Origin of the sequence: Porticoccus sp., from assembly GCA_023261185.1 — a bacterium.
Taxonomy (GTDB): domain Bacteria; phylum Pseudomonadota; class Gammaproteobacteria; order Pseudomonadales; family Porticoccaceae; genus Porticoccus; species Porticoccus litoralis.
Genome location: JALRJN010000064.1, coordinates 1 through 55457, shown reverse-complemented (window position 1 = coordinate 55457; position 55457 = coordinate 1). Strand labels below are relative to the sequence as shown.

At 53.0% G+C, this 55457-nt stretch carries 58 protein-coding genes (1 of these 58 running past the window's edge); 32 read left to right on the top strand and 26 right to left on the bottom strand.

Features of this window, described 5'->3' with window-relative positions; all coding sequences use genetic code 11:
• From ACYZYZ_RS06105 to ACYZYZ_RS06095, 3 genes are all read right to left on the bottom strand, one after another.
• Nucleotides 1-816, bottom strand: the 5' portion of a protein-coding gene (locus tag ACYZYZ_RS06105; RefSeq protein WP_461483627.1) for an SPFH domain-containing protein. Its footprint begins 123 nt before the window's first position; only the first 816 of its 939 coding nucleotides appear in the window; it begins with the start codon at nucleotides 814-816; its stop codon lies beyond the left edge, outside the window.
• A gap of 58 nt (nucleotides 817-874) precedes the next feature.
• Nucleotides 875-1414, bottom strand: coding sequence for a hypothetical protein (locus ACYZYZ_RS06100; protein ID WP_461483626.1), 540 nt, complete (start codon nucleotides 1412-1414; stop codon nucleotides 875-877).
• Between the two features lie 264 nt (nucleotides 1415-1678).
• Nucleotides 1679-2410, bottom strand: a complete 732-nt coding sequence (locus ACYZYZ_RS06095) for a FadR/GntR family transcriptional regulator (RefSeq protein ID WP_461483625.1) — start codon at nucleotides 2408-2410, stop codon at nucleotides 1679-1681.
• Nucleotides 2411-2593: 183 nt separating this feature from the next.
• On the opposite strand from ACYZYZ_RS06095, the gene ACYZYZ_RS06090 reads away from it, so the two are divergent.
• From ACYZYZ_RS06090 to hisF, 13 genes are all read left to right on the top strand, one after another.
• Nucleotides 2594-6037 carry a methylmalonyl-CoA mutase family protein gene (locus ACYZYZ_RS06090; protein ID WP_461483624.1) on the top strand — a complete coding sequence of 1148 codons (3444 nt, stop codon included), beginning with the start codon at nucleotides 2594-2596 and terminating at the stop codon, nucleotides 6035-6037.
• A gap of 98 nt (nucleotides 6038-6135) precedes the next feature.
• Nucleotides 6136-7395, top strand: coding sequence for a serine hydroxymethyltransferase (glyA, locus tag ACYZYZ_RS06085; RefSeq protein ID WP_461483623.1), 1260 nt, complete (start codon nucleotides 6136-6138; stop codon nucleotides 7393-7395).
• A 139-nt stretch (nucleotides 7396-7534) separates the two neighbouring features.
• Nucleotides 7535-8008 carry a transcriptional regulator NrdR gene (nrdR, locus tag ACYZYZ_RS06080; protein WP_461483622.1) on the top strand — a complete coding sequence of 158 codons (474 nt, stop codon included), beginning with the start codon at nucleotides 7535-7537 and terminating at the stop codon, nucleotides 8006-8008.
• A 5-nt stretch (nucleotides 8009-8013) separates the two neighbouring features.
• Nucleotides 8014-9123 carry a bifunctional diaminohydroxyphosphoribosylaminopyrimidine deaminase/5-amino-6-(5-phosphoribosylamino)uracil reductase RibD gene (gene ribD / locus ACYZYZ_RS06075; RefSeq protein WP_461483621.1) on the top strand — a complete coding sequence of 370 codons (1110 nt, stop codon included), beginning with the start codon at nucleotides 8014-8016 and terminating at the stop codon, nucleotides 9121-9123.
• A 31-nt stretch (nucleotides 9124-9154) separates the two neighbouring features.
• Complete coding sequence (locus ACYZYZ_RS06070) at nucleotides 9155-9763, top strand: riboflavin synthase (protein ID WP_461483620.1); 609 nt, start codon at nucleotides 9155-9157, stop codon at nucleotides 9761-9763.
• Nucleotides 9764-9800: 37 nt separating this feature from the next.
• Nucleotides 9801-10913, top strand: a complete 1113-nt coding sequence (gene ribBA / locus ACYZYZ_RS06065) for a bifunctional 3,4-dihydroxy-2-butanone-4-phosphate synthase/GTP cyclohydrolase II (RefSeq protein WP_461483619.1) — start codon at nucleotides 9801-9803, stop codon at nucleotides 10911-10913.
• A 48-nt stretch (nucleotides 10914-10961) separates the two neighbouring features.
• On the top strand, nucleotides 10962-11432 hold the full coding sequence (ribH, locus tag ACYZYZ_RS06060) for a 6,7-dimethyl-8-ribityllumazine synthase (protein ID WP_305169615.1): 471 nt from the start codon (nucleotides 10962-10964) through the stop codon (nucleotides 11430-11432).
• 10 nt (nucleotides 11433-11442) lie between these two features.
• Complete coding sequence (gene nusB, locus ACYZYZ_RS06055; protein ID WP_461483618.1) at nucleotides 11443-11883, top strand: transcription antitermination factor NusB; 441 nt, start codon at nucleotides 11443-11445, stop codon at nucleotides 11881-11883.
• A 30-nt stretch (nucleotides 11884-11913) separates the two neighbouring features.
• Complete coding sequence (thiL, locus tag ACYZYZ_RS06050; protein ID WP_461483617.1) at nucleotides 11914-12879, top strand: thiamine-phosphate kinase; 966 nt, start codon at nucleotides 11914-11916, stop codon at nucleotides 12877-12879.
• Between the two features lie 55 nt (nucleotides 12880-12934).
• Entirely contained in the window at nucleotides 12935-13423 is a 489-nt protein-coding gene (locus tag ACYZYZ_RS06045) for a phosphatidylglycerophosphatase A family protein (protein WP_461483616.1), read from the top strand.
• Nucleotides 13424-13445: 22 nt separating this feature from the next.
• Nucleotides 13446-14084, top strand: a complete 639-nt coding sequence (locus tag ACYZYZ_RS06040) for a retropepsin-like aspartic protease family protein (RefSeq protein ID WP_461483615.1) — start codon at nucleotides 13446-13448, stop codon at nucleotides 14082-14084.
• Nucleotides 14085-14226: 142 nt separating this feature from the next.
• Entirely contained in the window at nucleotides 14227-14841 is a 615-nt protein-coding gene (gene ribA / locus ACYZYZ_RS06035; RefSeq protein ID WP_461483614.1) for a GTP cyclohydrolase II, read from the top strand.
• Nucleotides 14838-15611, top strand: a complete 774-nt coding sequence (hisF, locus tag ACYZYZ_RS06030) for an imidazole glycerol phosphate synthase subunit HisF (protein WP_305169721.1) — start codon at nucleotides 14838-14840, stop codon at nucleotides 15609-15611. Before ribA ends, hisF begins: the two co-directional genes overlap by 4 nt.
• Nucleotides 15612-15618: 7 nt before the next feature.
• On the opposite strand, the gene ACYZYZ_RS06025 is transcribed toward hisF, so the two are convergent.
• The 4 genes from ACYZYZ_RS06025 to gpmI all read right to left on the bottom strand — a co-directional run bounded on the left by ACYZYZ_RS06025 (nucleotide 15619) and on the right by gpmI (nucleotide 20177).
• Nucleotides 15619-15852 (bottom strand): DUF6316 family protein, encoded by a 234-nt coding sequence (locus ACYZYZ_RS06025; RefSeq protein ID WP_305169608.1) that lies wholly within the window; start codon nucleotides 15850-15852, stop codon nucleotides 15619-15621.
• A gap of 246 nt (nucleotides 15853-16098) precedes the next feature.
• The gene (locus tag ACYZYZ_RS06020; protein WP_461483613.1) at nucleotides 16099-17379 is read right to left on the bottom strand and encodes a S41 family peptidase; all 1281 of its coding nucleotides are present in this window, start codon (nucleotides 17377-17379) and stop codon (nucleotides 16099-16101) included.
• Nucleotides 17380-17466: 87 nt separating this feature from the next.
• Complete coding sequence (locus ACYZYZ_RS06015; RefSeq protein WP_461483612.1) at nucleotides 17467-18606, bottom strand: murein hydrolase activator EnvC family protein; 1140 nt, start codon at nucleotides 18604-18606, stop codon at nucleotides 17467-17469.
• 20 nt (nucleotides 18607-18626) lie between these two features.
• Nucleotides 18627-20177 (bottom strand): 2,3-bisphosphoglycerate-independent phosphoglycerate mutase, encoded by a 1551-nt coding sequence (gene gpmI, locus ACYZYZ_RS06010; protein ID WP_461483611.1) that lies wholly within the window; start codon nucleotides 20175-20177, stop codon nucleotides 18627-18629.
• Between the two features lie 161 nt (nucleotides 20178-20338).
• Between gpmI and ACYZYZ_RS06005 the strand changes: the two genes are divergently transcribed.
• The 3 genes from ACYZYZ_RS06005 (at nucleotide 20339) to secB (ending at nucleotide 21590) form a co-directional block, all read left to right on the top strand.
• Nucleotides 20339-20749, top strand: coding sequence for a rhodanese-like domain-containing protein (locus ACYZYZ_RS06005; RefSeq protein ID WP_461483610.1), 411 nt, complete (start codon nucleotides 20339-20341; stop codon nucleotides 20747-20749).
• Nucleotides 20750-21010 carry a glutaredoxin 3 gene (grxC, locus tag ACYZYZ_RS06000; RefSeq protein ID WP_461483609.1) on the top strand — a complete coding sequence of 87 codons (261 nt, stop codon included), beginning with the start codon at nucleotides 20750-20752 and terminating at the stop codon, nucleotides 21008-21010.
• A 73-nt stretch (nucleotides 21011-21083) separates the two neighbouring features.
• Nucleotides 21084-21590, top strand: coding sequence for a protein-export chaperone SecB (gene secB, locus ACYZYZ_RS05995; protein WP_461483608.1), 507 nt, complete (start codon nucleotides 21084-21086; stop codon nucleotides 21588-21590).
• Nucleotides 21591-21644: 54 nt separating this feature from the next.
• Here secB and ntrC read toward each other — a convergent pair whose 3' ends face one another.
• The 4 genes from ntrC to glnA form a co-directional block, all read right to left on the bottom strand.
• A complete protein-coding gene (gene ntrC / locus ACYZYZ_RS05990; RefSeq protein WP_305169600.1) occupies nucleotides 21645-23057 on the bottom strand; it encodes a nitrogen regulation protein NR(I) in 1413 nt (470 codons plus the stop codon).
• Between the two features lie 3 nt (nucleotides 23058-23060).
• On the bottom strand, nucleotides 23061-24128 hold the full coding sequence (gene glnL / locus ACYZYZ_RS05985; protein WP_305169599.1) for a nitrogen regulation protein NR(II): 1068 nt from the start codon (nucleotides 24126-24128) through the stop codon (nucleotides 23061-23063).
• A gap of 208 nt (nucleotides 24129-24336) precedes the next feature.
• A complete protein-coding gene (locus ACYZYZ_RS05980) occupies nucleotides 24337-24927 on the bottom strand; it encodes a DUF4124 domain-containing protein (protein ID WP_461483607.1) in 591 nt (196 codons plus the stop codon).
• Between the two features lie 147 nt (nucleotides 24928-25074).
• Nucleotides 25075-26481 (bottom strand): glutamate--ammonia ligase, encoded by a 1407-nt coding sequence (gene glnA / locus ACYZYZ_RS05975; RefSeq protein WP_305169597.1) that lies wholly within the window; start codon nucleotides 26479-26481, stop codon nucleotides 25075-25077.
• A gap of 360 nt (nucleotides 26482-26841) precedes the next feature.
• Between glnA and thiI the strand changes: the two genes are divergently transcribed.
• The 3 genes from thiI to ACYZYZ_RS05960 all read left to right on the top strand — a co-directional run bounded on the left by thiI (nucleotide 26842) and on the right by ACYZYZ_RS05960 (nucleotide 31527).
• A complete protein-coding gene (thiI, locus tag ACYZYZ_RS05970; protein ID WP_461483606.1) occupies nucleotides 26842-28296 on the top strand; it encodes a tRNA uracil 4-sulfurtransferase ThiI in 1455 nt (484 codons plus the stop codon).
• Nucleotides 28297-28651: 355 nt separating this feature from the next.
• Complete coding sequence (locus ACYZYZ_RS05965; protein ID WP_461483605.1) at nucleotides 28652-30826, top strand: glutamine synthetase III family protein; 2175 nt, start codon at nucleotides 28652-28654, stop codon at nucleotides 30824-30826.
• 56 nt (nucleotides 30827-30882) lie between these two features.
• Nucleotides 30883-31527 (top strand): manganese efflux pump MntP, encoded by a 645-nt coding sequence (locus ACYZYZ_RS05960; protein ID WP_461483604.1) that lies wholly within the window; start codon nucleotides 30883-30885, stop codon nucleotides 31525-31527.
• Between the two features lie 32 nt (nucleotides 31528-31559).
• Here the strand turns inward: ACYZYZ_RS05960 and ACYZYZ_RS05955 are convergent, their stop codons facing one another.
• Nucleotides 31560-32519 (bottom strand): sensor domain-containing diguanylate cyclase, encoded by a 960-nt coding sequence (locus ACYZYZ_RS05955; RefSeq protein WP_461483603.1) that lies wholly within the window; start codon nucleotides 32517-32519, stop codon nucleotides 31560-31562.
• 185 nt (nucleotides 32520-32704) lie between these two features.
• Between ACYZYZ_RS05955 and typA the strand changes: the two genes are divergently transcribed.
• Together typA and pip are read left to right on the top strand one after the other, a co-directional pair.
• Nucleotides 32705-34519 (top strand): translational GTPase TypA, encoded by a 1815-nt coding sequence (gene typA / locus ACYZYZ_RS05950; RefSeq protein WP_305169592.1) that lies wholly within the window; start codon nucleotides 32705-32707, stop codon nucleotides 34517-34519.
• 112 nt (nucleotides 34520-34631) lie between these two features.
• Entirely contained in the window at nucleotides 34632-35591 is a 960-nt protein-coding gene (pip, locus tag ACYZYZ_RS05945; protein ID WP_461483602.1) for a prolyl aminopeptidase, read from the top strand.
• Here the strand turns inward: pip and yjgA are convergent, their stop codons facing one another.
• The 12 genes from yjgA to ACYZYZ_RS05885 form a co-directional block, all read right to left on the bottom strand.
• The gene (gene yjgA, locus ACYZYZ_RS05940) at nucleotides 35592-36107 is read right to left on the bottom strand and encodes a ribosome biogenesis factor YjgA (RefSeq protein ID WP_461483601.1); all 516 of its coding nucleotides are present in this window, start codon (nucleotides 36105-36107) and stop codon (nucleotides 35592-35594) included. It abuts the gene before it with no gap.
• 10 nt (nucleotides 36108-36117) lie between these two features.
• Complete coding sequence (gene mgtE, locus ACYZYZ_RS05935; RefSeq protein WP_305169589.1) at nucleotides 36118-37476, bottom strand: magnesium transporter; 1359 nt, start codon at nucleotides 37474-37476, stop codon at nucleotides 36118-36120.
• An 89-nt stretch (nucleotides 37477-37565) separates the two neighbouring features.
• Nucleotides 37566-37847, bottom strand: a complete 282-nt coding sequence (locus ACYZYZ_RS05930) for an HPr family phosphocarrier protein (RefSeq protein WP_439651639.1) — start codon at nucleotides 37845-37847, stop codon at nucleotides 37566-37568.
• A gap of 21 nt (nucleotides 37848-37868) precedes the next feature.
• The gene (gene rapZ, locus ACYZYZ_RS05925) at nucleotides 37869-38729 is read right to left on the bottom strand and encodes an RNase adapter RapZ (protein WP_305169588.1); all 861 of its coding nucleotides are present in this window, start codon (nucleotides 38727-38729) and stop codon (nucleotides 37869-37871) included.
• An 11-nt stretch (nucleotides 38730-38740) separates the two neighbouring features.
• Nucleotides 38741-39193, bottom strand: a complete 453-nt coding sequence (gene ptsN, locus ACYZYZ_RS05920; RefSeq protein ID WP_305169587.1) for a PTS IIA-like nitrogen regulatory protein PtsN — start codon at nucleotides 39191-39193, stop codon at nucleotides 38741-38743.
• A gap of 6 nt (nucleotides 39194-39199) precedes the next feature.
• Entirely contained in the window at nucleotides 39200-39487 is a 288-nt protein-coding gene (gene hpf, locus ACYZYZ_RS05915) for a ribosome hibernation-promoting factor, HPF/YfiA family (protein ID WP_305169586.1), read from the bottom strand.
• Between the two features lie 29 nt (nucleotides 39488-39516).
• Nucleotides 39517-40971, bottom strand: a complete 1455-nt coding sequence (locus ACYZYZ_RS05910; protein WP_461483600.1) for an RNA polymerase factor sigma-54 — start codon at nucleotides 40969-40971, stop codon at nucleotides 39517-39519.
• Between the two features lie 121 nt (nucleotides 40972-41092).
• On the bottom strand, nucleotides 41093-41818 hold the full coding sequence (gene lptB / locus ACYZYZ_RS05905; RefSeq protein ID WP_305169584.1) for an LPS export ABC transporter ATP-binding protein: 726 nt from the start codon (nucleotides 41816-41818) through the stop codon (nucleotides 41093-41095).
• The gene (gene lptA / locus ACYZYZ_RS05900) at nucleotides 41818-42321 is read right to left on the bottom strand and encodes a lipopolysaccharide transport periplasmic protein LptA (RefSeq protein ID WP_461483599.1); all 504 of its coding nucleotides are present in this window, start codon (nucleotides 42319-42321) and stop codon (nucleotides 41818-41820) included. Before lptA ends, lptB begins: the two co-directional genes overlap by 1 nt.
• On the bottom strand, nucleotides 42311-42862 hold the full coding sequence (lptC, locus tag ACYZYZ_RS05895; RefSeq protein WP_461483598.1) for an LPS export ABC transporter periplasmic protein LptC: 552 nt from the start codon (nucleotides 42860-42862) through the stop codon (nucleotides 42311-42313). The genes lptA and lptC overlap by 11 nt, the downstream gene beginning before the upstream one ends.
• Before the next feature lie 21 nt (nucleotides 42863-42883).
• A complete protein-coding gene (locus tag ACYZYZ_RS05890; protein ID WP_461483597.1) occupies nucleotides 42884-43417 on the bottom strand; it encodes a KdsC family phosphatase in 534 nt (177 codons plus the stop codon).
• 2 nt (nucleotides 43418-43419) lie between these two features.
• Nucleotides 43420-44391 carry a KpsF/GutQ family sugar-phosphate isomerase gene (locus ACYZYZ_RS05885; RefSeq protein ID WP_305169580.1) on the bottom strand — a complete coding sequence of 324 codons (972 nt, stop codon included), beginning with the start codon at nucleotides 44389-44391 and terminating at the stop codon, nucleotides 43420-43422.
• 288 nt (nucleotides 44392-44679) lie between these two features.
• Between ACYZYZ_RS05885 and ACYZYZ_RS05880 the strand changes: the two genes are divergently transcribed.
• From ACYZYZ_RS05880 to hisC, 6 genes are read left to right on the top strand one after another with little or no spacing between them, the layout of a single operon-like run.
• The gene (locus ACYZYZ_RS05880) at nucleotides 44680-45300 is read left to right on the top strand and encodes an MlaC/ttg2D family ABC transporter substrate-binding protein (protein ID WP_461483596.1); all 621 of its coding nucleotides are present in this window, start codon (nucleotides 44680-44682) and stop codon (nucleotides 45298-45300) included.
• A gap of 8 nt (nucleotides 45301-45308) precedes the next feature.
• The gene (locus ACYZYZ_RS05875; RefSeq protein WP_461483595.1) at nucleotides 45309-45542 is read left to right on the top strand and encodes a BolA family protein; all 234 of its coding nucleotides are present in this window, start codon (nucleotides 45309-45311) and stop codon (nucleotides 45540-45542) included.
• Nucleotides 45543-45602: 60 nt separating this feature from the next.
• Nucleotides 45603-46865: a UDP-N-acetylglucosamine 1-carboxyvinyltransferase gene (murA, locus tag ACYZYZ_RS05870; RefSeq protein WP_461483594.1), complete on the top strand. Its 1263-nt coding sequence runs from the start codon at nucleotides 45603-45605 to the stop codon at nucleotides 46863-46865.
• Nucleotides 46866-46895: 30 nt separating this feature from the next.
• The gene (gene hisG, locus ACYZYZ_RS05865; RefSeq protein ID WP_461483593.1) at nucleotides 46896-47522 is read left to right on the top strand and encodes an ATP phosphoribosyltransferase; all 627 of its coding nucleotides are present in this window, start codon (nucleotides 46896-46898) and stop codon (nucleotides 47520-47522) included.
• Between the two features lie 3 nt (nucleotides 47523-47525).
• Nucleotides 47526-48836, top strand: coding sequence for a histidinol dehydrogenase (gene hisD / locus ACYZYZ_RS05860; protein ID WP_461483592.1), 1311 nt, complete (start codon nucleotides 47526-47528; stop codon nucleotides 48834-48836).
• A 9-nt stretch (nucleotides 48837-48845) separates the two neighbouring features.
• Nucleotides 48846-49910, top strand: coding sequence for a histidinol-phosphate transaminase (hisC, locus tag ACYZYZ_RS05855; protein WP_461483591.1), 1065 nt, complete (start codon nucleotides 48846-48848; stop codon nucleotides 49908-49910).
• Nucleotides 49911-49917: 7 nt separating this feature from the next.
• Here hisC and ACYZYZ_RS05850 read toward each other — a convergent pair whose 3' ends face one another.
• Both ACYZYZ_RS05850 and ACYZYZ_RS05845 read right to left on the bottom strand, forming a co-directional pair.
• Complete coding sequence (locus ACYZYZ_RS05850) at nucleotides 49918-51069, bottom strand: trypsin-like peptidase domain-containing protein (RefSeq protein ID WP_461483590.1); 1152 nt, start codon at nucleotides 51067-51069, stop codon at nucleotides 49918-49920.
• Between the two features lie 105 nt (nucleotides 51070-51174).
• Nucleotides 51175-51687, bottom strand: coding sequence for a Z-ring associated ZapG family protein (locus ACYZYZ_RS05845; protein WP_461483589.1), 513 nt, complete (start codon nucleotides 51685-51687; stop codon nucleotides 51175-51177).
• A 192-nt stretch (nucleotides 51688-51879) separates the two neighbouring features.
• Here ACYZYZ_RS05845 and zapE point away from each other — a divergent pair, with 192 nt between their 5' ends.
• The 5 genes from zapE to ACYZYZ_RS05820 all read left to right on the top strand — a co-directional run.
• Nucleotides 51880-53016: a cell division protein ZapE gene (gene zapE / locus ACYZYZ_RS05840; protein ID WP_305169571.1), complete on the top strand. Its 1137-nt coding sequence runs from the start codon at nucleotides 51880-51882 to the stop codon at nucleotides 53014-53016.
• Between the two features lie 135 nt (nucleotides 53017-53151).
• Entirely contained in the window at nucleotides 53152-53580 is a 429-nt protein-coding gene (rplM, locus tag ACYZYZ_RS05835; protein WP_305169570.1) for a 50S ribosomal protein L13, read from the top strand.
• A 13-nt stretch (nucleotides 53581-53593) separates the two neighbouring features.
• Complete coding sequence (gene rpsI, locus ACYZYZ_RS05830; protein ID WP_305169569.1) at nucleotides 53594-53986, top strand: 30S ribosomal protein S9; 393 nt, start codon at nucleotides 53594-53596, stop codon at nucleotides 53984-53986.
• 183 nt (nucleotides 53987-54169) lie between these two features.
• Nucleotides 54170-54772, top strand: a complete 603-nt coding sequence (gene petA, locus ACYZYZ_RS05825; protein ID WP_305169567.1) for a ubiquinol-cytochrome c reductase iron-sulfur subunit — start codon at nucleotides 54170-54172, stop codon at nucleotides 54770-54772.
• On the top strand, nucleotides 54772-55457 hold a 686-nt coding region (locus ACYZYZ_RS05820; RefSeq protein WP_461483588.1), incomplete at its 3' end, for a cytochrome b. The genes petA and ACYZYZ_RS05820, both read left to right, overlap by 1 nt.

Sequence of the window (55457 nt, the reverse complement as noted above, 5' to 3'; positions counted from 1 at the left end):
AGTTTTATTGATGACGTTAATCTTGTAGGCTTCTGCATCAGCCAACTCTTTAATTTTCTGTGCTTCCAGCTTGGCTGCCTTAAGTTCAGATTCCGCCTGCTTGACTTTTTGATCCTGCTCCGTGGCAAATCGCTCTAACTCAGCTTGCTGCTTTAAAACTTCCTGTTCTCTCTTCTTTGTTTCGGTGATGGCTGTTCGAATAACCTCTGGCAATTGAACATCACGTATGAGGATTGTTTCTATTTGCAACCCTTTTGGCGCTAGAAACTCTGCCAGGCCGAGTTGCAGGGTTTCCTGTAATTGCCGCTGAACTGCTTCCTTGAAAAAATCTTGGGATACAGCAACACCCTTGCCCTGCTCGCGAAGGATAGATCTAAGTTTTGGAATCATATGTACTTGAATCAGAGCTTCTGTTGTTCCGGTATTTCTTAATATGTCAGGTGCCATCTCGCCGACAGTCCTGTATTGAACCGAAACATCCGTTTTTGTGATGAGCTTGTCTTCTGCGGGAATGCCCGCGGTTTCCATGTGGGTTTTTTGTCTTAAATCAAATGCGGTGAATGCCAAAAGTGGATTTACAATATGTAAGCCTTCGCGATAGTTATTGTCTTGGACTTTCCCGAAGAGGGTGGCAACTTTTACATGGCCGGCAGGTACAGTGATCACGACCGACATCAAGAGCAATATGGCAGAGGCGCCCCAGCATAAATATCCGACTATATTGATCCTTCTTTCAGCAGGGGTTCCATTTGATTTATTTAAAACAATAATTGCCCAAATTATTAAAAATAAAACTGATAAAAATAATTTTGTCATATCGCAAAATCCTTTTTTCTAAATTAATCGCCATGCCATTAATGTTGGTTATTTTGTTTTATTCAGATTTTTTTCTTAAGAGTTCTAGCGGGAGGTCCCCAAGTCCTAGTATTCGGTCACCTGAAAAGGACATCGATGCCCTCATTGAAGCTGGTGACCCTGTAAAAAATATAACTACACCATCGCCGTAATTTGTATTTTTCTTTGGTGTATAACTTGCCGCTGGGAATTTATCACCCACATTGTAATAAATACTTGTGGTGGGATCTTTTTTAAGAAACTCTGTGATGATTGCATCTACTTGGCCACTGCCTGTTGGTTCATATCTGGCGACAGCAATAGCACTTGACTGTTGTATTTGTTCATCAATGCTTAATTCATGAAAAGAGAGTGGGCTCTTTTTAGTTGTTGTAGTACTTTTTGGTTGAAGCGAGGTAGATTGCTCTTGTGTTATTTCGACGTGATGGTTGTTTAAGTGTTCAAGTAGTGACTCCGATAGTAAAGGCTGTATAAAAAAAGTCGCTAGAAACCACAGAACAATAAATGAAATAGTGAAACCTGCTCCAAATACTAAGCCATTAATAAATTTTTTGAACATGCATATTCCTTTTTGCATACTGTTCACGGTTAAGTCGTGGCAGAGCTATACGACCAGATAGGCTGTACGTTGATGTAAGCTCTTTGAGGCTAAGCCCGGTGTCTGAAAAGGTGATTTGTTTCAATTAGAAATGACATCCTGTCTCATTCTTTTTGCTGTCCCTGCCGTGTTGTGTTGTCTGAGAGGTATCACAATTGGTTATATTTCGGAAATATAACCTATCGAGCTATCAATGGGTATAAACAACAATTTTGAAATTGTGGTTTACCCCTGCACCGGCTGATCAAATCCCAGATTGCCCATTTCAATACCGCGGCGGAAGTCGCGCATATGCTTTTCCATCCACTCTTCGGCTTTGTCCTGATCGCCCGCACAAATGGCATCGTAGACATGTTGGTGAGCCACCAAAATGCGTTCACCCGGTGACAGGGCGCGAATGATGGCGCCCCAGGCGGGGTAGAACAGCTCGTTGAGAGGGGCGCGGGCCAGCAGCAGGGCATTGTTGTGGGTGGCTTCGGCGACCAGGTTGTGAAATTCGATTTCTACTTTCAGCAGCGCGTCGTGGTTGTCCATCACCTGTTCGGTAAGCGCCAGGTTATCTGCCAGCAACTGCTTTTCTTCGTCGGTAGCCGACAGGCAGGCCAGTTTGCCAGCCAGGGGCTCTAGCCCCATGGCCACCTGCCAGAGTTCTTCGTAGGTGACCTGGTGCATCAACATGGCGGAACTGACGGAGCGGCCCACGGCTTCCATGCCAGGTAGGGTGACGACCAGCCGTTTGCGTCCGGCGCGGCCGAGGATGCCGCCGTGTTCCAGCAGCCGGATGGCTTCCCGTACGGTGGAGCGGGTGACGCCAAACTGTTCTGCCAGATCGGTTTCGGTGGGTAGCAGGTCTCCCGCGGCAATCTCACCACTGACAATGGCGTTGCGGATCTTTTCGCTGACCACTTTGTAGGCGGGTTGGTGGGCGAGGCGGTCAAAGCTGACGGATGTTGGCATGTTGTGTGGTTCCTTTGCGGGCTTCCGGTACCGCGATAAACAGTCAATAGGGCGAGAATAGCAGACTTTTCCATAATTGACATATTGTCCGACAATATGTCAGCATTCTTTGGTCTATTAATAATAGGCGGGGTTTCCCTTGTCCGACGTTGGTGCCCCGCAACTGCGATCTCGGGGGTATTCATGACTGCTGTCATACCAGAACAACAGCAACAACCGGCGGCTGACACCACGCCGCTACGCATTGTGACCGCGGCTTCACTGTTTGATGGTCACGATGCCGCCATTAATGTGATGCGACGGCTGATTCAGGCCAGTGGCGTGGAGGTGATTCACCTTGGCCACAACCGCAGTGTTGACGATGTAGTGCGGGCGGCGATTCAGGAAGATGCCGATGCGATTGCCATCAGCTCATACCAGGGCGGGCACATGGAGTATTTCCGCTACATGATGGCACTGTTGCAGGAGCACAATGCCGGGCACATTCAGGTGTTTGGCGGCGGTGGCGGCACTATTACCCTGGAAGAAATTGCCGAGCTGGAAGCGGCCGGGGTGAACCGTATTTACCACCCCACCCACGGTATGGAAATGGGTCTGACCGGCATGATCGAGGACCTGGTGGCTCGGGCGCGGCAGGCGCGGGCCGCGACGCTGTCGCCATCTTCCCCGAACATCGATGATGAAATTGCCGTGGCGCAGATGATCTCTGCCATCGAGGAAGGGGCTGTGTCCGACGCCGAACTGGCGCGGCTGAAAAAAACCTGGCAGCTGGCTGCGGGGAACACCCCAGTGGTTGGTGTGACCGGTACTGGTGGGGCAGGCAAGAGCAGTACGGTGGATGAGTTGTTGAGCCGTTTTTTGTTGCATCGCCCGGACATGCGCATTGCCGTGCTGGCGGTGGACCCGACGCGCCGCCGTACCGGCGGGGCGTTGCTCGGCGATCGCATCCGTATGAACAGCCTGTCATCAACGCAAATTTATATGCGCTCCATGGCTACACGCCGCCAGCATCTGGCCACCAGCGAAATGCTCGGAGACGTTACCCTGTTTCTGAAATCCCTCGGCTACGATTTGGTGCTGGTGGAGACCGCCGGTATCGGCCAGAGCGATTCCGAGATTGTCGATTTGGTGGATTTCTCCCTGTACATCATGACCAGCGACTACGGCGCGGCCAGCCAGTTGGAAAAGATCGACATGATCGATTACGCCGACATGGTGATTCTCAACAAATACGACAAGCGCGGTGCCGAAGATGCCCTGCGGGATATTCGCAAGCAGTGGCAGCGCAATCGCAATGCATTTGATGTCAGTGGCGACCAGATTCCGGTGTATCCCACCATCGCCAGCCAGTTCAACGACCCCGGTGTGAATCGAGCCTTCTTCCACCTGTGCCGCTTGCTGGTGAACAAGGCAGGTCTGGATGAGCAGCGTTGGTTGCCGCCCTCCGGTGATGAGCTTGAGGAATCACGGTCTGTAGCGTTAATTCCCGGCAGCCGGGTGCGCTATCTGGCGGAAATCAGTGAAAGTGCCCGACAGGTGAAAGCCCGAAATGTGCAGCAGGCGGAACTGGCAGCCACGGCTTACCACCATTACCAGGTGCTAGGTGAGTTGGATGATCCACAGCGCCCGGAACCCCTGGGGCTTTACCCTGCGTCCGCGTTAACCGATGGTGAAGTGGACAACACCTTGCGCACCCTGCGCCAGCGTTATAACGCGGCAGTTTCCGATCTCAGTGGTGAATCCATTCGCTTGTTACAGGAATGGCCCACCCGAAAGACTGGAGTTGAGGCCGACCAGTACTGTTACCAGGTGCGCGGTAAGGACATCACGGGTGATAACTATGTGGAATCCCTCAGTCACCTGAAGATTCAGAAAATTTCACCGCCGCCCTACAAGGACTGGGGTGAACTGCTGGCCTTCCTGCTGGCGGAAAACCTGCCCGGCAGTTATCCCTACACCGCCGGAGTCTTTCCCTATCGGCGTGCGGGGGAAGATCCCACCCGCATGTTTGCCGGCGAGGGTACGCCGGAGCGTACTAACCGCCGTTTCCATTACCTGTCACGGGGGCAGGCCGCTGCACGACTGTCCACCGCGTTTGATTCGGTGACCCTGTACGGCGCTGATCCGGACCCACGTCCCGATATCTGGGGCAAGGTGGGTAATTCCGGGGTGTCGATCGCCACGCTGGACGACATGAAGAAACTCTATTCCGGTTTCGACCTGTGTGCGCCGACCACCTCCGTGTCGATCACCATCAACGGTCCGGCGCCGATGATTCTGGCGTTCTTTATGAACACCGCCATCGATCAGCAGGTGGAGAAATACCTCAAAGAAAATAATCTCTGGGATGAGACACAGCAGAAACTCGATGCCTGGTTCGGCGACAAACCGCGCCCTCAGTACGCCGGTGACTTGCCCGAGGGGCACAGTGGCCTGGGCCTGGCGCTGCTGGGTATCAGCGGTGACAAGCTGGTGGATGCCGAAACTTATGCACGCATCCGTGCCGAAACCCTGGCGGCGGTGCGCGGCACTGTGCAGGCGGATATTCTCAAGGAAGATCAGGCCCAGAACACCTGTATTTTCTCCACAGCCTTTGCCCTGACCATGATGGGTGATGTGCAGGCATTCTTTATCGACAACAAGGTGCGCAACTACTACAGCGTGTCGGTGAGTGGCTATCACATCGCCGAGGCCGGGGCGAACCCGATCTCGCAGTTGGCGTTTACCCTGTCCAATGGCTTTACGCTGGTGGAGTATTACCTGGCGCGGGGCATGAAGGTGGATGACTTTGTACCCAACTTCAGCTTCTTCTTCTCCAACGGTATGGACCCGGAGTACACGGTGATGGGGCGGGTGGCGCGGCGCATCTGGGCGCGGGCCATGAAAGAACGCTACGGGGCCAGCCCCCGCAGCCAGATGTTGAAATATCACATCCAGACCTCCGGTCGCAGCCTGCATGCGCAAGAGATGAGTTTCAACGACATTCGCACCACGTTGCAGGCGCTTTACGCGATTTTCGATAACACTAATAGTCTGCATACCAATGCCTACGATGAGGCGATTACCACGCCGACGACGGAATCCGTGCGCCGTGCGGTAGCGATCCAGATGATTATTAACAAGGAGTTCGGGCTCAACTTCTGCGAAAACCCCTGGCAGGGTTCGTTTATCGTCGAGCAACTGACCGATCTGGTGGAAGAGGCGGTGTACGCCGAGTTCGAACGAATTTCCGAGCGCGGCGGGGTGCTGGGAGCCATGGATACCATGTATCAGCGCGGTAAAATTCAGGAAGAGAGCATGTATTACGAGCATCGTAAGCACGATGGCTCTTTGCCGTTGATTGGAGTCAATACGTTCCTGCCGGAAGCCGGTGCTGAGGAAACTATTGAAGGCCGCGAACTGGCTCGTTCCGATGATGCTGAAAAGCAGCAACAGGTCGAAAACCTCAATGCCTACAAGGCGCTGCACCACGGACAGTGTGATGAAGCCCTGAAGCAGTTACAGCAGGTGGTGCTGAGTCGAGGCAATACCTTTGAATGCCTGATGGACGTGGCCAAGAGTTGCTCCCTGGGGCAGATGAGTGAGGCACTTTACCGGGTGGGTGGGCTGTACCGACGCAATATGTAAATTCCGGGGTCGTTTAGGGCATTTTTAGCGTGGGATTCACTGGTGGATTTGTGTACAATTTACGCTCTTTTTTCAGGCCAACCACCAGTGTGAGATCCATGTTCGATAAAGACGTCACCATTGCCAGTTTTGACCCGGAAATCTGGGCTGCCATCCAGCAGGAAGAGCAGCGCCAGGAAGAGCATCTTGAGCTGATCGCTTCCGAGAATTACACCAGTCCCGCTGTTATGGCGGCTCAGGGTACCAAACTCACCAACAAGTACGCCGAGGGCTATCCCCACAAGCGTTATTACGGCGGTTGTGAGTTTGTCGACGAGACGGAAGAGCTGGCCATCGAACGGGTCAAGCAACTGTTTGGTGCGGGTTTTGCCAACGTGCAACCACACTCCGGTTCACAGGCCAACAGTGCCGTGTACCAGGCCCTGTGCCTGCCCGGTGACACTGTGCTGGGTATGAGTCTCGATGCCGGTGGTCACCTGACCCACGGTGCCAAGCCAAACTTCTCCGGCAAGATCTACCATGCTGTGCAGTACGGGTTGAACCCGGAAACCGGCCTGGTCGATTACGACCAAGTGGAAGCCCTGGCCCAGGAACACAAGCCGAAAATGATCGTCGCCGGTTTCTCCGCCTATTCCGGCATCCTCGACTGGCAGCGTTTCCGCGATATCGCCGACAAAGTTGGCGCTTATCTGATGGTGGATATGGCCCACGTAGCCGGCCTGATTGCCGCAGGCGTTTACCCGAACCCGATGCCGTTTGCCGATGTGGTGACGTCTACCACTCACAAAACCCTGCGCGGTCCGCGTGGAGGCATCATCCTCACCAACAGCGAAGATCTGGCCAAGAAGATCAACTCTGCGGTATTCCCCGGTGGTCAGGGTGGCCCACTGTGCCATGTGATCGCAGCCAAGGCAGTCTCCTTCAAGGAAGCCATGAGCGATGAGTTCAAGACCTACCAACAGCAGGTTGTGAAGAATGCCAAAGCGATGGCGGCCACGTTCATGGAGCGCGGCATTAACATCGTCTCCAAGGGTACAGAGAACCACCTGATGCTGGTGGACCTGATCGGCAAGGAATACACAGGTAAGGATGCGGACGAGGCCCTCGGTCGCGCCTATATCACCGTCAACAAAAACGCGGTGCCCAATGATCCCCGTTCACCCTTCATTACTTCCGGCTTGCGTGTGGGCACGCCCGCGATCACTACCCGCGGTTTCAAAGAGGAAGAGAGCGTGCAGCTGGCTCACTGGATCTGCGATGTGCTGGACAGCCTGGAGAATGGCACTTCTGAAGAAGTGATTCCTGCGACCAAGGCCAAGGTGTTGGAGATCTGTGGCCGTTTCCCGGTATACAGCTAAGCCTTGTTAAAGTCTCTCGTGGCCCCGCTTAGGCGGGGCTTTTTTGTCTTTCGCCCTATGCTGGTGAAACGGCGCTGCAAGCGGGCTGGCAGCCAAAATGTGGTACCATGCGCCCCAGTTCAAACAGGTGGCTTGAGCCATGCATTGTCCCTTCTGTAATGCCGATGAAACCAAGGTGATCGATTCGCGACTGGTGGCCGAAGGTGGTCAGGTGCGCCGTCGCCGTGAATGCTTGTCCTGCAAAGAGCGGTTTACCACCTACGAGATGCCGGAGCTATTGATGCCACGGGTGATCAAACAGGATGAAACCCGCGAACCCTTTGATGAAGAGAAACTGCGTGCAGGACTGCTGCGGGCGCTGGAAAAACGTCCGGTGAGCATTGAGCGCATTGAAGGTGCCATTTCACAGATTCAGCACCAGTTGCGGGCGACCGGTGAGCGTGAAGTAACCTCCCGTATGGTCGGTGAGCTGGTGATGGAACATTTACGGGAACTGGATGAAGTGGCCTATGTGCACTTTGCATCGGTTTACCGCAGCTTCCAGGACCTCAGTGAGTTCCGCGCCGAGCTGGACCGCCTGGAGCAAAACCTTCCTGAGAGCAGTAGGGATTGACGGTAATGTCAGACACCCTGGATGCCAGTCTCATGGCCAGGGCGGTTGAACTGGCCGCTCGGGGTTGTTACACGACTATGCCGAATCCCTCGGTGGGCTGTGTCATTGCCCATGGTGATCAGGTGGTGGGCGAGGGCTGGCATCGTCGTGCCGGAGAAGCCCACGCAGAGGTGAATGCTCTGGCGGTGGCCGGAGAGCTGGCTCGGGGTGCCACTGCCTATGTGACACTGGAACCCTGCAGTCATCAGGGGCGAACCCCTCCCTGTGCCAATGCCCTGATCAAGGCTGGTGTCAGTCGGGTGGTCTACGGTATGCAGGACCCGAACCCGAATGTGTCGGGCCGGGGGCTGGAAGCGTTGCGTCAGGCAGGAATTTTGGTTGATGGACCCGTGCTTGAAGCAGAAGCAATGACCTTGAATCCCGGTTTTATCAAACGACAGCGGCTCGGTTTGCCCTGGGTAAGGGTAAAACTGGCCATGAGCCTGGATGGTCGCACAGCTATGGCCAGTGGCGAGAGTCAGTGGATTACCGGGCCTGCTGCCCGTAGTGATGTGCAGCGTTTGCGGGCTCGCAGTTCAGCGATCATTACTGGTGTGGGCACCGTGTTACTCGATAACCCGGCCCTCACCGTGAGGCCGACCGAGTTGCATCTGGAAAATGCAGCAGATATTGCCCGGGACCAACCTCTGCGGGTGGTGGTGGACAGTAAGTTGCGTACCCCAAGGGATGCACAATTATTGACGGATGGCGGCGACACGCTGGTGGCTAGTGCCCAAAGGGGACAGCTGCCGGGCGCTGAGGTGGTGGTGCTGGACAACGGCAAAGGTCGGGTTGATCTGAAAGCGTTGCTGAAAGTGCTGGCCACCAGTGAATGCAATGAGGTGCTGGTTGAAGCCGGCGCCAAACTGGCAGGGGCATTTATCGCTGCAGGGCTGGCGGATGAGTTGATCATCTATATGGCCCCCAAACTGTTGGGCAGTCTGGCTCGGCCCCTGTTGGCACTGCCTCTGGAAAATATGTCCGATGCAGTGTCAGTTAAGATTGTGGATATTCAGCCCGTTGGGGATGACTGGCGTATTACGGCACATCCCGTTCCGGCACAGGGTATAAACTGAAAAGTCACGGGCGCAAGTGGAGAAAGCATAAGTGTTCACGGGTATTGTTGAAGCAGTTGGAGAAGTGGCGGCCTGCGAGGAAAAGGGCGGCGATCTGCGATTGCGGATAAAAACTAACGATCTGGGTATGAGCGATATCGCGCTGGGTGACAGCATTAGTACCAACGGTGTCTGTCTCACGGTGGTAGAAATGCCTGGTGATGGCTATGTGGCGGATGTCTCCGCAGAAACCTTGTCACTGACCACAGTGGGTGACTGGGGCGTGGGTACGAAAGTTAATTTGGAGAAGGCGCTGACTCCGCAAACGCGTATGGGTGGGCACATGGTGTCAGGCCACGTGGACGGGATCGGGGAGGTGGTAAGTCGCCATCCGGATGCGCGCTCAGAACGCTTCAGGCTACGTGCACCCCGTGAGCTGGCTAAATATATCGCCCACAAGGGATCCATCACGGTGGATGGCACCAGTCTCACGGTAAACAAGGTGGAAGGCGCTGAGTTCGAACTGAATATCGTGCCCCATACCCTTGAGAAAACGGTGATGGGCACCTATAGAGCGGGTACCCGCGTGAATCTGGAGGTGGATCTGATCGCCCGTTACCTGGAGCGCTTGCTGCAGGGTGATGGTGCGGCAGATGCCTGACAGACAAATACACAAACAAGATTGACGGCAATTGTTTATGGCTTTGAACAGTATTGAAGAACTGGTTGCGGATATTCGTCAGGGCAAGATGGTGATCCTGATGGATGATGAGGATCGCGAGAACGAGGGCGACCTGGTGATGGCCGCTACCATGGTGCGGCCTGAGGATATCAACTTTATGGCCACCCACGGACGTGGGTTGATCTGCCTGACCTTGTCCGAAGAGCGTTGCCAGCAGCTTAATCTGCCGTTGATGGTGGACTCAAACAAGTCTGGTCATGGTACCAATTTCACCGTTTCCATCGAGGCGGCCGAGGGTGTGACCACCGGTATTTCCGCTGCCGACCGGGCGCGCACCGTACAGGCTGCCGTGGCAAGCAATGCTCGCCCCCAGGATATTGTTCAGCCCGGACACATTTTCCCGTTGAGGGCAGAGCGTGGTGGCGTGTTGAGCCGCGCCGGGCATACCGAAGCAGGCTGTGATCTGGCGCGTATGGCGGGGTTCGAGCAAGCGGCGGTGATTGTCGAAATTATGAATGATGACGGTACCATGGCGCGCCGTCCCGACCTGGAGGCCTTTGCCGCCAGGCACAACCTGAAGATCGGCACCATTGCCGACCTGATCCACTACCGCCTGGTCACCGAGAAGACCATCAACTGCATCAACGAGCGTCCCATCCAGACCCATTACGGGGAGTTCGTTCTCAAGACTTACCTGGATAGTGCCCGCAACGAAAAGCACTTTGCGTTGGTGATGGGTGATGTGGCCAATGGTGAACCACCGTTGGTGCGTGTGCATATCAACAAGTCAGCCCGGGACCTGTTTGCCATGGAACCCGGTGACGGCTACCGCAGCTGGAGCTTGTCCCGCGCTATGGAGAAAGTGGCCGAGGAAGGCCGGGGCGTGGTGGTGTTTATCTACTATCCGGAAACTGCCGATGATATCGATGCCAGTGTGGACGAGATGCTCAGCAACTTGCCTTCGCAGCCTCAACGCGCTGCGGATGTGGTTTATCAGCAGGTGGGTACCGGCTCGCAGATTCTGATGGATCTGGGGGTACATAAAATGCGACTGATGAGCGCACCCTTCAGGTTTACCGGGATATCCGGTTTTGACCTGGAAGTGGTGGAATACATTAATTGTGATTGATGGCTGAGCGTTAGCGCAGCCAGGAACAGAAACAAGTCGGATAACAGCATGAGTGAATACCGGCCCGATGAGGGCAGCTTTAATATCGATGGTGCCAGAGTGGCGATTGCCGTCGCACGTTGGAACAGCCAGATCACCGAAAGTCTTTTGCAGGGTGCGCAGCGTGCATTACTGCGCCACGGCATTGCCGAAAAGGATGTGCATGTGTTCCGTGTGCCGGGGGCCTTTGAATTGCCTCTGGCCTGCAGCAAGCTGGCGCAGTCAGGCCGTTTCGATGCGGTGATTGCACTCGGTTGTGTGATCCGCGGTGGAACACCTCACTTCGAGTATGTCTCGGGGGAAACCACCCGGGGTATTGGCGAAGTCGCCCTGCGCGAAGGGCTGCCGATTGCATTTGGTGTGTTGACCACGGATACCCTGGCCCAGGCGCAGGAGCGTTCCGGCGACAATGCCGAAAACAAGGGTGAAGAAGCTGCGCTGACAGCGCTGGAAATGATTAGTCTGTTTCGCCAGCTATAGGAGCCAATACGTGTCACTTCCCTCTACCCGAAAGAAAGCCCGTCAACTGCTGGTACAGGCCTTGTATCAGTGGCAATTATCCGGCTCGGATCTGCACAGTATTGAAGCGGAATTTTTCACCGACAACGATATGCGCAAAGTGGACACCGAGTATTTTCGTGAGTTATTGCACGGTATTCCACAAAAGCTGGATGAAGTGGATGCCGCCTATGAAAGCCACCTCGACCGCCAGTCCAAGGATCTGGACCCAATCTCCAGGGCACTGTTGAGAATGGGTTGTTACGAGCTGTGTTTCCGGATTGATATTCCCTACAAGGTGGCCATCAACGAAGCTGTGAACCTTGCAAAAACCTTCGGCCCCACGGATGCCTACAAATACATCAACGGCATTCTCGATAAAGTGGCGGCTACCCATCGCGCTATTGAGGTCAAGGCCGAGCGGCGACGTTAATACGTCGTCGCACACCTGTTGCGGTGCCCCATGTCCCTGAGTGAATTTGCGCTGATTAAGCAGTACTTCTCTTCGGTGGGTGGTGTCGAGGGTGTGGCGCTGGGTGTGGGTGATGATGGGGCAGTGCTGGACATCAGCCCAGACCAGCAATTGGTGGTCAGTGTCGATACCCTGGTCGCCGGGGTTCATTTTCCGCAGGATGCCGCGCCTGAAGATATTGCTCACCGCACTTTACGGGTGAATCTCAGTGATATGGCAGCCATGGGGGCAGACGCCCGTTGGTTTACCCTTGCGTTGACTCTGCCGCAGGCCGAGCCTGATTGGCTGCAGGCCTTTTCCGAAGCGCTGGCCGAGGATGCCCAACATTTCGGCTGTGCCCTGGTGGGTGGCGATACCACTGCCGGACCACTGAGTATCTCCATTCAGATGATGGGCACTGTTTCAAGGGGGCAGGCGCTGGTCAGGGGTGGTGCGCAAGCTGGTGATGGTGTCTATGTCACGGGGACCCTGGGCGAGGGTGCAGCGGCGCTGCAAGTCTTTTCTCCCGGTTGTTCCTACAATGACTCCCAGCGAGAGGTGCTGCTAAAACGGTTTTATCGGCCAGAACCGAGGTTAACCGTGGGCAGGAAACTGCGGGGAGTGGCTTCGGCGGCCATCGATGTTTCCGACGGGCTGCTGGCAGATCTTGGGCATATCGCCGAGTGCAGTGGCTTGGGCGCTGAGCTACAGTTGCAACAGGTGCCAGTCGCACCTTGGCTAGCGGAAGCTGTTAACCCAGACCAATTGCAATCCTGGATACTCTCGGGCGGCGATGATTATGAGCTGTGTTTTACCGTGCCTGAGAGCAAGCAGTCTCTCGTTGATGGCATGATTCATCGTGGAGAGTTGCTGGCGACCCGGATTGGCCTTATGACATCAGAGCCTGGCATAGTCTGTCTCGATGCTGAGGGTCAGGTTCAGACGGTTGCCCGCAAGGGATATCAGCATTTTAATTGAGGTGGCTACGGGGTGTTCTCCCCCTGTTTTGATGTGCTCAACCGGCAGATAGATTATGGATCATCGCATTAACCCGAAGTTTTCCCAGCTGCTGAAAAACCCGGTGCATTTTCTGGCGTTTGGTTTTGGCAGTGGTTTGGCGCCGAAGGGGCCGGGTACGGCTGGCACTGTGGTGGCGCTTGTGCTGTGGCCATTGCTGGCAGCCCTGCCGCTCTATACCTATATCGGGGTGGTGGTTGCGGTGTCCCTGCTGGGTTTCTACCTCTGCGGTAAAACCGCTCGTGATATGGGGGTGCATGATCATCCCGGTATTGTCTGGGATGAAATAGCTGGTTACTGGTTGACCATGACTGCATTGCCAGCCTCCTGGTCCTGGGCATTGGCCGGTTTTGTCCTGTTTCGTCTGTTTGATATTTGGAAGCCGTGGCCCATTAGCTGGCTGGACCGCCAGGTGCATGGGGGGGTGGGTATCATGGTAGATGACCTGTTGGCAGGTTTGTTCGCCTGGGCGATACTGTTTTCTGCGTCGCAATGGATGATTTAGGGAATTGCCGGGGGTGCTGGCCATGAAGGGACTTGTCGTAGCATTTGTGTTGATGGGACTGTTCGCCAGTCCGTGCTGGGCGGCGGATATCCGTGTGAATGGCCTGTTTGGTGGCAGTGCAGTGCTGGTGATTAATGGCAAGCAGCGTTTGTTGAAGCAGGGTCAGACCAGCCCCGAGGGTGTAACGTTGATCGACAGCAACAGTCGCCGCGCTGTTGTCGAGTTTGATGGTAGGCAAATGACACTGGTCCTGTCGGACCATATTTCTTCCAGTTTTCAGGCCGCTGAAATGGCGGAGGTGAGAATCCCCCGGGCAGAAAATGGCCACTATTTTGTAAGCGGTTTTATCAATGGCCGTCCGGCAGATTTTATGGTGGATACAGGCGCCACTTCCATCGCCATGAATTTGCACCATGCCGAGCAGTTGGGCGTGAATTTTCGCCGCGGTCGCAAGGGCTCCGCCAGCACGGCAGGGGGTATCGTCAATGCCTACCATATACCGTTACAGAAACTGACTATCGGTAATATCACCCTGAACCAGGTGGATGCGACAGTCGTAGTTGGTGATTTTCCCTCACAGATTTTGTTGGGAAACAGCTTCCTCAGCCGTGTGGAAATGAGCGAAGAGGAAGGAGTGATGGTGTTGAGAACCAAGTTTTGATGAAATCCCTGTAGTGACAGAATCGTAAATGTGGTTCGGCAGCCCGTTAGTCCATTGTTTAGTATTGAAAATTACCGGCTTCACTTTACTCAATGTGTATCCCGGCTAAAATAGCCACCCGCCTGATCTTTAGGAGTCTTAAGTGACACTCCGTTTTGTTGAAAGCTCCAAACTTCCTACTCGTTGGGGCGTGTTTGATATTCATGGCTTTGAAGACACGGTCAGTGATAAAGAGCATGTCGCCATCACCATGGGTGATGTTGCCGATGGTGAACCGGTACTGCTTCGTATTCATTCCGAATGTCTGACCGGGGATGCCCTGTTCAGTGTGCGCTGCGATTGCGGTGCGCAATTGGAAGAAGCCATGCGCCGGATCTCCGCTGAGGGGCGGGGGGCCATTTTATATCTGCGGCAGGAGGGAAGAGGTATCGGGCTAATTAATAAGATCAAGGCTTACCACCTTCAGGATCAGGGTGCCGATACCGTTGAGGCCAATGAAAGGCTGGGTTTCGGTGCCGATATGAGAGACTACAGTATTTGTCGTTCTATGTTGCGGCACCTGAACATTGCTCAGGTAAAACTGCTGACTAACAATCCGCGCAAGGTTGAAGCGCTTGAGCAGCTGGGGATTCATGTGACCGAGCGTCTGGCGCTGCAGACGGGGCGCAATCCGCATAATCTGTATTACCTGGCTACCAAGGCTGGGAAGTTGGGACACCTGTTTGATGAGCAGGGTGAGAGCGAGGGCGAAAACTGATGTTAGCGAAACGAATCATCCCCTGCCTTGACGTAGACAAGGGGCGGGTGGTCAAGGGTGTGCAATTTGTCGATATCCGCGATGCGGGTGACCCGGTCGAGGTGGCGAAACGTTATAACGAGGAAGGTGCTGACGAAATTACTTTTCTCGACATTACGGCCAGCCATGAAGAGCGGGATACCATGGTTCACACGGTTGAGCGCATGGCCAGCGAAGTATTTATACCTTTGACAGTGGGTGGAGGTGTTCGCACCCTCGAAGATATTCGCGCACTGTTGAATGCGGGTGCCGATAAGGTTGGGATTAATTCGGCGGCGGTAAAGAACCCTGAGTTTGTAAGACAGGCAGCGCAGCGGTTTGGTTCACAGTGCATTGTCGTTGCTATTGATGCAAAGCAGGTCAGCGGGGAAGGAGAGCCGTTGCGTTGGGAAATTTTTACCCACGGCGGACGCAATCCTACCGGAATCGATGCTGTGGCATGGGCTGTGCAGATGGCCGAATATGGGGCCGGTGAAATTCTTCTCACCAGTATGGATAAGGATGGTACCAAGACGGGTTTTAACTTGCCGCTGACGCGGGCTATCAGTGAAGCAGTAGATATTCCGGTGATAGCATCAGGCGGGGTGGGAAATCTTCAGCACCTGGTGGATGGCGTGGTAGAGGGAAAAGCTGATGCGGTATTAGCCGCGAGTATTTTTCATTTTGGGGAGTTCACCATCGCCCAGGCCAAGGATTATATGGCTGAGCGAGGTGTCGAGGTGCGGCGTTAATTCTGACCTATACTGCGTAGCGGGCCTCAGATGTGAAAAAGTCCAGCGCTTCCGGACCAGCTTTTTGCACAAATTCAACGTAATCTGAGACTGCTTGCACAGCGCCTTCCTTGGAGTCAAATGGGCCAACAGCGGCACCTTCGCGAGTCGCAAAAAACCAGAAGTTGTGCAGTTTGAAAAACCGATCACTTCTTATGGCAGGTTTATGCTCGCTTTGTTCACCAGTTCTGGGCATTACCATGTTGTTTCCTCACTTTGTACACTGCCGTACTAATTCTTGTATTTTTATAATAGTTGCCACCTCTTTAATAAGCGTAATTTAAAAAGAGGCTAAAAAGGCAGCAATTCTTCTTTTATTAGCACAGTCCGTTGTAAACAGGGATTGTTTACATACTATCGACGCAAGAACAACAATCTTCATGTATTCAGCCTATTTTTTAGCCAAAAGTCAATGAGGTGCATCAAGCTGAAAGGCCCTTTGGTCTGCTTATGGCGCCTTTTGGTGTTTTTTGGCTGAAGTAAAAATATTCAGCCCTTTGAGGAGGTTAAGCGCTTCGTATAGCTGATTGTCTTCCTGCGAGAGATCGTCAGCGACCTCGGCTTGAGGGCTTTCCGTGTTGGAGAGATGTCCCGCCAGGTTCTCTTCTTTAATTTGCCCTCGGGATTCCAGCAGCCTCACCTCGGCAGGTTTGACCACAATATTAGGCTGGATGCCCTCTGCCTGAATGGAACGTTTACTGGGGGTAAAGTAGCGCGCAGTAGTGAGCTTAATGCCACGTCTTTCCCCCAGGGGAATCACCGTTTGTACGGAGCCTTTGCCAAAGCTGCTGGTGCCGAGAATCACTGCGCGGTTGTGGTCCTGTAGGGCGCCGGCAACAATTTCCGCGGCAGAAGCAGAACCTTCATTGATCAGCACGACTACTGGAAGGCCATTAAGAATGTCGCCGGGTTTAGCATAATACTTGGCGTTGGACGTGTTCAGTCGTCCTTCGGTATATACCACAAGGCCTTGGTCCAGCAGTGTGTCCACCACCTCTACCGAGGCATTCAAGAGACCACCGGGGTTGTTGCGCAGGTCGAGTATTACGCCTTTGAGGTCGGGATCATCTTTGGTGAAGTTTTCCAGGGCTTGCCGGAATGATGTGCCGGTGTTTTCCTGGAACTGTGCAATGCGCACGTAGCCAAATCCGGGTTCCAGTATCCGTGAACGAACACTGTGAACCTGAATGACATCGCGAATAACTTCAACCTCAAACGGACCATCGCGGTTGGGGCGAACAATGGTCAGTTTCAGCTTGGATCCTTTGGGCCCGCGCATGATCTCGATGGCTTCGCTGAGGCTCATGCCCTGCACCAATTGCTCATCCAGTTTTATGATCAGGTCCCCGGCCTGAATGCCAGCCCGTTCGGCGGGAGTGTCATCGATAGGGGTAATCACCTTGATAAAACCCCCTTCCATGCCGACTTCTATACCCAGTCCACCAAACTCCCCTGTGGTATGTTCCTCAAGGTCCTGGAAATCGGTTTCATTAAGATAGGCAGAGTGCGGATCTAGGCTGCTGAGGAGACCACTGATGGCCATTTCCAGAAGCTCTTTATCGTCAATTTCTTCGACGTAGGCCTGACGAATCTGGTCAAAAGCCTGGGTAAAGCGGCGTAGCTCGTCCAGGGGCATGCGCCCGTTGTCTTCCTGTTCAGTTGCCGCAAAGGCAATAGCTCCTGAGAGCAGGAGGAAAGCAAAAAACAGCAACTTACTTAGTGAGTTCATGAACGATCCTGGCATTCGCCGGCGGCGTTGTGGTTTAGGGAGTTGTTGTAGAAGTCTCACGCGCGGCATTGGCGGTAGTGAAGACTGTTATCCTTTACGTGTCAGCCAAGTTTTTGGGTTTGTTGGTCTGCCATTATGGCGAATTTCAAAATAAAGTGCATGATCACGTTGTCCGCCACTGTTGCCGACTCGGGCGATGGGTTCTCCGCTCTGCACCCAGTCGCCAGTGACTTTCAAAAGTACCTGGTTGTGTGCATAGAGGCTCATATAGCCATCACCGTGGTCAATGATGACCAACATGCCGTGGCCTCGCAGGTAATCAGAAAAAATAATACGACCATGGTGTATAGCGTGGACAGGGGTTCCTTCACTGGCTTTGAGTAGCCAGCCATTCCAGGTGATATCTGCCGTTCGTGTGGCGCCAAAGTACTGGCTCAATGTGCCCTTAACAGGCCAGGGCAGTTTGCCCTTGCGACGAGAAAAGGGCTCGGTGTTTGTTGGCGATACCAGCTTGGTAATACTTTCCTCAAGGGTCCTGATAACTGTTTCAAGCCGTTTGTGCTCAGCGTGCAGTTGTTTCAACGCTTGCTTTGAGCTCGTGATTTGGCGATCCAGGCGAACCAAGACCTCGCTGCGGACACGCAGGTTTTCCTCCAGCCGCTGTTGCTGTTCGGACAGCGTTGAGCGGCGCTGTGTGAGTGCAGCCTGTCTTTCGCTAATTCCCGTTTCGACACGATGTAGTTCGGCCATGGTTTGCAGGTACTGTTCAATTTTTTCGGCGCGCGCCTTGAGGAAATAGTCGTAGTATTTCAGGGCCCTACTGACCTTATCCGGATCTTCTTGGTTGAGCAGCAGTTTGATGGATTCCTCGTTGCCCAGCCGATAGGTCGCTGTGATCTGTTTGGCGATCAGGTCCTGTTGGGCCTGGCGGGATTTTTCCAGTGAGGATTTCTGTGATTGCAGTTGCAGCAACTCGCTATTCAGTTTCTCCAGTTGGGCTTCCAGGTCGTGTATCGCCTGGTTGAGTCGTGCGGTGTCCAGTTCGGTTTTTTTCAGTTCCCTGGCAAGACGCTGTTGTTCCTTGCTGTCACCTTTGACGCTCTCTTCGAGCTTGAGGATATCCTTGCCGATCTGCTGCAGCTTCTGGCGATCCTCCTTTTCACCGGCCTGTGTCGGGCAGGCCGCAGATAGCAGCAGAATTAACAGCCAATGCTGGAGCAGCCTCATTGGCGCCTTCTTCATTCTCTCTATGTGGTCAGTTGAGCAAGGGAGTGCCCGGTCATCTCGGCCGGTTGCGGCAAGTCGAGCAATGTCAGCATAGTGGGTGCGATGTCTGCCAGTGAGCCACCATCGCTCAGGGTGAGTTGTCTATCTCCAACGTAGATCAGAGGTACCGGTAGGGTGGTGTGCTGGGTATGCACTTGGCCGGACTGGAGATCGAACATTTGTTCGACATTGCCATGGTCTGCTGTGATCAGGCACTCTCCACCCGCCCTATGCAGGGCGGATAAGACTCGCTCCAGGCATTGATCTACGGCTTCAACGGCTTTAACCGCGGCATCAAAGACCCCGCTGTGGCCCACTTGGTCACAATTGGCGTAGTTGCAGATAATGACATCGAATGCTCCTCCTTCAATGGCAGCGACGAGCTGGTCAGTCAGCTCGTAGGCGCTCATCTCCGGTTTCAGGTCATAGGTGGCGACCTTGGGTGATGGGATAAGAATTCGTTCTTCTCCCGGGAACAGGGTTTCCTGGCCGCCATTAAAGAAGAAAGTCACATGGGCATATTTCTCTGTCTCGGCGATGCGCAGCTGGCTTTTGTTGTGATTGCCCAGGAATTCGCCCAGAGAATTGTGGATGTCCTGAGGTGGAAAAGCGCAACTAGTATGAATATCCGCCGAATACTCGGTGGTCATCACAAAGTCAGACAATGTCGGGTGTGCGATACGCTCAAACCCGTCAAATTGCTTGTCAACAAATGCCCGGGTTATTTCTCTTGCCCTGTCGGGACGGAAATTCATAAAGATGACGGTGTCCCCATCATGGATGGTAACGGTATCTTCTCCAGGGGCGTGGATTGTGGTGGGTAGTACAAATTCGTCATTTTCGCCGCGCTCGTAGGCTGCGCAAAGGCCGCTGATGGCATCGGTTGCAAAATGTTCGGCCTTGCCCAGAGTTAATAGGTCATAGGCCGCCTGCACCCGGTCCCAGCGGTTGTCACGGTCCATGGCGTAAAAGCGCCCGCAGATACTGGCGATACGACCTCGGCCAGTGTCAGACAGTTTTTTTGCAGTGCGCTGTAGTGAGGCTTCAGCACTGCGTGGTGGCGTGTCCCTGCCATCGAGAAAGGCGTGAACGTAGATTGCTTTGGCACCGCGCTGTGAGGCCAGTTCAACCATGGCATTGATATGTGATTCGTGACTGTGAACGCCCCCTTCAGAAAGCAGCCCCAAGATGTGTACGGCCTTGTTGTTGGCAATGGCTTGGTCAATGGCCTGGCAGTACACCGGGTTGGAAAAAAAAGCCCCTTCGCTGATGGCCTTGTTGATGCGGGTAAAGTTCTGGTAGATCACCCGTCCTGATCCCAGCGTCATATGGCCCACTTCACTATTGCCCATCTGTCCTTCCGGAAGGCCTACGGCCAGCCCAGACGTTTGAATAAATGTGTGCGGAGCCGTTTCCCACAAGCGGTCTCGTACTGGAGTGTCAGCTGTAAAGATGGCGTTGTATTCTGGATTGTCGCTGTAGCCATAGCCGTCGAGGACCAGCAGCAGAAGTGGTTTTTTTGCTTCTTTCATGATCTCTATGGGGTGGTGTTCTGGGGTGAATGATCCGCGAATCTTACCCGCAAAGTGTATTCAGTGCCATTGGTGGTTCCTTGAGCAGTATGCGGTGTGTATACTTTTGCGGCTTTGCTGGGCTGGGTGGTCCAGCTGGAACTTCCAAGAGGCTGTTGATAGTGGATTTTTTTGTTTTTATCAGTGAGCAGTGGGTGCTGGTCAGCGTACTTATGGTGCTGATTTACCTGTTTGCCATCAATGAGAGAATCAAGAGTGGCAGGCCGATCTCGGTGCACGCTGTGACCCGCATGTTAAATGCGGAGGAAGCCATCTTGCTCGACGTTCGCGACAGTAAGGAATTCAAGGCGGGCCATATTGCCGGTGCCGTTAATATTCCCCATGCAAAACTAAAGGACAAGATCAGCGAACTGGAAAGTTATCGCGAAAAGTTCATTATCATCGCCGACAAGGTTGGTCAGCAGGCCGGGGCCGTAGGGCGGCAGCTGCAGCAACAGAATTTTAAGGTGTTCCGGCTGACGGGTGGCATGATGGAATGGCAAAACCAGAATTTGCCAGTAATCAAAAGTTAAATGACCCAGGTCAGGATCTACACGACACGCACCTGTGGGTACTGTGTAGCCGCCAAGAATCTGCTCGCCAATAAAGGCCTCAATTTCGAAGAGATCTCCGTAGACGGTGATCCGGCCAAGCGCAAGGAGCTAGTTGTGATGAGTGGCCGCCACACTGTTCCCCAAATTTGGGTGGGTGATGCGCACGTTGGTGGTTACGATGATTTGCGCCGACTGGAGCAACAGGGTGAGCTTGATCAATTGCTGGCTGCGCAGGGTTAAAGCCCCCAGCTGTCCCGACACCAAACTGTGTTTTAAATTATCTAACAAGTAATGATGTAACGAAGGTGGATACATGACTGAAGAAAATACCGGTAACGCTGTCGCCAATGAAGAGAGGGCAGAAAACCATTTTGCCATGCAGCGTATTTACCTGAAGGATCTTTCCTTTGAAACGCCGATGGGTGTGGAGGCTTTCCAGCGTGAAGTGAAGCCACAAATCGGTCAGGAGTTGTCGACCAAAATTGAGCAGTTAGATGAAACCCATTTTGAAGTGGTAATGACACTGACAATTACGGTGAAAGATAAAGACGATGTGGTCTTCCTGACCGAAGTGCATCAGGCAGGTATCTTCACGGTAAAAGGGCTGGAAAAAGCACAGATGGCGCATGTCCTGAACGTACTTTGTCCTGCAACCTTGTACCCCTATGCCAGAGAGGTTGTGGATAATGTGGTGGTCAAAGGTACATTCCCTGCACTGATGCTGCCGCCCGTGAATTTCGATGCACTGTTCGCACAGGCCCTGGCAGAAAGAAAAGCCAAGCAGGACGAGCAGGCTTCTGAGTCAGAAACTGCTCATTAATCGCTAAAGACAGATGGGGTGTAGCTTGTCTGCACCACATCTCTTCAGCCATTCTCAAAGATCGTCGTCACTCATCCCCAGCTCTTTAAGTTTTCGGGTCAGGGTATTTCTGCCCCAGCCAAGCAATTCCGCTGCATCACGCTTACGACCGTGGGTGTGATTCAATGCTGTTTCAATCAGCGCGCGCTCGAAGGTGGGGACTGCTGACGCCAGTATGTCATGGTGTCCGGCACTGAGCTCATTGTCTGCCCAGGAGCGAAGTTGCTGCTCCCAGCTTCCCGCTACATTATTTTTCTCTACCGGACTGTCTCGCAGTTCAGGTGGCAAATCTTCAATGTGCACTTCACGACCAGAGGCCATGACAGTTAACCAGCGGCAGATATTTTCCAGCTGACGTACGTTGCCGGGCCAGGGCAGCATGCTGAGGTAGTGCTCTGCCTCAGGGGAGAGTGTTTTGGGTTCTGTTTCCAACTCCTTGGCGGCAAGTTGGAAAAAATGCTGCATCAATTTCGGGATATCTTCGCGCCGATCTGACAGTGTTGGCAGGTGAATGCGGATCACATTGAGGCGATGGAACAGGTCTTCACGGAATCGGTTTTCCTCTACCAGCTCTTCCAGGTTCTGGTGAGTGGCGGCAATAATGCGTACATCGACTTTCACCGGCGTGTGTCCACCCACCAGATAAAATTCTCCGTTAGCGAGCACGCGCAGTAGGCGGGTCTGAGCCTCGGGTGGCATATCACCGATTTCATCCAGGAACAGGGTGCCACCATCTGCTTGTTGAAAACGACCTTCCCGGCGTTGGGTGGCACCAGTAAAGGCGCCTTTTTCGTGTCCAAACAACTCTGATTCAATCAGGTCATGGGGAATGGCCGCCATATTCAGGGCAACAAACCGATTGTTCCGACGCGGGCTGTGATCGTGTAATGCCTTGGCGACCAGTTCCTTGCCGGTTCCGGATTCCCCGTTAATCAATACCGTGATATTCGAGTGAGACAGACGGCCAATGGCCCGGAAAACTTCCTGCATGGCCGGGGCTTCGCCAATGATTTCACCGCTGACCTCCTCTTCTCTGGGCTCCTTCTCCTGCCCCTGCTCGCCGGCAAAGTTGATGGCCCTCTGTGTGACAGCAATCAATTCTTCAAGGTCAAAGGGTTTAGGCAGGTATTCGAAAGCTCCGCCCTGGTAGGCGGCAACGGCACTGTCAAGGTCGGAGTGAGCGGTGGTAATGATGACCGGCAATGAAGGGTTGGAAATATGAATTTTCTGTAACAACTGTAACCCGTCGATGCCAGGCATACGGATATCGCTGATGATGGTGTCCGGCTTGGTTTTATCCAGCTTGGCTAGCAGATCATAGGGATCTTCAAAGCTGGTTACTGTCATGTCAGCACGGCTAAGCGCTTTTTCCATCACCCAACGTATGGAACGATCATCATCAACTATCCAGACTTTGCGCTTTTCCATGTTTTAAATATCCAAAGGTAAATAGATGGTGAAACGGGTTTCTCCCTTCCCGTTTTCACACTCGATCAGCCCGTGGTGAAGGTTGATGGCGGACTGGGCTATGGGTAGGCCCAGTCCACTGCCTTCAGCTCGACCACTGATCATGGGAAAAAATATGCGATCTATCAGGTCTTCGGGTATACCGGGACCGTTATCGATAATGTCGATGCGACAGATCACTTTGTGATGCACCTTGCCAATGGTGAAATGACGCTGAATTTTGGTTACTAGTTTGATAGTGGGGCGTTTCTGATTGCTGTTACGCAGAGCCTGAATAGAGTTGCGTACAATGTTCAGGACAGCCTGGATCAGTTGTCCTCGGTCGCCACTGATTTCAGGGATGCTGGGGTCATAACTGCGCTTGATGGCGATGGCGCCACGGGTTTCGGCTTCTGCCAATGCCGCCACATGCTCTAGTACTTCGTGGATGTTGACTGGGACAAATTTAGGCATGGTGGTCGGCCCCAGCAGGCGGTCTACCAGGCTGCAAAGCCGATCTGTCTCCGCAGAAATAATATCGGTGTACTCCCGCAGCTCCGGTTCGTCACCCAAGTCTTCCGACAGTAACTGCGCTGCTCCCCGGATACCACCCAGGGGATTTTTGATTTCATGGGCAAGTCCCCGCACCAGGTTGCGAGTCGTATCGTGCGTAGTAATCAGCGCTTCTTCGCGGTTGATACGCATGAGCCTGTCCATTTGCTGCATTTCGAGCACCAGCATACGTGTCACCGATGTCTGGAGCGGGGTGGCAGTAAAATCTACGGTGATCTGCGACTGGTCAGGTAGAACCATGGTGGCTTGACGTTGGGTAAATGGGTGGTTTGACTCCAAAGCTTCCCGCAGAGAGGGCGTTGGCGAATCGTTTTCGGTAAACAGCGTGCTGACGGAGTTGCCACACAGACGCATTGCGCTAACCGCAAGCAGATTTTCTGCCGATGGGTTCAAATAACAGATTTCCAGACTGTCATTCAGCAGCAGAACGGCGGTGCTCAGGTTGTCCAGTAGTAAGTGGTGAAGCTGTTCGTCGGTCATTAGGATCAATTTATCGCTGGCTTACGGTGCGCTAAAAGGCCGTCGCCCTTTTATGGTTCAGTGGTTCATTAACTCAACGCAAATAGCGGGCCAATTATGGTGTGCGTTAAGCCCCTGTAAACAGAAGGATTAACGATTATAAGTGTAGCATGGCGCACCATGATGGTGCGCCATGCTCATTGGGATTTTTTTGAAAATCGAACAGAGGCTATTTAGACCCCTGGGTGGCCTTTTGAACTCTTTTTGCTCTGTCTGATTTTTGTGTCTGAATGGCCTCTTTATTGAGGCGAGAGGCTCTTTTTACGAAAAATGTAACCTTGTCCGAGGTGGCAACAGAGTTTCCTTTTGTATCGATAACCCGGACTTGAACGTTATGTTCGCCTCTGATCAGTTCGTCGATAGAAAAGGAAGTGGCGTAGGCCGCTTCGCCGTAGGGTTGACCATTGTGGAAAAGTTGAATCCGGTGGCCGGGCTGGAGAGCCGGTTCCATAAAGACCTGTACTACAACATTGAGTTGGCCTGGCGGGATGGTGGCATCTTGGGCTGGAGATAGAATGCTGACTTCCTTGTAACCGTTGCCGGTGTCGGATTTTTTCGGTTTTTCGGCTTTTGTTTTCAGTGCGGGCTGAGTGTTTATAGCCGGTAATTTAACCTCTTCGACTTTGCCTTCTTTGGCCGTAGGGTTGTCGGTATAAGTGATATTGCCGTCTTCATCGACAGTTTTGTAGACCTCTGCCAGTGCGGGCTGAGCGATTGTGCACGCCAGGGTAAGGGCAATTAAACGACAGTATCCACTCATCAGTAACAATTCTCCTTGTTGAGTCTTCTAAGACTAGCCTTCCTTTGACACAAGAAAAAGCCCGCCATTCAAAAAATAGCGGGCTTTTTTTGTGTTTGAGAGAGCGGGCCGTATTAGTGGACCGCCGACTCTGTGTTGAGTATCGATTTATACGGAGTAGTACAGGTCGAACTCAAGCGGGTGAGTAGTGTGCTCGACACGGTAGACATCTTCCATTTTCAGTTCAATGTAAGCATCGATCATGTCGTCGGTGAAGACGCCGCCCTTGGTGAGGAACTCACGGTCTGCATCCAGGGAAGACAGTGCTTCGCGAAGGCTACCACATACTTGTGGTATGGCGGCTGCTTCTTCTGCGGGCAGATCGTACAGGTCTTTGTCTGCGGCATCGCCGGGGTGGATCTTGTTCTGAACACCGTCCAGGCCAGCCATCAACATGGCGGCGAACGCCAGGTAAGGGTTGGCAATAGGGTCGGGGAAGCGTGCTTCAATACGCTTACCTTTCGGAGATGCAACGTAAGGAATGCGGATGGAAGCGGAGCGGTTGCGTGCAGAGTAGGCCAGCATTACCGGGGCTTCAAAGCCGGGGATAAGACGCTTGTATGAGTTGGTGCCGGGGTTGGTGAAGGCGTTCAATGCCTTGGCGTGCTTGATAATGCCACCGATGTAGTACAGGGCAGTTTCACTCAGTCCAGCATAACCGTCGCCAGCAAACTGGTTAACGCCATCCTTCCAGAAAGACTGGTGGCAGTGCATGCCGGAGCCGTTATCGCCAACGATGGGCTTAGGCATAAAAGTAGCAGTTTTGCCATAGGCGTGGGCCACATTGTGTACGCAGTATTTCAGGATCTGAGTGTCGTCGGCTTTTTTCACCAGGGTGTTGAATTTAATGCCGATTTCACACTGACCAGCGGTAGCCACTTCATGATGGTGTACTTCAATATCAAGGCCCATTTGAGACATGGCTTCACACATCGCGGCACGAATGTCGTGCAGTGAGTCAATTGGCGGAACCGGGAAATAACCACCTTTCACGCGAGGGCGGTGGCCCATGTTGCCTTCGGCAAAGGTCTCACCGGTAGACCAGGCGGCTTCTTCAGAGCTGATCTTAACGAAGCTGCCGCTCATGTCTGAGCCCCATTTGATGTCGTCAAAGATGAAGAACTCAGGCTCGTTACCAAAGAATGCAGTGTCGCCCAGACCGGTAGTTTTCAGGTATTCCTCAGCGCGCTTGGCTACGGAGCGGGGGTCGCGCTCATAACCTGTCATAGTTGATGGCTCGAGAATATCGCAGCGCAGAATGACGGTTACGGCATCGGAAAAAGGATCCAGCATAGACGTGCTGTCATCCGGCATCAGTACCATGTCGGATTCGTTAATACCTTTCCAGCCGGCGATAGAGGAGCCGTCGAACATTTGACCGACTTCAAAGAATTCTTCGTCAACAGCACTAACGGGGATGGTGACGTGCTGTTCTTTACCTTTGGTGTCGGTAAAGCGCAAATCTACCCATTGGGCTTCGCTTTCTTTAATCAGTGTGAGGGTTTTGTTGGACATTAGCTCCTCCAGTTATGGATATCCAGATTGAATCGGGTGCCCGAAGTGACGGGACCACGATGATACAAAATAGTTAAATTGATTGTTGTTTCAGCTCAATTTGTGATTTAGCAATCAGTGTGCCAAATTGAAGCAAAAGTTATGCCAGCGGCGGCTATTAATAAAATCAATGGGTTATAGTTAGCACGCCGTATGGTTTGCGCCGTTATGCACCACAATAAAGCACAAGTTAAGCTAAAAGATCATATTTGGTGCGCCGTGCGCACGCTGTGGTGCTGTTTCTCATCATAAGCCGAATAGTACTTTTTTTGTAATATAATCTGCCGCCCCAATACCCATATGCAGTGAACCCTTTTCGCCATGCACTTTATCATCAAGCTGTTTCCTGAAATCATCATCAAAAGTACCCCCGTTCGTAAACGAATGACCCGGCAGTTACGCGAAAACCTTCGCAAAATGCTGCGTGCTATTGATCCGGCGATACAGGTTGAGCAGGACTGGGAAAAATTACAGATTATCGGCCCGGAAAGCGATGAGGTCCCGCTTCGTGTGGCAGATTTGTTGGCGCGAACCCCGGGCATTGCCAATTTTTCCAGGGTGCAACATTTCCCCCTGGGGAGCTTTGATGACATTCTTCAAAATACCCTGTTGGTGTGGAAAGAAAAGCTGAATGGTAAGACCTTTGTGCTTCGCGTAAAGCGCAGCGGCAAGCACGAATTCACCTCTGGCGACGTTGAACGCATTGTGGGTGGTGGCCTATTGCACCAGTCTGAGGCGGCGGGGGTTAGCCTCAAACAACCGGACCTTACTGTGCGCCTTGAAATCAAGCAGCAGGAGCTGTTTGTTATTGAGGAAACAACTAAGGGGTTGGGGGGGTTCCCATTGGGCTCACAGGATACGGTGATTTCACTGATCTCTGGCGGCTTTGATTCATCCGTTTCCAGTTACCTGACGACCAAACGTGGATTGCGGACCCATTACCTGTTTTTCAATCTCGGTGGGCGTGCCCATGAGGTGGGGGTGAAGGAGGTGGCTTTTTATCTCTGGAGCAAGTTTGGCAGCTCCCATCGCGTGCGTTTTATTACGGTGCCCTTTGACGGCGTGGTTGGGGAGATTTTAAGCAAGGTTCGCAATTCCGAAATCGGTGTGGTGTTGAAACGCATGATGCTGCGGGCCGCGACACAGGTGGCCGAGGACATGGGCGTGCAGGCGCTGGTTACCGGCGAGAGTGTGGCCCAGGTTTCCAGTCAAACGCTGGCTAATCTGGCGGTGATTGACTCGGTAACCAAAACCCTGGTTCTGCGGCCACTCATTACCTCGGATAAAAATGACATCATTGATATTGCCAGGGCCATCGGTACTGAAGAGTTTGCCGCCAGTATGCCGGAATACTGTGGCGTGATTTCTGTGAAGCCGACGACTAGAGCCCGGGAAGACAAGGTTGTCGCAGAAGAAGCAAACTTCGATTTCTCCGTGCTTGAGCAGGCCGTGGCCAATAGCCGTGTACAAAATATCGATGAAGTCATGGAAGTTGATGCCAATGCCGTAGACGTGGAGATTTTTCAGTCGCCACAACCGGGTGCCACGATTCTGGATATACGCCACCCGGATGAAGTGGAGATGCGACCTCTGTCTATTCAGGGGGTGACCGTTGAGGCATTACCTTTTTTTGCAGTGCAAAACAAATTTCAACACCTTGAACAGAGTTCAAGTTACCTCCTTTATTGCGAAAAAGGGGTTATGAGTCGTTTGCATGCCGAACTCCTGCTCGAACAGGGGTTCCACAATGTGGCGGTTTACCGGCCTACTTCCTGATTCACGCACCAAAAAACACCTGAAGATCCAGGACGTGTTCGATCGGGGTGCGCTCGAGGCTATGTGGTGGGCCGATGTGGGCGATGCTTTTCTCTTGAGCAGGCGGTTATTGCGCCTGTAGTCATCTATTAGCGCGTATTCATGGCGTTGCAGCACTTTGTCACGGTTTTCTCAGAAATTGGGCTGAAAATTGCTTTGGTAACGGGTACATACGAAAAACTCGTCTGTGAAACATTCTGTTGCCAGAGCAATTCGACCAGGCCCCTCACACCATTCACTACCCGGAATGGGACCCCTGGGCTGTTTGCGCGGAGACAGTCGATCAATTCTCCACCCAAAACCAGAGGATACTCCCATGAGCGGAAACCAACCCCGAATGCTCGCCATTGCAGAAATCAATAACCGCGAGCCCTTGCCTGTTGATATGCCGGAAGCCCTGAGCAAAATTTGGGCAACAGATGTGTTTAACCTGGCGACCATGGAAGAAGCATTATCGAAAAATGCCTTCAAAGCCATGAAAAATACCGTGCAAACAGGCGCCGCTCTGGATCCCGGCACGGCAGATGTCGTGGCTGCCGCCATGAAGGACTGGGCCATTTCAAAAGGGGTGAAATTTTTCTCACATATCTTCTACCCGATGACCAATGCCACGGCCGAAAAGCATGATGGTTTTATCATCACCAATTCCGATGGCGGCGCCATTACCGAATTTACCGGCAGCCTGTTGATCAAGGGCGAGCCGGATGGCTCCTCATTCCCCAATGGTAGTCTGCGGATGACCAATGCCGCCCGGGGTTACACTGCCTGGGATCCCACTAGTCCCGCCTACATCATGCACACGGACAATGGTGCAACCCTGATGATTCCCAGCGTGTTCATGTCCTGGACCGGTGAAGCGCTGGATAAAAAGATTCCTCTGCTGCGTTCCAACGCGGCGATGGATAAGTCGGCAAGAAAAGTGCTGTCGTTGATGGGGGAAACCGACATTGCCACCCTGAACTCCAGCTGCGGTGCCGAGCAGGAGTATTTTCTGGTGGATGAAAATTTTGCCAGCAGTCGCCCTGATCTGTTGCTGGCAGGTCGCAGTCTGTTTGGTGCTCCTCCAGCCAAGGGACAGGAGTTTGATGACCACTATTTTGGTGCTATTCCCGAACGTGTACAGGTCTTTATGCAGGACCTGGAAGACAAGCTGTATCGGTTGGAAATTCCCGCAAAAACGCACCACAACGAGGTGGCACCTGGTCAGTTTGAAATTGCACCCTATTTTGAATCGGCCAACGTCGCCTCTGACCATCAGCAAATGCTGATGACTCTGCTCAAACTGACCGCCAAAAAACATGGTTTCCTCTGCTTGCTACATGAAAAGCCCTTTGCCGGTGTAAATGGCTCTGGTAAGCACGTTAACTGGTCAGTGGGAAATTCCACCCAGGGCAACTTACTGGACCCTGGCAGCACCCCGGATAAAAACCTGATCTTCCTGTTGTTCTGCGGAGCGGTGATTCGCGGCGTACATGCCTATGGCCCCCTGCTGCGGGCTGCCATTGCGTCTGCGGCAAATGATCATCGCTTGGGAGCGAACGAAGCGCCGCCGGCGATTCTTTCCGTGTACCTGGGTGATCAGCTGGAAAAGCTGTTCATGGATATCAAGGAAGGCAAGCTGAATGAAACGGTCAAAGGCGGTGAGATGGATCTGGGGCTTACCCAGATCCTCAAGTTTGAACGTGACCCCGGGGACCGTAATCGCACTTCACCCTTTGCCTTCACGGGTAATCGCTTTGAGTTTCGGGCTGTAGGCTCCTCGCAATCGGTATCTGGCCCGCTGGTGGCGATGAATACGATGCTTGCCGACTCCCTGGATTGGATCGCTGAAAAGCTTGAGGCCAGTCTGGCGGCTTCTTCCAATCAGACAGAAGCCGTTATCAAAGTGCTGCAGGAGTTGATGCAACAGCATGGCAATGTTGTTTTTGGTGGCGACGGATATTCACCAGAGTGGTACCGTATGGCGGTTGAAGAGCGCGGCCTGAAAAATATCCCCACCACAGCCGATGCGCTGCCAGCCCTGCTCGAGGCGGATGTTATTGAACTGTTCAAGAAAACCGGTGTGTTGACACCGGTGGAGTTGGCAAGCCGATACGAGGTGTATGCGGAACAGTACATTCTGGCTATCGAAGTAGAGGCAAAGCTGGTTATCGATATGGCCAAGACGTTGATCTACCCCGCAGCCATGAGCTACCTCTCGGATTTGAGTAGTGCTATCTCGGGTGCCCGCGAAGTGGGCGTCGAACTTGATGCCACCGTGGTTAATAAAGTAGCTGCTGAAACCGGCGCCATGATGAAAGCGGTCGAGGAATTATCATCACTAATCGGTATGCACGATTTTGATACGACAGAAGATCATATGAAATTCTGTGCCGATACCATTCGCGGCCTCATGGATGAGGTTAGAGAGCATGCAGATTATCTTGAGCTGGAGGTCTCTGACGAACTATGGCCGCTGCCAAAATACCGGGAGCTGCTGTTCTTCCGTTAACAAGCAAGAAAGCTATTCCTGGGGAAGAAGCAGGCCACCTGATCAGGTGGCCTGTTTTGTTTTCCTCCATCGGCATTGTGTCGTCGAATCAACATTACTTGAAAGCGGCAGAGGTTGTCTCTACAGTTTCTCCGCCTTATGTAGTGAAGGAAAAGCTGAGTATGTTGGAAGTGCTGTTGTTGGCGGTTGCATTAAGTATGGATGCTTTTGCGGTATCCATCGGCTTGGGTGCCAAGCACCAGCGCCGACCCATGTCGTTAGCCATCATGGCGGGCATCTATTTTGGTGTGTTCCAGGCGTTGATGCCGGTGTTCGGTTACTTGGGGGGCAAGGGTGTGCTGGGTTGGGTAGAAGCTGCCGCACCCTGGATTGCGTTTCTGTTACTGGTGTTGATCGGTGGAAAAATGATTTATGAATCCTTTGCCGAAGGGGTGGAGGAAGATATCGCCACGATTACCCACCGTGTGATGCTGATGCTGGCCATAGCCACCAGTATCGATGCGATGGCAGCAGGGTTTGCTCTGACTCTGCTGGATGTTGCGCCACTGCTCGCCTGTCTGATCATCGGGGTGACCACGTTTCTATTCAGTATGGCGGGTGTGCTTATTGGTACAAAAAGTGGCACCTGGCTAGAGAGCAAGGCGGAGCTTTTTGGCGGCGTGGTGCTGATTCTTATCGGACTGAAAATGATTCTCTTCTAATCAGCGTTTAACGAGTAGCAGGCCGGGGAAAATCAGTCAGTTTCCGCGCAGAAACTCTGGTTGCGGCCGCCTGCTTTGGCCCTGTACATGGCCTCATCCGCTAGAGTGAGCAAGTTGGCCGGAGTGTCATTTTCAGAAGACAGGATACAGGCAACCCCAATACTTAGCGTGACCCATTGTGATACGGGGCTGGTGGGATGGGGAATTTCCAGTTTCTCTATGTTGGCACAGATGCGCTTAGCAATTTTTGTCGCGCCCTTCTGCTGGATTCCTGGAAGAAGAACGCAGAATTCTTCACCGCCGAAACGTGTGGCGGAATCACTCCCCCGTAACAGACTGCGCTGTATCGTACCTGCTACGGACCTCAGGCACTCGTCACCAACTAGGTGGCCATAGTTGTCGTTGTATTGCTTGAAATAGTCGATATCAAGGAGGATCACCGAGAGGTGGGTGCCTTCACGGGCACATCGTTTCCACTCGGAGTCCAGATGATCGTTAAAATAGCGGCGATTGAAAAGGCCGGTCAGCTCATCAACGACGGCCAGTTCCTCCAGTCTCTTTTGAGCAATTTTCTGGTCTGTCTGGTCTCGGATGGTTTCGACGACAGCAATCAGCTGGCCATGGTTATCGTAGATTGGACCTGCGTCGGCGGCCAGGTAAAGCCGTTTGCCGATGCGGGGCATGACGCACCAGTTTTCCGCTTTGTAACCATTTCCGTACACTGAGGGTTGTGCCGATACAGTGTAGAGCTTGTCCAGTTCATTCGTGCGGCCCTCAATGATGGTATCTGCAAGGCAAAGACGATGATTGGAATAGAAGGCTTTCCAGTGATTGTTGGTGCCGATGACTTCAGCGGCTGTAATGCCGGTGAGCCGTTCGCATGAACGATTCCAGATAATCACGTTGCCGTCAGTATCCAGTACAAAGGTAGCCGTCACCAAGTGTTGCATCAGATTGATGGCAAATTCAGTTTGCTCGGGTTTGTTGATCATCCGGATCACCCTATTGTCATAATTTGCGGGAGATAATACGACTACTCTACTCTGCTGTCGATTCTGGCGCTCAGCACTTAAATCATCGAATTTGAAGGCTACAGAAGTGCTGAACGAAGAAATATCTGTTTTCGGAGAATACAGCGGCTATAATCCGCGCCTGTTTTTTCCTGTCGAGAATTCCTGTGATCGAGAAACTCCGCAATATTGCCATTATTGCACACGTTGACCATGGCAAAACCACACTGGTGGACAAGCTGCTGCAGCAATCCGGAACACTGGACCGAAAGGCGATGGGTGCCGAGCGCATCATGGACTCCAATGACCAGGAACGTGAGCGAGGCATTACCATTCTGGCCAAAAATACGGCCATTGAGTGGAATGGTTACCGCATCAATATTGTGGATACCCCCGGGCACGCAGACTTCGGCGGAGAAGTTGAGCGGGTGCTGTCAATGGTGGATTCGGTGTTGCTGCTGGTGGATGCTGTCGACGGACCGATGCCGCAGACAAGATTCGTCACCCAAAAGGCCTTCGAGCAGGGACTCAACCCTATCTTGGTGGTCAACAAGGTGGATCGCCCCGGCGCGCGCCCCCATTGGGTAGTGGACCAGGTGTTTGACCTGTTTGATCGCCTGGGCGCCACTGACGAACAGCTGGATTTTCCCATTATTTATGCATCGGCATTGAATGGTATAGCGGGTAATGATCCTGAAGATATGCAGGAGGATATGACGCCGCTGTTCCAGATGGTGGTTGACCAGGTCAAAGCGCCAGAAGTGGATCTCGACGGCCCCTTGCAGATGCAAATCAGTGCGCTGGATTACAGCAGTTACGTGGGTGTTATCGGTATCGGCCGTATTACCCGTGGCAAGCTGAAAACCAATGAGCAGGTCGTGGTGGTTGACCGCGAAGGCAAGACCAGGCGCGGAAGAGTGCTTCAGGTCATGGGGTACCGTGGGTTGGAGCGCTTTGAGGTGGATCAGGCTCAGGCGGGTGATATTGTCTGTATTACCGGCATCGACAAGCTAAATATCTCTGACACTCTCTGCCACCCGGATAGCCCGGAGGCGTTGCCGCCGCTCAGCGTGGATGAGCCCACCGTGAGCATGACCTTCCAGGTGAACGATTCGCCCTTTGCCGGTCAGGATGGCAAGTTCGTGACGTCACGTAACATCAAGGAACGCCTGGAGCAGGAGTTGATCCACAACGTGGCCCTGCGGGTTAAAGAGGGTGACAGCCCGGACAAATTCGTGGTTTCCGGTCGCGGTGAATTGCACCTGTCGGTGCTGATCGAAAATATGCGCCGCGAGGGCTTTGAGCTTGGTGTGTCTCGTCCGGAAGTGATCCAGAAAGAGGTGGATGGCGAAATTCAGGAACCGTACGAGCAGGTGGTGATCGATATTGAGGATCAGCACCAGGGCTCGGTCATGGAAGAGCTGGGGTTGCGAAAGGCTGAGATGACCAACATGGAGCCGGATGGCAAAGGCCGGGTCAGATTGGAGTTTATGGTGCCTTCCAGAGGCCTGATCGGTTTCCGTTCCTTGTTCCTAACGCTCACCAGTGGCTCGGGCATTATGACCAGTATTTTTGATCATTACGGGCCGGTGAAAGCTGGAGAACTGGCCGGACGCCAGAACGGGGTGCTGGTTTCCATGATCAAAGGCAAAACCCTTGCCTATGCATTGTTTAACCTACAGGAGCGCGGCAGGCTGTTTCTGGGGCACGGTGCAGAGGTGTACGAGGGGCAGATTATAGGTCTGCACTCCCGCAGCAACGACCTGCCGGTGAACCCCACCAAGGCCAAGCAATTGACCAATGTGCGTGCAGCGGGCACCGATGAAAACCTGATTCTGACACCGCCGGTTCGCCATACCCTGGAGCAGGCGTTGGAGTTCATCGAGGAAGATGAGCTGGTGGAGGTGACCCCCCACCACATCCGCCTGCGCAAGAAGTTGCTCACCGAAAACGAGCGCAAGCGGGCGGGTAAAAATATCTGAGTTGTCACGAATAACATCAGAAGTGCGCCCCGGATAATGGGGCGCCGGCGCGGTAGATTCTCATTTCAGATAGGGGTAATGTAGCTCCACTGACTTTGACATGGATCCGCTGATGAGAACCTTTTATCCGCGTATTAAGCCCTATGCCACACACAGGTTGGCGGTGGATTCACTGCATACCCTGTATGTCGAAGAAGTTGGTAATCCTGACGGTATCCCGGTGGTGTTTGTCCACGGCGGTCCCGGTGTCGGTTGTACAGAAAATGACCGGCGCTTTTTCGATCCTGAAAAATTCCGCATCATCCTGTTTGATCAACGCGGCAGTGGTCGTTCCAAACCCCATGCGGAATTGCGCCATAACAGCACCCCAGAGCTGGTGGCGGATATGGAAAAAATTCGTACCAAGTTGAAGGTTGAGCAGTGGGTTCTCTTTGGCGGTTCCTGGGGCTCAACCCTGAGCCTGATCTACGCTCAGGCACACCCCGGGCGAGTGATGGGTATGATCCTGCGGGGTATTTTTCTCTGTCGCCAGCAGGATATTCATTGGTTCTATCAGGATGGTGCCAGCCATGTCTTTCCGGATTACTGGAAAGATTTTGTCTCTCAGATTCCGCTGGCCGAGCGCCATAATCTCCTAGACGCCTATCATCAGCGCCTGACGGGCAATAATGAAATCGTGCGTATGGCGGCAGCCAAAGCCTGGTGTACCTGGGAAGGAAGGTGTGCCAGTTTTCACCCCAACCCCGATTTGGTAGAGCATTTGGGCAGCCCCCATACGGCACTGTCGATGGCGCGGATTGAAGCTCACTATTTTCTCCACGATGCTTTTCTCGACGAGAACGAAATCATTCGGCAAGTTGATCGTTTAAGGGGTATTCCGGCCCTGATTGTGCATGGGCGGTATGACATGGTTTGCCCCGTTGATCAGGCCTTTGATCTCTGTGAGGCTTGGGAGGAGGTGCGGCTAGAAGTCATTCGTGATGCAGGTCATGCCTCTTCCGAACCGGGCACATTGTCGGCTCTGATTGAGGCGACGGATGAGATGGCCAAAACTCTGATGGATGCCTCCTGATCAGCTGTTTTCCCGCAGGTATTTAAAAAGCTTGCGGGCGGCTGCGGGCGGCTTGTTTTGTGAGGCTTGCTTTTGTGCTTGGCGAATCAGTTGGCGAAGGTGCTGACGATCCATTCCAGGTTTTTCACACAAAAGTTCTTCCAGTGCGCTATCTCCCTCATTCAGTAGTCGGTCGCGCCAGATTTCGAGTTTATGAAACTGCTGTCGAAACGCGACGCTATCCTGATGGAAGCTCTCCAGAGACTCACGGATACTGTCACTATCGATGACCCGCATCAGCTTGCCGATGTATTGAAGCTGGCGGCGTTTGCCTTCACGGTTTTTCAGGCGCCGGGCCAGCATCACTGCTTCCTCAAGGTCCTCTGGGAGGCTGATTTTTTCCAGCTTGGCCGCTGGCAGGTTCACCAGCTCTTCACCCAGCTTTTGAAGCTCGGTCATTTCCCGCTTGATCGCCGTTTTGCTTTTCGGTAACTCCTCGTCCGGCGTGTGTTCGGGGAAGTCGTCTGCATTGCTCATGAATGACTATTTAACCGTAGAAAAGGGTGGCCAGCCCAAGGAATGAAAGGAAGCCGACCACATCTGTCACCGTGGTCAGGGCCACACTGCCAGCGAGGGCGGGGTCAATCCTGCAGGCCTTCAGCAGAATTGGCAGACCCGCACCCGCAATTGCGGCAGCCAGCAGGTTGATCAACATGGCGGCGGCGATAATAACGGCAATGGTAGGATCATTGAACCACAGCGCTGCTACGGCACCCATTATCAGTGCCCACAGCATACCGTTTAGTGCGCCGACAGCGAACTCCTTGCTCAGTAACCAGCGCATGTTGTTGCGGCTGATCTGTCCCAGAGCCATACCGCGAATCACCACAGTAAGTGTCTGGCTGCCGGCGACACCGCCCATACTGGCAACAATCGGCATTAGAATGGCCAGTGCCACCACTTTATCGATGGTCGCCTCAAAGATATTGATGACCGCTGATGCGAGGATGGCGGTCATCAGGTTGAGTCCCAGCCAGATCGCCCGCCTCGGAGCAGTTCGCTTGACGGAGGCAAACGTCTCTTCCTCGTCACTTAGACCGGCCAAACCCAGCAGGGAGTGGGCGGCATCTTCCATGATCACGTCGACCACGTCATCAATAGTGATCCGTCCCAACAATTTGCGATCATCGCCGATGACAGGTGCCGATACCCAGTCGTGCTTTTCGAACAGCAATGCCACGTCTGAATCGGGCATGTCCGCCGCAATGGCCTCTACCTCTGTATCCATGATTTCCCGCACTGTGATATTTGGACTGGCGGTTAACAGCTTGGTCAGGGGCAGTGTGCCGAGAAAAGTATCCTCACGGTTGACCACAAAAATACAGTCGGTGACTTCCGGAATTTCTTCGTGACGGCGTAAATAACGCAACACCACATCAATGGTCAGATCGGGCCGCACCGTGATGGTGTCCGTATTCATCAGGCCGCCCGCAGTATCCTCTGCGTAAGTGAGTACTCGCTCAACACGCAGTCGATCCTGGCTGGTCATGGCCTGGAGCACTTCGGGAATTACTTGATCGGGCAGTTGCTGGAGAATGTCGGCGACATCATCGGGGTCGAGACCCTCGGTAAGGGAGGCAACCTCGTGGCTTTCCATTTCGCTAAGGATTTCACCGCGCAGCTCTTCATTGAGCTCGCCGATGACTTCACCTTCAAGCTCGCCGTCGACGAGGTCCCAGAGTACCCGGCGGACCTTGGGTGGGGCCGATTCTATCTGGTCGGCAATATCAGCGGGAGTAAGATTATTGAGCATGTGCCGCAGCAGGCGCACATTGCTGGAGTGCATCAGTTCATCGATGCTGGCGAGCCGTGACAATTCGCTGACTTTTTCGTTGGACGCCTGCATTTAATGAAAAATCCCTGGCTCTCGGATGGATGGCCGATAGTTTATAGGGGGGAGTTATAAAATTACAGCGGAGTTGTTGGCTGAGAGGATTATTGTTCTTCGTCAAAACGATTGGCGATCAGCTGTTCGACATCCCTGTGGGCACGCTCAGCATCAGAACCTTCAAAATGGAAATGTAAGGTGGTGCCCTGGGTGGCTGCCAGCAACATCAGGGACATGACACTCTTGGCATCCACCATTTTTTCCGGCTCACGACCTGTTTTGATGGCGCAGCCATATTTTCCGGCTGTCGAGGCCAGTTTCGCAGCCGCTCTGGCATGAAGGCCCAGGCGGTTAATTATTGTTAGTTCTGTGCGAATCAATTGCGACATGGGGGTCCCTATCTGGGGCTATTATGACAGCTCACGGTGCCTAACCTGTACATTGGGGTATTTCTGGGTGAAATGGTTACCCAGCTGATTGCAAATGTAAACTGATCGATGTTGCCCGCCAGTACAGCCAATGGCAATAGTCAGGTAGCTGCGGTTGTTTGCCCGAAAAGAAGGCACCCAGTGCTCAAACAACTGCTTGAGCTCTTCCACCATGCTGGTGACTTCCGGTTGGGATGCCAGAAATTCAATCACAGCGGGATGGTTGCCGGTATGGGGACGCAGCTCCTGTTTCCAGTGGGGGTTGGGCAGGCAGCGAACATCAAAAACAAAATCCGCATTGGTGGGTATCCCCCGCTTGTAAGCGAAAGACTCAAACAGGATCGCCATGTCGTCCTTGCTGTCGGGAACAATCTGGTTCTTGATGGCATCCCGCAACTCATGCAACGTCATGTTGCTGGTGTCGATGTGTCGATCGGCGATGGAAGCGATGGGGTTCAGCAGCTCGGTTTCCAGGGCAAGCGCCTGTTTGATATCGAGGTTGGCTGAGCTGAGCGGATGCTTGCGCCGGGTTTCACTGAAGCGTTGAATCAGAACATCTTTATTGGCATTCAGGAACACCACCTGGTATTCCACGCCGGAATCCTTAAGTTGATTCAGAACCTGGGGCAACTGTCCCAGATCACTGCTCAGGTTCCTGACATCAATGCCAACGGCAATTTTTTCCAGCCATTGCCTGTTGTTGGGGTCGCTGGCAAGTTCAAACAGTCCCGGTAGTAGGCTCGCTGGCAGGTTGTCGATACAGGTAAATCCCACATCTTCAAGTACGTTGAGAGCTGTACTTTTGCCAGAGCCAGAGCGCCCGCTTACCACCACCAGTCTCATGGATGCTGTCCTCAGGTCTCGTTGACAGCTATGCGATACAGAGCGTCATTGGAATCGGCCTGCCGGAGCTGGTTGCGAACAGTTTCATCCTGGAGCAGCTCGGCAATTGCCGACAATATCTGCAGGTGCTGGTCATTTTGCTCTTCGGGGACTATCAGGGCAAAGATCAGGTCAACTTCCTCACCGTCAATGGAGTCGAAATCGACCGGTTCCTGTAATTTGATCAAGGCGGCCGTAATTTTTTCGCAACCGCCAAGGCGGCAATGAGGAATGGCAACCCCTTCGCCGATGCCGGTGCTGCCAAGACGCTCTCTTGATAACAGACCTTGGTAGAGCTCATCGGCGGTGACTGTATCCATGCGTTCGGACAGGAAGCTGGACAAATTTTCGAGCACGCGTTTTTTGCTGCCGCCCGGAGCGTCGGCGACGACGTTTTCCGGGGGCAGTACATCAGTTAGTTTCATCAGGGGTTATCTACCGCGGGTTTTTTCCTTGTGTTTGATCAGCTGACGGTCGAGTTTGTCAGCCAGCGTATCGATAGCGGCATAGAGGTCTTCGTCTTCCGAGTTGGCAAAAAACTCACCACCGCTCACATGCACGGTCGCTTCTGCCTTCTGAATCAATTTGTCTACAGAGAGAATCACATTGGTGCTGGTTATGTGGTCGTGATGACGCTCCAGCTTGGAGAGCTTGGTGTTCACGTAATCTTTAATCGCATCAGTGATGTCGAGATGATGTCCGCTAATATTCATTTGCATGCGGTACTCCTTGGTTTTTGATTGTCGGATTAAACATTGGGATTGTAGCGTTTCCTCTCGCTGGAGGAGGGGATGCCCATCCCTTCTCGGTATTTTGCCACCGTACGCCGTGCTACCTGAATGCCCATATCCTGAAGCAGGGACGTCAGCTTGTTATCACTGAGGGGTTTGCCAGGATTCTCAGCACTGATCATTTTTTTCAGGATAGCGCGGATGGCAGTTGATGAACACTCTCCGCCGCTGGCGGTGGAGACATGACTGGAAAAAAAGTATTTCAGCTCAAATACACCCTGTGGGGTGTCGAGATATTTCTGGGTAGTAACCCTGGAAATAGTGGACTCGTGGAGTTCCAGTCGGTCGGCGATATCAGCCAGCACCATGGGTTTCATCGCCACGGGACCCTGTTCCAGAAAGCCCTGCTGCATTTGTACGATACAAGAGGCCACCCGCATCAGGGTATCGTTGCGGCTTTCAATGCTGCGTAAAAACCAGCGGGCTTCCTGCAGATGGTTCTTCAAAAAGGTGTTGTCCTGGCTGGAGTCCGCGCGTTTGATTAATTGTGCGTAGTGCTGATTGATGCTGAGCTTAGGCGTGATTTCATCGTTGAGGGTCACCTGCCAGTGGTTGTCGACTTTGATCACTCTTGCATCGGGAACAACATACTCAATGTCGTCATTGCTGATTGAGTCGCCGGGATTTGGTGTCAGACTCTGGATCAGCTCGATGGCGTTGGCAATGAAATCCTGGGTGAAACGGGTGTGCCGTTCAATTTGCCGGTAGTCCCTTTGGCCCACCAGCTCCAGGTGATCCGAGACCAGAATCTTGGCTTCCTTGAGGAAAGGTGTGTCGGACGAAAACTGGTTCAGTTGAATCATCAGGCACTCGGATAGGCTGGTAGCGCCGACGCCCGGTGGGTCAAACTGCTGGATGCGATGCAGTACGGCAATGACTTCATCCAGCTCAATGTCATCGTCAAGAGCTGACCAGATTTCTTCGATTGGAATGGTCAGCATGCCCCGGCTGTCGATGGAGTCAATAATATTTTCGCCAATCAGGTGGTCGGTGGGCGACATGGGTGTCAGGTTCAGCTGCCACAACAAATGGTCCTGAAGCGATTCGGTAACACTGTGAACGCTGTCAAAATCATAGGTGTCATTGTTGGAAAGCCGGGGGGTGGCAGGAGGCTGATAGATATCGTCCCAGTTAACATCTACTGGCAGGTCATTGGGGATTTTGTTCTCCCAATCCGTACCGTTCAGGTCGGTGGCTTCTGCTTCCGGCGCTTCTTTTTGGGGCTTGTCTTCTTTGCCTAAAAGTTGATGTTCCGACTCTTTAGCTAGTTCAAGAAGTGGATTGTCGTAGAGGTTCTGCTGGATTTCCTGGTGCAAGTCCAGGGAGGAGAGCTGTAACAACCTAATAGCCTGTTGCAGCTGAGGGGTCATCGTCAACTGCTGACCAATTTTCAGTTGCAGGCTTGTTTTCATTAAATTACAACGAGTCTTTTCCGAAAAATGAGTATCTACAGGGAAAGTGTAGACCGCAGGACGGCTGGATGACAAGCAAATTGTATGCCGCTTTGGTTGAATGTTGAGCAATCATTCGAAATTAAAGGGTGAAGTCATCCCCGAGGTAGATGTCCCTGACCTGCTGATTGGCAATGATTTCTTCTGGCACGCCTTCGGCAATGACTTTTCCTTCCCCAACGATGTAGGCGTGTTGGCAGATATCCAGAGTTTCACGGACATTGTGGTCCGTGATTAGTACGCCAATGCCCAGATCACGTAGGTGGCGAATGATCTGTTTAATGTCATTGACGGAAATCGGATCTACACCGGCAAAGGGCTCATCCAGCAGGATAAAGGCGGGTTCCATGGCCAGAGCCCGGGCAATTTCCACCCGGCGGCGCTCCCCTCCGGATAGGCTCATGCCGAGGCTGTCCTTGATATGGGTGATGTGAAACTCCTGCATTAGGTGTTCGAGTTTCGATAAGCGTTGTTCTTTGTCCAGGTCTTTGCGGGTTTCCAGGATGGAGAGAATATTGTCGGCAACACTCATCTTCCTGAAAACAGAAGCTTCTTGGGGCAGATAGCCAATGCCCTTGCGGGCGCGCCCGTGCATGGGCAGATGTGTGATGTCTTCATCATCGATAAAGACACTTCCACCGTCCTGTTCAACGAGACCGACAATCATATAAAAACAGGTGGTTTTTCCTGCACCATTGGGCCCCAGCAGTCCAACGATGGCGCCGCTTTCAACACTGAGGGAGACATCGCGAATGACCGGCCGCTTTTTGTAACTCTTTGCCAGGTTGGTTGTCTTCAGGAGGGGCATTAATTTCCTTCCTTCTGGTTGCTGGGTGGAATCACCATTTGGATGCGCTGTTTGGGGTTGTCCCCCGAGCTGGCTTTGACGACTTCAGCTTTCAGGTCGTAATGGATTTTTTCACCGGTGATGGTGGTGCCATTCTGCTCCAGGCTGGCATTCTTCAGTAGGTCAATCCGGTCTGCCGCCAGGTGGTATTCAATGGTGTCACCACTGGCCAGAACCAATCCGTCCTCAGGTTTTGGCTGTTGCTGGTAGTGGGCCGGTTTGCCAATGCAGACAATGCGATCCACCTTGTTGCGCTCACTGTAGACAATCACTTTGTCTGCGCGAATTTTGATAGTGCCCTGACGGATCACCACGGCCCCTTCATAAACCGTGGTGCCTTTCTCATCGTTGCGCTCTGCTTTGTCCGATTCAATTTTAATGGGCTGGTTGGCATCATTCTGCAGCGCATGAGACAGCGGTGCAGACAGTGACATCAGTACAATTAACAACAACCTAACGTGCACGGTGTATCCCCTTTACATTGGCAAGGAGTTTGAATATTTCTGAATCAAGGTCCGACCACATGCCTACCCCGGTTGTCTTGCCCTGTGCGGTGGTGATTGTGACATGGCGATCTGTCTCAGCGATATGTGTCTCGGGATATAAGACCAGTTTTTCTGTGGTTAATTCTTTTCTTTCTGAAGGACCGACTGTCTGCCAGGCGTAAACAGACCCGGTAAACACCGCCTGTTCACCGCCCTTGATGACAGTGCCTTTTTCTGCGGTCATGTGCCAAGGTTGGTCTTCCGGAGTTTTGCCAAAAGACACCATATCGGGTTTTTCCACTTCCAGCCGGTTGGCTCGCTTAAAATGGCGGGCCTCGGTGGCCAGCATGCTATTGGCTTTCTCGCCGGTCTTGCTGTAGGTCAGCATGCTGATGTTTAGCATGTAGCTGTCTGCTTTGGGGAGACCGTCGCTGTCACTGACAGGCTTTTCCAAGAAGACCTCTGGCGGAGACAGCCAGAACAGCAGGAAAATACCTGACGAGCCCAACAGCATTATCATTAACAGAATATTTCGCATGGCTTACAGGTAACCCGCCAGTGTTTCTTCCAATTTTCCCTGAGCGCTCAGTAGCAATTCCGCCAGCTCGCGAACTGCCCCATGGCCTCCGCAGGCGCTGGTTTGCCAGAGTGCGTGCTCGGCAATAATCGGGCGGGCATTGGCAACAGCAACGCCCAGGCCTACTCGACGGATAACTGCAAGGTCCGGCAGATCATCACCCAGAAATGCAATTTCCTGCATATCATAATGTGATGTTTCCAGCATTTCATTCAGTGCGGCGAGCTTGTCTTCGCGGCCCTGAACCACTAGCTCAATACCTAGTTCGGTTGCCCGCCTCGATAATAACTGGGAGCTGCGGCCCGTGATAATCCCCACTTCGATACCATTTCTCTGCAGAAGTTTTATACCCAGTCCATCCTGAATATTAAAGGCCTTGAGTTCTTCGCCCTGATTCCCGTAGTACAGCCTGCCGTCCGTGAGAACACCGTCAACGTCCAGAAGCAGTATGCGGATATTTTTTGCGCAGTGAATCACCCGTTGGTTTTCTAGCGTCATGACTACATTACTCCTGCGCGCAGAATGTCGTGCATGTGGAGCACTCCGATGGGGTGGTGGGAGCTGTCTTCCACAACCAGTGCAGTAATTTTGAAATCTTCCATCACTTTAAGTGCTTCTGCGGCCAGCAGCTCCGGCTGGACAGCTTTGCAGCCGTGTCTGATCAGCTGCCCTACCTGACTGTGGTTGATATCAACGTCCTGATCCACCGCCCTGCGCAAGTCGCCGTCGGTAAACACGCCGAGAATTTCTCCGGAGCTGTTTACCACTGTGGTCATACCAAAGCCCTTGGTCGTCATTTCCAGTAGGGCATGTTTCAGTTGGGCGGTTTCCTCCACGCGGGGCAACTCGCTGCCGCTGTGCATAATGTCTTTGACTTTTAATAACAGCTTGCGGCCGAGGGCGCCGCCAGGATGGGAAAAGGCAAAATCCTCTGCGGTAAATCCTCTGGCTTCCAGTAACGCTATTGCCAAGGCATCGCCCATTGCCAGTGTTGCCGTGGTGCTGGTGGTCGGTGCCAGCCCCAATGGGCAGGCTTCGCTGGGGACGCTGACATCAAGGTGGGCATCGGAAGCGGTGCCCAGAACGGAGTCGGGGTTCCCAGTCATGCTGATTAGGGGGATCCCCATGCGCTTGATCAGCGGCAGCAGGGTAATAACTTCAGCGGTTGATCCGGAATTGGAGAGCGCCAGAACCACGTCCTTGTCAGTAATCATACCCAGGTCGCCATGGCTGGCTTCACCCGGGTGTACAAAAAAGGATGGAGTGCCAGTGCTTGCCAGGCTGGCAGCAATTTTTCGGCCGATATGGCCGGATTTTCCCATGCCAGTGACAATGACGCGTCCTGTACATTGCAGAATCAGCGAGCAGGCGTGTTCAAATGTTTCGCCGATGCGCGCCTCTAACAGGCTGACAGCCTCAGCTTCCAAGCGAATTGTGCGTCGTGCTGCCTCAGTAAGATTAACGGTGGACATTTTCTACCTAAAAATTTTCCGCAAGTATAGCTGCAACCAGTTGTCCCTGTAAGTCTCAACACTGAATGGCCACTACCCATAAAATTGTTGTGCACTTTTATGCCTTCGTGAGCGTGTTTCGCAAAATTCGGCTCAATGTTATAGTGCACGCCGTTTTAATTGCCTGATATTGGCACTTGACTGAGGCGCTGTGGTCGAAGACCTACCGGCAAGTAAGCCGAGCGGTTTCTGATTTGAGAATATTAAGAGAGGAAATCTGTGATGTACGTCAGGTTCAAGCACACAATAATGACCATCCTGTTTTTGCTGCTGTCTGGAACAGCTTTGGCAGAGGTGGTAGAAAATAATGCAGAGCCAGTCGCTCTGGGTCCCCACGAGTTGGTGGAATCGGTGACGGGTGAGTTGCTTGAAGCGATCGGCAAACACCGGGAGTCCTTTGAACAGGACCCTGAGCCTTTCTTCGAAGAGTTGGGTTGTTTGTTGGGTAAAGTTGTGGATTTCCGCTTTATTGCCTACAACGTCATGGGGCCCTATCGCGCTCAGGCTACGGATGAGCAGTTGAAGCGTTTTGCCGATGCCTTCCGCCGTGATTTGATCGAAACCTACGGCCGAGGACTGGTGTCCTACGGCGATGAAACCATTGTTGTCTTGCCTCTTGCGGATGAGCTGGGAGAGAAGCGTAAAGTCACTGTTGCCCAAGAAATTCATGGCGTGGATGGGGTGTTTCCTCTTTATTATTCCATGGCTCGCAACAAGAGCAACGAGTGGAAAATTACCAATGTCGTGATTAACGGCATTAACCTTGGCAAGACATTCCGCAACCAGTTTTCCCAGCGTGCACAAAAGTTCGGTGGCGATATTGACCAGGTTATTGACAGCTGGACAACCCAGGTGAGCACAGAGGCCTGATTGCAGATATGAATGCAGAAGAGGTAAAGGCGCGCCTGGTTGAAGGGCTTCCCGATTGTGAAGTGACCGTGGAATTTGACGGCTACTATTTTAATATTATCGCCGTGGGTGAAGTTTTTCAGGGCTTGAGGAAAGTGCAGCGCCAGCAGAAAGTGCTGGGCGTTCTGCATGACCTGATTACTTCCGGTGAAATTCACGCGGTAAAAGAGGTGCAAACCTATACCCCTGACGAAAAGCCGTAGGTTTTTTCGTCCCACAGGTGGTTGTCGGCGACCTGCCTATATTGATCTCAAGGGTCTAGAATGGATAAATTGTTGATCTCGGGAGGTGGCCCGCTTTCCGGGGAAATCCGCATTTCCGGTGCTAAAAACTCGGCGCTGCCGATTCTTGCCGCCACCTTGCTGGCCGATGGTCCGGTGATGGTGTCCAACATCCCCCATCTCAATGACATTACCACCATGTTTGAGCTGCTGGGGTGTCTGGGTGTCAGTGTCGTACTGAATGAACAGATGCAGGTGGAAGTGGATGCAACCACGTTGCATAGCCATGTGGCGCCCTATGACCTGGTCAAAACCATGCGGGCGTCTATTTTGGTTCTGGGTCCGATGTTGTCCAAATTCGGTGTCGCCAGTGTCTCGTTCCCCGGCGGTTGCGCCATTGGCAGCCGCCCTGTTGATCTGCACTTGCGTGGTCTGGAGATGATGGGAGCTGAAATCGAGATAGCTGGTGGGTATATTAATGCCAAAAGCCATGGTCGATTGAAAGGCGCTCACATTCTCATGGATACCGTCTCTGTGGGTGCAACAGAAAACCTGTTAATGGCTGCTGCGCTGGCGGATGGAACAACCATCATTGAAAACGCCGCACGGGAGCCGGAAGTAGTCGACTTGGCGAACTGTATTAATGCGCTTGGCGGCAAGGTCAGTGGTGTCGGTTCGACCACACTGACCATTCAGGGGGTCGAAACCCTGCATGGCGGGGCGTATCGAATCATGCCTGATCGTATCGAGACCGGCACCTATTTGGCCGCAGCAGCGGCCACACGAGGGCATATCAAGCTAAAGGATACTGATCCCCATACGCTGGAGGCTGTCCTGTTAAAGCTGGAGGAGGCTGGTGCTATTATCACGACAGGTGATGATTGGGTTGAGCTGGATATGCAGGGGCGCAGGCCCAAGGCAGTTAACTTTAAGACTGCGCCTTATCCGGCATTTCCGACAGATATGCAGGCACAGTTGACCACGGTAAACGCAGTGGCTGAAGGGGTGGGAACCATCACAGAAACCATCTTCGAAAATCGCCTGGTGCAAACCCATGAATTGAATCGCATGGGTGCGAAGATCAGCCTGGAAGGGAATACCGCAATTGTGACGGGTGTTGAGCGACTCAAGGCGGCACCCGTAATGGCATCGGATCTCAGGGCGTCAGCCAGCCTGGTTATTGCTGGGTTGGTGGCCGATGGTGAAACCATAGTCGATCGCATTTACCATATCGATCGCGGTTACGAATGTATTGAAGAAAAATTGCAGCAGCTGGGCGCAAACATTCGCCGTATTCCCGGTTGACAGCCCTCTGCCGATGAGTGTGTGAGTACTATGCAAATAACCATTGCCCTGACCAAGGGGCGAATACTGGAAGAGACATTGCCATTGCTTGCCCAGGCCGGCATTGAGCCGACAGAGGATATCAGCCGCAGTCGCAAGCTGGTGTTCGAAACGTCCCTTAGCGATGTGCGGCTATTGGTATTGCGTGGCTCGGACGTGCCTACCTATGTGCAATTTGGTGCTGCGGATCTTGGTGTGTCCGGTAAGGACACACTGCTTGAACACGGCGGCGATGGTCTCTACGAGCCGTTGGATCTGGGGATTGCCCGTTGTCGTATGATGACTGCAGGCATTGCCGGGGAGCCTCCCAGGCAAGGCCGCATCCGGGTGGCCACCAAATACGTCAACATAGCACGGCGATTCTACGCTGAGCAGGGGCGGCAGGCCGACATCATCAAGCTTTACGGCGCGATGGAACTGGCGCCTATTATGGCGCTGGCAGACGAGATCGTGGATATCGTGGATACCGGTAACACCCTGAAGGCGAATGGCCTTGAGTCACGGGAAACCATCGCGGATATCAGTTCGCGCTTGATTGTGAATAAGGCGGCCATGAAGGTGAAGCATGTGCAGTTGCAAGGCATTATCGATAGTCTGCGCCAGGCGGTGGCCCAATAAACGATGACACAATCAGTGAATATTAAACGGCTTGCCACTGGTGATGACGGCTTTGACGAAAGCCTGCAGAAACTGCTTGCCTGGGAAACCGTTTCGGACAGTCGTGTAGAGCAGGTCGTTGACGAAATTTTGTCAGCCATTCGCCAGCGTGGTGATGCGGCATTGCTTGAATATACCAACCGCTTTGACCGTCGTGCGGCTACGGCTATTTCTGAACTGGAAATGACTCAGCAAGACTTTCTTCGGGCCCTCGATGCGATTAGTGATGGAGAACGCGAGGCGCTGCAGCTGGCGGCGGACCGTATTCGCTGTTACCACGAGCACCAGCGACAGGATTCATGGAACTACAGAGAAGATGACGGTACGTTGCTGGGGCAACAGGTCACTCCTCTGGATCGGGTGGGTATCTATGTGCCCGGCGGCAAAGCCAGTTATCCCTCCTCGGTGCTGATGAATGCCATGCCTGCCAAAGTGGCCGGTGTTAGTGAGATTATTATGGTGGTCCCTGCGCCGGATGGTGAGTTGAATCCCCTGGTGTTGGCCGCCGCTGCCATTGCGGGGGTAGACCGGGTGTTTACCGTTGGCGGGGCGCAGGCAGTTGCGGCGCTGGCCTATGGTACTGAAAGTGTTCCCAAAGTGGATAAGATTGTTGGTCCCGGTAATATTTATGTCGCCACCGCCAAGCGTGCAGTTTTTGGTGCGGTGGGCCTCGATATGGTCGCTGGTCCTTCCGAGATTCTGGTGGTTTGCGATGGTGAAACAGATCCCGACTGGATTGCCATGGATCTGTTCTCACAGGCCGAGCATGATGAAGATGCTCAGGCTATTCTGGTCAGTCCGGATTCGGCTTTTCTCGACCGGGTGAAGAACAGTATTGAGCAGTTGTTGCCCACCATGGAGCGAGCCGGGATGATTCGCGCTGCGTTGGAAAATCGCAGTGCGTTGATTGCAGTGAGAGATATGGATGAGGCTCTGGAGCTTATAAACCGTATTGCGCCAGAACATCTGGAGTTATCCGTCGCCGAACCGGAAGCGTTATTACCTCGTATTCGCCATGCCGGAGCGATCTTTATGGGTCGTTATACGGCAGAAGCTTTGGGGGACTATTGTGCCGGCCCCAACCACGTATTGCCCACCTCCATGACGGCGCGCTTTTCGTCTCCGCTGGGCGTTTACGATTTTCAGAAGCGCAGTTCGATCATTATGTGCTCAGCCGAGGCGGCTTCCCGTTTGGGCAAAACAGCGTCGACATTGGCCAGGGGTGAAAGCCTGACGGCTCACGCACGCTCCGCTGAATACCGTATTCAGGACTGAGGTGCCGTGGTGAGCAATCCTTATTGGAGTGACATTGTTCGCGAGCTCGATCCCTATGTTCCCGGGGAGCAGCCGAAGATAGCCAATCTGGTCAAGCTGAATACCAATGAGAACCCTTACGGACCCTCTCCGGATGTGTTGGCTGCAATCGCTACTGAGTCCGGAGATAACCTGCGTCTCTACCCGGACCCCAATGCCCTGGCGCTAAAGCAGGCCATAGCAGACTATTACTCCGTGGATGTTGATCAGGTCTTTCTGGGCAACGGTTCAGATGAGGTGTTGGCGCATATATTCCAGGGGTTGCTCAAGCATGACAGCCCCATCCTGTTTCCTGATATTACCTACAGCTTTTACCCCGTCTATTGTGGCCTTTACCAGGTTCCCTATGACCGGGTGCCGCTGGCCGAAGACTTCAGTATTGATGTTGAAGATTATTGCAGAGAGAACGGGGGGGTTATTTTCCCCAACCCCAATGCTCCCACCGGTATCCTGATGTCTCTGGACAGGATTGAATGGCTGTTGGAGAAAAACTCTGACTCGGTGGTGGTTGTGGATGAGGCCTATATCGATTTTGGTGGCGAGTCGGCGGTTACTCTCGTGAAACGCTTTCCCAATCTTCTGGTAACTCAGTCACTGTCCAAATCCCGATCCCTTGCGGGGTTGCGAATCGGTCTGGCAATCGGGGATGCGGCATTAATTGAAGCGCTTGAGCGGGTCAAAAACAGTTTTAACTCCTATCCTCTCAGTCGCTTTGCCATCGTTGGTGGGGTGGCGGCATTTGCAGATGAGCAATACTTTCAGACCACGTGCCGGAGGGTGATGGATAGCCGCGAGCAGTTGGTGGGGCAGCTTGATGAGCTTGGGTTTCATACATTGCCATCAGCCGCAAATTTCATCCTGACTCGCCACCCGGAGAAGGTGGCAGCTGATCTGATGAGTCAATTGAGAGCGCGAGGCATTATTGTGCGTTACTTCAGCCAGCCGCGGATTGATCAATACCTGCGGATTACCGTGGGAACACCAGAGCAAAATGCACAACTCATCTCGGCATTAAGCGAGCTGGTATCTTCATAGCCAGCTGTTAGCTATTGGTGGTTGGGCGCGTTCCCGCCACCGCCATAATGGTGCTTTTCTCGCCGTTGCGAATCACTTCCAGTTTGACTGAATCCCCCGGAGACAGGTCGGCGATCAGGTTCATGCTGCGCTCGTTGTCCACCACCCAGTAATCTTTAATACGGGTAATGATATCCCCTGGCTGCAGTCCCGCCAGATGGGCGGGGCTGTTGATATAGATGTTGGTGATGACAAGTCCGGAGGGTGGGTCGAGATCAAGTTGCTGGGCGGCCTCGCGTGTGAGGGGCCGGGCTTCCACGCCGAGCCAGCCGCGAATGACGTAGCCGTGTTCGACAATATCCTTGAGTACTTTCATGGCAGTGTTGGCGGGAATCGCGAAGCCGATGCCGACGGAATAGCCGGTGCGGTCGAGAATGGCTGAGTTGATGCCCAGCAGGTTGCCGTGGGCATCTACCAAGGCACCTCCTGAATTACCGGGGTTGATGGCCGCATCAGTCTGAATAAAATTTTCAAAGGTGTTCAGGCCCAGGCCATTGCGCCCGGTGGCGCTGATGATGCCCTGGGTCACGGATTGGCCCACGCCAAAGGGGTTGCCAATGGCCAGAACGACATCGCCAACCCTGGCCTGTCCCGGGTCGGCAATTTTGGCGGGGGTTAGTCGGTCCAAGTCTACTTTTAATACGGCCAGGTCTGTATCCGGGTCGCTGCCCACAACTTTCACCATCGCCTCTCTGCCATCCTGAAGCTGCACGACAATTTCATCGGCACTGGTGACAACATGGTTATTAGTGAGGATGTACCCTTCCTGGGTAAGAATGACCCCGGAGCCCAGCGAGGATTCCATGCGCTGCTGTTGGGGAAGATTGCTGCTATTAAAGAAGCGCCTGAAAAACGGGTCGTCCAGCAGAGGGTGTCGTGTGCGTGCTAACGTTTTTTGGGTATAAATGTTAACGACAGAGGGTGAGGCCCGTTGCACGGCAGCAGAATAGGACACAGGGCCCTCCCAACTGTCGCTGACGTCTGGGGACAAGCCTCCGGTCTCCATGCCATTTTTATGATTGAGTGCCTGAGGGAATAACAGCAGTGCCACGGCAGCCATGAACAGGCCGGCGATGGCCGGCCAGCTGATGTAGCGTAAAATTTTATAAAGGGAAGTCACTTGCCCCTCCTCTCAGCTCAGGTCGGCCATTATGGCACAAAGCAGGCAATCTCGAATAACAGGGGCTGGCGCTATCCGGGTGCCGACCTGTTCTGTCAAAACAGATCAGCTGACTTTAAAGGTTGGGTCTTCCTCGTCGGTGACTTGTTGGGCGACATCATTGGCCACTTTGAGTTTGGGGCCGTCGAAAGTGCGGTTTTCATCTGTTAACCCATAACCTTCGCTGAGGACCCCGCCAGGGACTTTCGGCGCATAGTCTTTGGGCGCTTCAGGCAGTTCAGAGATGGTGACGCTATCTTTTTTCAGTTGTCCAAATCCTGCATCGACAATTTGTCGGCTGGTTTCCGGGTTAGCCAGGCGCATGGCTGAAGAAGACAGGTGTTCGTGAACATCGCTGTAGCTGAGAGAGAGGTCATTGAACAGTTTTGCTGTCTTGGCAAAGTGCTCGGTGATTTCGTGTTGATAATCCTTGAGCTGATCCTGAGCCTCTTTCAGTTTGTTTTCTGTATCCTTGCGCTGCTGCTCCTTAGGGTGAAGTGAGCGCCCAAAAATAAAGCCGATTACAAGGCCGGCTGCAAGGCATAATAGACCTGCAAATAACACGATTGAGTTGTCCAACTGGCTTCCCCTGGTAGTTATTGATACTTCAGATGTTATAGTCTGAAAGAAGGATGCGCGCTAGGCAACCGTTTTTCAAACTGAAACGGGCCGTGCCTGAGGGCGAATGGAGTGCCAGTTGCGAACTTTCTACGGCAGAGCTACAGTTCACGCCCTGTATTTTCCAATGCACTTTGACGACACCACTAGCTTATGACTCAGGCTATTTCCGGCAATTGTCTGTCCCCAAAACAGCGATATCAGAAAGATCTGCAGCAGCCAGGATTCAACTATGACCCTTCTCAGGAGAAGGCTGTTGCCATGTTGCAGTCGCTTTATGATGAGTTGACGGTTCCCGTTGCCAGGCAGCGTGGTGGCGTGTTGGGTCGCATGAGGCAGCGCTTTCGTTCCCCTGAACCAGTATTACCAGTAAAAGGACTGTACTTCTGGGGTGGTGTCGGCAGGGGAAAGACCTACCTGATGGACAATTTTTACGAGTCCCTGCCGTTTCGGGAGAAGATGCGCGCCCACTTTCACCGCTTCATGCGGCGCGTACATCGCGAGTTGAAGCAGCTGGCGGGTGAAAAGAACCCCCTGGAAAGAGTCGCCGACAATATTGCGGAAGAGGCGAGGGTTATCTGTTTCGACGAATTCTTTGTCTCCGACATCACCGACGCTATGTTGCTGGGTACATTGCTGGAGCATCTGTTTGCTCGCGGCGTGACGCTGGTCGCGACATCCAATATCGTGCCGGATCGGCTGTATGAAAATGGCTTGCAGCGACAACGTTTTCTGCCGGCCATTGCCCTGCTCAACCGTCATACAAGCGTGGTAAATGTCGATGGTGGCGTGGATTACCGGCTTCGTGCATTGGAGCAGGCCGAGCTCTACCATGCCCCATTGGGGCCAGACGCTGAGAGGGCTATGCTTGATGCATTTAACCGTCTTGCTCCTGCAACTGAAGAAGTGAAGGAGGCGGTGGAGATTGAAGTGGAAGGGCGCCGAATACCCTGCCGCTTTATTGCTGAAGATGTCATCTGGTTTGATTTTGAGGTGATTTGTAATATTCCCCGCAGCCAGAATGACTATATTGAGCTGGCAAAAGAGTTTCACGCTGTGCTGGTGGGCAATGTGCATCAGATGGGGCGAAAAAATGACGACCATGCACGCCGCTTTGTGAATATGGTGGATGAATTCTACGACCGTAATGTCAAGCTGGTGCTATCGGCGGAAGTGGATATGGTTTCACTCTATACAGAGGGTAAGCTCAGTTTTGAGTTTGAGCGCACCCGCAGTCGTCTCCTGGAAATGCAGTCCCACGATTATCTGGCTCGGCCACACCGCCCCTGAGCAGGGAGAAACCAGCTGTTTTCAGGGCCAGTTGCGGCGTTGTTTTATCGGCAAAAAATATCCTTGAAATGGCTGTACGCCATCTGTAAAATGCGCCCTCCTTTTGGGAAGGCCAAAAAGTTCAGGCAGGAAAAGATGAAAACATTTATTGCGAAGCCCGAAACCGTTCAGCGCGACTGGTACATTGTTGATGCTGCTGACAAGACATTGGGCCGTTTGGCTGCCGAGATTGCTTCGCGTCTGCGTGGCAAGCATAAGCCTGAGTACACTCCTCATGTCGACACTGGGGATTACATCGTGGTTGTAAATGCTGAGCAGGTTCGAGTAACAGGCAACAAGGCGAAAGACAAAATTTACCACCGCCACACCGGTTATCCGGGTGGCCTGAAGTCAATCAGCTTTGAAAAGCTGATTGATAAAGCTCCGGAACGCACTATCCAGAATGCTGTAAAAGGTATGCTGCCAAAAGGGCCGCTGGGTAGTGCTATGTTCAAGAAGCTGAAAGTGTACGCTGGCGCCGAGCATCCTCATACTGCTCAACAGCCACAAGAACTGAATATCTGACGGATAGTTAATTATGGCAGACTCTCAATACTACGGTACCGGTCGCCGCAAAACCTCTTCAGCAAGAGTTTTTCTGAAGTCTGGTGCCGGCAACATCACCATCAATAACCGCACTCTGGATCAATACTTCGGTCGTGAAGTGGCGCGGATGATTGTTCGTCAGCCCCTGGAGCTGGTAGACAGTGTCGAGAAATTCGACCTGAAAATTACCGTTGCTGGTGGTGGTAGCTTCGGTCAAGCAGGCGCTATCCGTCACGGTATAGCCCGTGCACTGGTGCAATACGATGAAGGTTTGCGCAGCAATCTGCGTAAAGCAGGCTTCCTGACACGTGATGCTCGTGAAGTTGAGCGTAAGAAAGTTGGCTTGCACAAAGCCCGTAAGCGCCCGCAGTTCTCCAAGCGCTAATTTGGCTTTGCATGTATATGAAAAACCCGGCTTTAATGCCGGGTTTTTTTGTTTTTCAAAACAACAAATTACCTACTTTTTGTAGGTGTTTGTCTTGTAAAAAATGGTGCTTTTCATTACTATTGCACGCCATTTTCCACAGATAAAAATTTTGCCAACCTTTGCTGTTAACGGGAGAGCGTCATGAGCAATGACGGTGTTAATCAGGGGCGTCGACGCTTCCTGACAGGGGCCACGTGTGTAGTGGGTGCTGCCGGGGTAGTTGGAGCTGCCGTTCCTTTTGTGGGTTCCTGGAACCCAAGCGCCAAGGCGAAAGCTGCTGGTGCACCGGTCAAGGCGAATATCGCCAAAATTGAACCAGGTCAGATGGTGACCGTCGAATGGCGCGGAAAGCCCGTGTATATCGTTCGTCGTACCCAGGAAATTCTCGATGGACTGAATGGTCACGACGAGATGTTCCGGGATCCAACTTCACTGCAGTCCAATCAGCCGGCCTACGTTGACGGTGTGACCCGTGCTATTCCGGGGCATGAAGAGTATCTGGTATTGGTTGGCCTCTGCACGCACCTGGGTTGTGCTCCGATGTATCGTCCGGATGTGGGCGCTCAGGATCTGGGCGGCGATCAATGGTTTGGTGGCTTCTTCTGCCCTTGTCACGGTTCCAAGTTTGACTTGTCTGGCCGTGTATTCACCGGGGTTCCTGCTCCAACCAACTTGGATGTTCCTCCGTATTCCTACGAGAGCGACAGTGTCATTGTCATCGGTGTGGATCAGGAGGGCGCGTAATGAATTGGTTAACTGGTTTGTGGGGCTGGGTCGATAAACGTCTTCCCGTGCAGCGGGCGTGGGATACCCACATGGGTAAGTATTACGCCCCGAAAAATTTCAACTTCTGGTACTACTTTGGCGTTCTGTCGATGGTGGTACTGGTTATTCAGCTGCTGTCAGGTATCTGGCTGCTGATGAGTTATCAGGGTTCTTCTGAACAGGCGTTTGCCTCCGTTGAATACATCATGCGCGATGTAGATTACGGCTGGATTATCCGTTACATGCATTCCACCGGGGCCTCTGCCTTCTTTATTGTGGTTTATATGCATATGTTCCGTGGTCTGCTCTACGGTTCCTACAAGCCACCGCGTGAGTTGGTGTGGATCTTCGGTATGACCATTTATGTGGCGCTGATGGCCGAAGCTTTCCTTGGTTACGTACTGCCCTGGGGTCAGATGTCCTACTGGGGTGCCCAGGTGATTATCTCCCTGTTCGGTGCGATTCCCGTGGTCGGTGAAGATATCGTGCAGTGGGTGCGCGGCGATTACCTGATCTCCGGTATCACTCTCAATCGTTTCATGTCTCTGCACGTCGTAGCCGTGCCGATCATTCTGCTGGCCCTGGTGGTATTGCACATCCTGGCATTGCATGAAGTAGGTTCTAATAACCCCGACGGTGTTGAGATCAAGAAGAACAAGGATGA

What these genes read in the sequence shown, in the direction of transcription:
- ACYZYZ_RS05980 (WP_461483607.1), bottom strand. Translation starts at nt 24,927, where the DNA reads ATGAGTGGATACTGTCGTTTAATTGCCCTTACCCTGGCGTGCACAATC.
- ptsN (WP_305169587.1), bottom strand. Translation starts at nt 39,193, where the DNA reads ATGAAACTAACTGATGTACTGCCCCCGGAAAACGTCGTCGCCGACGCT.
- ACYZYZ_RS06015 (WP_461483612.1), bottom strand. Translation starts at nt 18,606, where the DNA reads ATGAGGCTGCTCCAGCATTGGCTGTTAATTCTGCTGCTATCTGCGGCC.
- rapZ (WP_305169588.1), bottom strand. Translation starts at nt 38,729, where the DNA reads ATGAGACTGGTGGTGGTAAGCGGGCGCTCTGGCTCTGGCAAAAGTACA.
- zapE (WP_305169571.1), top strand. Translation starts at nt 51,880, where the DNA reads ATGACTCAGGCTATTTCCGGCAATTGTCTGTCCCCAAAACAGCGATAT.
- ribH (WP_305169615.1), top strand. Translation starts at nt 10,962, where the DNA reads ATGAGTGAATACCGGCCCGATGAGGGCAGCTTTAATATCGATGGTGCC.
- ntrC (WP_305169600.1), bottom strand. Translation starts at nt 23,057, where the DNA reads ATGGAAAAGCGCAAAGTCTGGATAGTTGATGATGATCGTTCCATACGT.
- hpf (WP_305169586.1), bottom strand. Translation starts at nt 39,487, where the DNA reads ATGCAAATGAATATTAGCGGACATCATCTCGACATCACTGATGCGATT.
- thiI (WP_461483606.1), top strand. Translation starts at nt 26,842, where the DNA reads ATGCACTTTATCATCAAGCTGTTTCCTGAAATCATCATCAAAAGTACC.
- ACYZYZ_RS05885 (WP_305169580.1), bottom strand. Translation starts at nt 44,391, where the DNA reads ATGTCCACCGTTAATCTTACTGAGGCAGCACGACGCACAATTCGCTTG.
- ACYZYZ_RS05930 (WP_439651639.1), bottom strand. Translation starts at nt 37,847, where the DNA reads ATGTCGCAATTGATTCGCACAGAACTAACAATAATTAACCGCCTGGGC.
- ACYZYZ_RS05955 (WP_461483603.1), bottom strand. Translation starts at nt 32,519, where the DNA reads ATGATCAACAAACCCGAGCAAACTGAATTTGCCATCAATCTGATGCAA.
- rpsI (WP_305169569.1), top strand. Translation starts at nt 53,594, where the DNA reads ATGGCAGACTCTCAATACTACGGTACCGGTCGCCGCAAAACCTCTTCA.
- ACYZYZ_RS05965 (WP_461483605.1), top strand. Translation starts at nt 28,652, where the DNA reads ATGAGCGGAAACCAACCCCGAATGCTCGCCATTGCAGAAATCAATAAC.
- lptB (WP_305169584.1), bottom strand. Translation starts at nt 41,818, where the DNA reads ATGCCCCTCCTGAAGACAACCAACCTGGCAAAGAGTTACAAAAAGCGG.
- mgtE (WP_305169589.1), bottom strand. Translation starts at nt 37,476, where the DNA reads ATGCAGGCGTCCAACGAAAAAGTCAGCGAATTGTCACGGCTCGCCAGC.
- ACYZYZ_RS06095 (WP_461483625.1), bottom strand. Translation starts at nt 2,410, where the DNA reads ATGCCAACATCCGTCAGCTTTGACCGCCTCGCCCACCAACCCGCCTAC.
- lptC (WP_461483598.1), bottom strand. Translation starts at nt 42,862, where the DNA reads ATGATAATGCTGTTGGGCTCGTCAGGTATTTTCCTGCTGTTCTGGCTG.
- glnA (WP_305169597.1), bottom strand. Translation starts at nt 26,481, where the DNA reads ATGTCCAACAAAACCCTCACACTGATTAAAGAAAGCGAAGCCCAATGG.
- rplM (WP_305169570.1), top strand. Translation starts at nt 53,152, where the DNA reads ATGAAAACATTTATTGCGAAGCCCGAAACCGTTCAGCGCGACTGGTAC.
- nrdR (WP_461483622.1), top strand. Translation starts at nt 7,535, where the DNA reads ATGCATTGTCCCTTCTGTAATGCCGATGAAACCAAGGTGATCGATTCG.
- ACYZYZ_RS06025 (WP_305169608.1), bottom strand. Translation starts at nt 15,852, where the DNA reads ATGGTAATGCCCAGAACTGGTGAACAAAGCGAGCATAAACCTGCCATA.
- ribBA (WP_461483619.1), top strand. Translation starts at nt 9,801, where the DNA reads ATGGCTTTGAACAGTATTGAAGAACTGGTTGCGGATATTCGTCAGGGC.
- ACYZYZ_RS06020 (WP_461483613.1), bottom strand. Translation starts at nt 17,379, where the DNA reads ATGAACTCACTAAGTAAGTTGCTGTTTTTTGCTTTCCTCCTGCTCTCA.
- ACYZYZ_RS05890 (WP_461483597.1), bottom strand. Translation starts at nt 43,417, where the DNA reads ATGACGCTAGAAAACCAACGGGTGATTCACTGCGCAAAAAATATCCGC.
- pip (WP_461483602.1), top strand. Translation starts at nt 34,632, where the DNA reads ATGAGAACCTTTTATCCGCGTATTAAGCCCTATGCCACACACAGGTTG.
- gpmI (WP_461483611.1), bottom strand. Translation starts at nt 20,177, where the DNA reads ATGAAAGAAGCAAAAAAACCACTTCTGCTGCTGGTCCTCGACGGCTAT.
- grxC (WP_461483609.1), top strand. Translation starts at nt 20,750, where the DNA reads ATGACCCAGGTCAGGATCTACACGACACGCACCTGTGGGTACTGTGTA.
- ribD (WP_461483621.1), top strand. Translation starts at nt 8,014, where the DNA reads ATGTCAGACACCCTGGATGCCAGTCTCATGGCCAGGGCGGTTGAACTG.
- secB (WP_461483608.1), top strand. Translation starts at nt 21,084, where the DNA reads ATGACTGAAGAAAATACCGGTAACGCTGTCGCCAATGAAGAGAGGGCA.
- ACYZYZ_RS06040 (WP_461483615.1), top strand. Translation starts at nt 13,446, where the DNA reads ATGAAGGGACTTGTCGTAGCATTTGTGTTGATGGGACTGTTCGCCAGT.
- glyA (WP_461483623.1), top strand. Translation starts at nt 6,136, where the DNA reads ATGTTCGATAAAGACGTCACCATTGCCAGTTTTGACCCGGAAATCTGG.
- ACYZYZ_RS05910 (WP_461483600.1), bottom strand. Translation starts at nt 40,971, where the DNA reads ATGAAAACAAGCCTGCAACTGAAAATTGGTCAGCAGTTGACGATGACC.
- glnL (WP_305169599.1), bottom strand. Translation starts at nt 24,128, where the DNA reads ATGACCGACGAACAGCTTCACCACTTACTACTGGACAACCTGAGCACC.
- ACYZYZ_RS05880 (WP_461483596.1), top strand. Translation starts at nt 44,680, where the DNA reads ATGACCATCCTGTTTTTGCTGCTGTCTGGAACAGCTTTGGCAGAGGTG.
- ACYZYZ_RS05875 (WP_461483595.1), top strand. Translation starts at nt 45,309, where the DNA reads ATGAATGCAGAAGAGGTAAAGGCGCGCCTGGTTGAAGGGCTTCCCGAT.
- hisG (WP_461483593.1), top strand. Translation starts at nt 46,896, where the DNA reads ATGCAAATAACCATTGCCCTGACCAAGGGGCGAATACTGGAAGAGACA.
- ACYZYZ_RS06100 (WP_461483626.1), bottom strand. Translation starts at nt 1,414, where the DNA reads ATGTTCAAAAAATTTATTAATGGCTTAGTATTTGGAGCAGGTTTCACT.
- hisD (WP_461483592.1), top strand. Translation starts at nt 47,526, where the DNA reads ATGACACAATCAGTGAATATTAAACGGCTTGCCACTGGTGATGACGGC.
- ACYZYZ_RS06090 (WP_461483624.1), top strand. Translation starts at nt 2,594, where the DNA reads ATGACTGCTGTCATACCAGAACAACAGCAACAACCGGCGGCTGACACC.
- ACYZYZ_RS06045 (WP_461483616.1), top strand. Translation starts at nt 12,935, where the DNA reads ATGGATCATCGCATTAACCCGAAGTTTTCCCAGCTGCTGAAAAACCCG.
- yjgA (WP_461483601.1), bottom strand. Translation starts at nt 36,107, where the DNA reads ATGAGCAATGCAGACGACTTCCCCGAACACACGCCGGACGAGGAGTTA.
- thiL (WP_461483617.1), top strand. Translation starts at nt 11,914, where the DNA reads ATGTCCCTGAGTGAATTTGCGCTGATTAAGCAGTACTTCTCTTCGGTG.
- petA (WP_305169567.1), top strand. Translation starts at nt 54,170, where the DNA reads ATGAGCAATGACGGTGTTAATCAGGGGCGTCGACGCTTCCTGACAGGG.
- murA (WP_461483594.1), top strand. Translation starts at nt 45,603, where the DNA reads ATGGATAAATTGTTGATCTCGGGAGGTGGCCCGCTTTCCGGGGAAATC.